The 50,937-nt window shown below is 64.8% G+C and carries 44 protein-coding genes, 2 tRNA genes and 1 pseudogene; 19 read left to right on the top strand and 28 right to left on the bottom strand.

Annotated features, from left to right (window positions below; all coding sequences use genetic code 11):
• Positions 1–424: pseudogene (locus ACT531_RS14210) on the top strand (hypothetical protein); the annotation flags it as partial.
• Between the two features lie 95 nt (positions 425–519).
• On the opposite strand, the gene ACT531_RS14205 reads toward ACT531_RS14210, so the two are convergent.
• The 7 genes from ACT531_RS14205 to ACT531_RS14175 form a co-directional block, all read right to left on the bottom strand.
• Positions 520–1,122 carry a class I SAM-dependent methyltransferase gene (locus ACT531_RS14205; RefSeq protein ID WP_476017827.1) on the bottom strand — a complete coding sequence of 201 codons (603 nt, stop codon included), beginning with the start codon at positions 1,120–1,122 and terminating at the stop codon, positions 520–522.
• Positions 1,123–1,142: 20 nt separating this feature from the next.
• Positions 1,143–2,387, bottom strand: coding sequence for a glycosyltransferase (locus tag ACT531_RS14200; protein WP_476017826.1), 1,245 nt, complete (start codon positions 2,385–2,387; stop codon positions 1,143–1,145).
• 50 nt (positions 2,388–2,437) lie between these two features.
• Positions 2,438–3,616 carry an ABC transporter permease gene (locus tag ACT531_RS14195; RefSeq protein ID WP_476017825.1) on the bottom strand — a complete coding sequence of 393 codons (1,179 nt, stop codon included), beginning with the start codon at positions 3,614–3,616 and terminating at the stop codon, positions 2,438–2,440.
• On the bottom strand, positions 3,616–4,788 hold the full coding sequence (locus ACT531_RS14190; protein ID WP_015013627.1) for an ABC transporter permease: 1,173 nt from the start codon (positions 4,786–4,788) through the stop codon (positions 3,616–3,618). Before ACT531_RS14190 ends, ACT531_RS14195 begins: the two co-directional genes overlap by 1 nt.
• Positions 4,789–4,857: 69 nt before the next feature.
• Positions 4,858–5,832, bottom strand: coding sequence for an HlyD family secretion protein (locus ACT531_RS14185; protein ID WP_476017824.1), 975 nt, complete (start codon positions 5,830–5,832; stop codon positions 4,858–4,860).
• 5 nt (positions 5,833–5,837) lie between these two features.
• On the bottom strand, positions 5,838–7,262 hold the full coding sequence (locus tag ACT531_RS14180) for a TolC family protein (protein WP_476017823.1): 1,425 nt from the start codon (positions 7,260–7,262) through the stop codon (positions 5,838–5,840).
• A gap of 18 nt (positions 7,263–7,280) precedes the next feature.
• Entirely contained in the window at positions 7,281–8,102 is an 822-nt protein-coding gene (locus ACT531_RS14175) for a metal-dependent hydrolase (protein WP_476017822.1), read from the bottom strand.
• Between the two features lie 142 nt (positions 8,103–8,244).
• Between ACT531_RS14175 and ACT531_RS14170 the strand changes: the two genes are divergently transcribed.
• The gene (locus ACT531_RS14170; protein ID WP_476017821.1) at positions 8,245–8,868 is read left to right on the top strand and encodes a TetR/AcrR family transcriptional regulator; all 624 of its coding nucleotides are present in this window, start codon (positions 8,245–8,247) and stop codon (positions 8,866–8,868) included.
• 43 nt (positions 8,869–8,911) lie between these two features.
• Here the strand turns inward: ACT531_RS14170 and ACT531_RS14165 are convergent, their stop codons facing one another.
• The 6 genes from ACT531_RS14165 to ACT531_RS14140 form a co-directional block, all read right to left on the bottom strand.
• The gene (locus tag ACT531_RS14165; protein WP_060984191.1) at positions 8,912–9,298 is read right to left on the bottom strand and encodes a VOC family protein; all 387 of its coding nucleotides are present in this window, start codon (positions 9,296–9,298) and stop codon (positions 8,912–8,914) included.
• A 14-nt stretch (positions 9,299–9,312) separates the two neighbouring features.
• Positions 9,313–11,844, bottom strand: coding sequence for a cation-translocating P-type ATPase (locus tag ACT531_RS14160; protein ID WP_309823487.1), 2,532 nt, complete (start codon positions 11,842–11,844; stop codon positions 9,313–9,315).
• 111 nt (positions 11,845–11,955) lie between these two features.
• A complete protein-coding gene (locus ACT531_RS14155) occupies positions 11,956–12,120 on the bottom strand; it encodes a rubredoxin (protein WP_476017820.1) in 165 nt (54 codons plus the stop codon).
• Between the two features lie 30 nt (positions 12,121–12,150).
• Complete coding sequence (locus tag ACT531_RS14150; RefSeq protein WP_476017819.1) at positions 12,151–12,918, bottom strand: cytochrome b/b6 domain-containing protein; 768 nt, start codon at positions 12,916–12,918, stop codon at positions 12,151–12,153.
• Positions 12,919–12,963: 45 nt separating this feature from the next.
• Positions 12,964–13,488 (bottom strand): diheme cytochrome c, encoded by a 525-nt coding sequence (locus ACT531_RS14145; RefSeq protein ID WP_476017818.1) that lies wholly within the window; start codon positions 13,486–13,488, stop codon positions 12,964–12,966.
• A 277-nt stretch (positions 13,489–13,765) separates the two neighbouring features.
• Complete coding sequence (locus ACT531_RS14140; RefSeq protein ID WP_309823494.1) at positions 13,766–14,170, bottom strand: DUF1924 domain-containing protein; 405 nt, start codon at positions 14,168–14,170, stop codon at positions 13,766–13,768.
• Between the two features lie 113 nt (positions 14,171–14,283).
• Between ACT531_RS14140 and ACT531_RS14135 the strand changes: the two genes are divergently transcribed.
• The 3 genes from ACT531_RS14135 to ACT531_RS14125 are packed head-to-tail and all read left to right on the top strand — an operon-like array spanning position 14,284 to position 16,826.
• The gene (locus ACT531_RS14135) at positions 14,284–14,670 is read left to right on the top strand and encodes a PepSY domain-containing protein (RefSeq protein ID WP_309823496.1); all 387 of its coding nucleotides are present in this window, start codon (positions 14,284–14,286) and stop codon (positions 14,668–14,670) included.
• Between the two features lie 24 nt (positions 14,671–14,694).
• Positions 14,695–15,387, top strand: a complete 693-nt coding sequence (locus ACT531_RS14130) for a response regulator (RefSeq protein WP_309823498.1) — start codon at positions 14,695–14,697, stop codon at positions 15,385–15,387.
• Complete coding sequence (locus ACT531_RS14125) at positions 15,384–16,826, top strand: sensor histidine kinase (RefSeq protein WP_476017817.1); 1,443 nt, start codon at positions 15,384–15,386, stop codon at positions 16,824–16,826. The genes ACT531_RS14130 and ACT531_RS14125 overlap by 4 nt, the downstream gene beginning before the upstream one ends.
• A gap of 210 nt (positions 16,827–17,036) precedes the next feature.
• Here ACT531_RS14125 and ACT531_RS14120 read toward each other — a convergent pair whose 3' ends face one another.
• Together ACT531_RS14120 and ACT531_RS14115 are read right to left on the bottom strand one after the other, a co-directional pair.
• Positions 17,037–19,418 (bottom strand): DUF1631 family protein, encoded by a 2,382-nt coding sequence (locus ACT531_RS14120; RefSeq protein ID WP_476017816.1) that lies wholly within the window; start codon positions 19,416–19,418, stop codon positions 17,037–17,039.
• Positions 19,419–19,515: 97 nt separating this feature from the next.
• Complete coding sequence (locus tag ACT531_RS14115) at positions 19,516–21,597, bottom strand: sodium-translocating pyrophosphatase (RefSeq protein ID WP_015013641.1); 2,082 nt, start codon at positions 21,595–21,597, stop codon at positions 19,516–19,518.
• A 256-nt stretch (positions 21,598–21,853) separates the two neighbouring features.
• Between ACT531_RS14115 and ppa the strand changes: the two genes are divergently transcribed.
• Entirely contained in the window at positions 21,854–22,390 is a 537-nt protein-coding gene (gene ppa / locus ACT531_RS14110; protein WP_015013642.1) for an inorganic diphosphatase, read from the top strand.
• A gap of 222 nt (positions 22,391–22,612) precedes the next feature.
• On the top strand, positions 22,613–24,460 hold the full coding sequence (locus ACT531_RS14105; RefSeq protein ID WP_476017815.1) for a methyl-accepting chemotaxis protein: 1,848 nt from the start codon (positions 22,613–22,615) through the stop codon (positions 24,458–24,460).
• Between the two features lie 194 nt (positions 24,461–24,654).
• On the opposite strand, the gene ACT531_RS14100 is transcribed toward ACT531_RS14105, so the two are convergent.
• Complete coding sequence (locus tag ACT531_RS14100; protein WP_476017814.1) at positions 24,655–25,464, bottom strand: lipase family alpha/beta hydrolase; 810 nt, start codon at positions 25,462–25,464, stop codon at positions 24,655–24,657.
• A gap of 266 nt (positions 25,465–25,730) precedes the next feature.
• On the opposite strand from ACT531_RS14100, the gene ACT531_RS14095 reads away from it, so the two are divergent.
• The 4 genes from ACT531_RS14095 (at position 25,731) to ACT531_RS14080 (ending at position 33,066) form a co-directional block, all read left to right on the top strand.
• A complete protein-coding gene (locus tag ACT531_RS14095) occupies positions 25,731–26,264 on the top strand; it encodes a chemotaxis protein CheW (protein WP_476017813.1) in 534 nt (177 codons plus the stop codon).
• 55 nt (positions 26,265–26,319) lie between these two features.
• Entirely contained in the window at positions 26,320–28,131 is a 1,812-nt protein-coding gene (locus ACT531_RS14090) for a methyl-accepting chemotaxis protein (RefSeq protein WP_476017812.1), read from the top strand.
• A 564-nt stretch (positions 28,132–28,695) separates the two neighbouring features.
• Entirely contained in the window at positions 28,696–30,486 is a 1,791-nt protein-coding gene (locus ACT531_RS14085; protein WP_476017811.1) for a methyl-accepting chemotaxis protein, read from the top strand.
• 414 nt (positions 30,487–30,900) lie between these two features.
• Complete coding sequence (locus ACT531_RS14080) at positions 30,901–33,066, top strand: methyl-accepting chemotaxis protein (protein WP_476017810.1); 2,166 nt, start codon at positions 30,901–30,903, stop codon at positions 33,064–33,066.
• A 69-nt stretch (positions 33,067–33,135) separates the two neighbouring features.
• On the opposite strand, the gene ACT531_RS14075 is transcribed toward ACT531_RS14080, so the two are convergent.
• Positions 33,136–34,398: a GNAT family N-acetyltransferase gene (locus tag ACT531_RS14075; protein WP_476017809.1), complete on the bottom strand. Its 1,263-nt coding sequence runs from the start codon at positions 34,396–34,398 to the stop codon at positions 33,136–33,138.
• Positions 34,399–34,478: 80 nt separating this feature from the next.
• Between ACT531_RS14075 and ACT531_RS14070 the strand changes: the two genes are divergently transcribed.
• Positions 34,479–36,137, top strand: coding sequence for an NAD+ synthase (locus tag ACT531_RS14070; protein ID WP_476017808.1), 1,659 nt, complete (start codon positions 34,479–34,481; stop codon positions 36,135–36,137).
• Positions 36,138–36,191: 54 nt separating this feature from the next.
• Positions 36,192–36,530 (top strand): P-II family nitrogen regulator, encoded by a 339-nt coding sequence (locus tag ACT531_RS14065; protein WP_015013651.1) that lies wholly within the window; start codon positions 36,192–36,194, stop codon positions 36,528–36,530.
• A gap of 151 nt (positions 36,531–36,681) precedes the next feature.
• On the opposite strand, the gene ACT531_RS14060 is transcribed toward ACT531_RS14065, so the two are convergent.
• Genes ACT531_RS14060 through ACT531_RS14035 form a run of 6 tightly spaced genes read right to left on the bottom strand, consistent with a single transcriptional unit; the run spans position 36,682 to position 40,208 of the window.
• Entirely contained in the window at positions 36,682–37,275 is a 594-nt protein-coding gene (locus tag ACT531_RS14060; protein ID WP_476017807.1) for an LOG family protein, read from the bottom strand.
• Positions 37,268–37,678 (bottom strand): diacylglycerol kinase, encoded by a 411-nt coding sequence (locus tag ACT531_RS14055; protein ID WP_110959003.1) that lies wholly within the window; start codon positions 37,676–37,678, stop codon positions 37,268–37,270. The genes ACT531_RS14060 and ACT531_RS14055 overlap by 8 nt, the downstream gene beginning before the upstream one ends.
• Before the next feature lie 4 nt (positions 37,679–37,682).
• The gene (locus ACT531_RS14050; RefSeq protein WP_291446050.1) at positions 37,683–38,237 is read right to left on the bottom strand and encodes an RDD family protein; all 555 of its coding nucleotides are present in this window, start codon (positions 38,235–38,237) and stop codon (positions 37,683–37,685) included.
• A gap of 39 nt (positions 38,238–38,276) precedes the next feature.
• Entirely contained in the window at positions 38,277–39,167 is an 891-nt protein-coding gene (locus tag ACT531_RS14045; protein WP_476017806.1) for a DUF3106 domain-containing protein, read from the bottom strand.
• 19 nt (positions 39,168–39,186) lie between these two features.
• On the bottom strand, positions 39,187–39,642 hold the full coding sequence (locus ACT531_RS14040; protein WP_015013656.1) for a DUF3619 family protein: 456 nt from the start codon (positions 39,640–39,642) through the stop codon (positions 39,187–39,189).
• A complete protein-coding gene (locus ACT531_RS14035) occupies positions 39,639–40,208 on the bottom strand; it encodes an RNA polymerase sigma factor (protein WP_015013657.1) in 570 nt (189 codons plus the stop codon). Before ACT531_RS14035 ends, ACT531_RS14040 begins: the two co-directional genes overlap by 4 nt.
• A 293-nt stretch (positions 40,209–40,501) precedes the next feature.
• On the opposite strand from ACT531_RS14035, the gene ACT531_RS14030 reads away from it, so the two are divergent.
• From ACT531_RS14030 to pbpG, 6 genes are all read left to right on the top strand, one after another.
• Positions 40,502–42,295 (top strand): acetolactate synthase 3 catalytic subunit, encoded by a 1,794-nt coding sequence (locus ACT531_RS14030; protein WP_476017805.1) that lies wholly within the window; start codon positions 40,502–40,504, stop codon positions 42,293–42,295.
• A 143-nt stretch (positions 42,296–42,438) separates the two neighbouring features.
• Complete coding sequence (gene ilvN / locus ACT531_RS14025; RefSeq protein ID WP_015013659.1) at positions 42,439–42,930, top strand: acetolactate synthase small subunit; 492 nt, start codon at positions 42,439–42,441, stop codon at positions 42,928–42,930.
• 63 nt (positions 42,931–42,993) lie between these two features.
• Entirely contained in the window at positions 42,994–44,010 is a 1,017-nt protein-coding gene (gene ilvC, locus ACT531_RS14020; protein ID WP_015013660.1) for a ketol-acid reductoisomerase, read from the top strand.
• Positions 44,011–44,200: 190 nt separating this feature from the next.
• A complete protein-coding gene (pssA, locus tag ACT531_RS14015; RefSeq protein WP_015013661.1) occupies positions 44,201–45,034 on the top strand; it encodes a CDP-diacylglycerol--serine O-phosphatidyltransferase in 834 nt (277 codons plus the stop codon).
• A 209-nt stretch (positions 45,035–45,243) separates the two neighbouring features.
• The gene (locus ACT531_RS14010) at positions 45,244–46,782 is read left to right on the top strand and encodes a 2-isopropylmalate synthase (protein WP_060985654.1); all 1,539 of its coding nucleotides are present in this window, start codon (positions 45,244–45,246) and stop codon (positions 46,780–46,782) included.
• A gap of 115 nt (positions 46,783–46,897) precedes the next feature.
• Positions 46,898–47,974, top strand: coding sequence for a D-alanyl-D-alanine endopeptidase (pbpG, locus tag ACT531_RS14005; RefSeq protein ID WP_015013663.1), 1,077 nt, complete (start codon positions 46,898–46,900; stop codon positions 47,972–47,974).
• Positions 47,975–48,214: 240 nt separating this feature from the next.
• On the opposite strand, the gene ACT531_RS14000 is transcribed toward pbpG, so the two are convergent.
• The 5 genes from ACT531_RS14000 to ACT531_RS13980 all read right to left on the bottom strand — a co-directional run bounded on the left by ACT531_RS14000 (position 48,215) and on the right by ACT531_RS13980 (position 50,936).
• Positions 48,215–49,045 (bottom strand): IclR family transcriptional regulator, encoded by an 831-nt coding sequence (locus ACT531_RS14000; protein WP_476017897.1) that lies wholly within the window; start codon positions 49,043–49,045, stop codon positions 48,215–48,217.
• Between the two features lie 56 nt (positions 49,046–49,101).
• Complete coding sequence (locus tag ACT531_RS13995; protein ID WP_295944121.1) at positions 49,102–49,860, bottom strand: arginyltransferase; 759 nt, start codon at positions 49,858–49,860, stop codon at positions 49,102–49,104.
• On the bottom strand, positions 49,857–50,612 hold the full coding sequence (aat, locus tag ACT531_RS13990; protein WP_476017804.1) for a leucyl/phenylalanyl-tRNA--protein transferase: 756 nt from the start codon (positions 50,610–50,612) through the stop codon (positions 49,857–49,859). The genes ACT531_RS13995 and aat overlap by 4 nt, the downstream gene beginning before the upstream one ends.
• Before the next feature lie 105 nt (positions 50,613–50,717).
• A tRNA-Asn gene (locus ACT531_RS13985) sits at positions 50,718–50,793 on the bottom strand.
• 67 nt (positions 50,794–50,860) lie between these two features.
• Positions 50,861–50,936, bottom strand: a tRNA-Asn gene (locus tag ACT531_RS13980).
• Between the last annotated feature and the right edge of the window lies 1 nt (position 50,937).

Raw genomic sequence — 50,937 nt, 5'->3', positions numbered from 1 at the left:
GAACGTGACGGGCAGCGGGGATGGCAACGTGCTAACGGGCGGGGCGGGTAACAACGTGCTCAACGGGATGGGGGGCAACGACACCCTGGTGGGTGGGTTGGGCAACGATACTTTGACGGGGGGCGCGGGTGCAGACACCTTTGTCTTTGACGCTGCTTTCGGCCTGAGCAATCAAGACCGTATTACCGACTTCGTTACAGCACAGGGCGACAAGATCGCCTTGTCTGCGGCAGTGTTCACCCAATTGGGGGTAGCTGGAACGCCGGTTGTGTTGGGTGGGGACTATCTCCAATACAGCACTGTGACCGGGGCACTGACCTATGACGCCGATGGAGTGGGGGGCACAAGTGCAGTGACACTTGTTGTTCTTGGAACAACAACGCATCCGGCGCTGACAGGTGCGGACTTCGTTCTGATCGCCTGATAACGCGCTCGCCAGAGTACAAGGGCCGCCACATCGAGGGCGGCCCTTTTTTTGCCCTGCAGCTGGGAGCTTCCTCGTTGGCGGATCCGTTGTTGTCAGTTCGGAAAATGCATCGCCGAGAGTTGGCGCAGTGGTGCCTCTGGCAGCGATTGTTTTGCGGCGAGCAACCACAAAGCGTAGGCAGGCGGCGGCTGGCGCTTTCCTGCGCAGGTGGCAAATCCTGCCGCTTTGAAGGTGTGCATGAGGCTGCTCAAGGTGAACCCGGTGCGATGTGCCATGAACAGGTTGCCTCTAGCCAGTGCGGGACGGTGTCCGTAAAGAATGTCCAGGGGCGATATGGGACCCGCCGGCGATTGGTAGGCAGGCTGCGTGAGCTTGTCTTGGGCGATCAGCTCTGCAACCGCCTGCAGGTCGGGGCAGGTGACGATAGCGAAGCCCTCGGGCTTGAGAACGCGGCGGAACTCCGCCAGGGCCACCGGTACTTCGTGCGGATACAGGTGCTCGATGTTGTGCGACGAGTAGACCGCGTCCACAGACCCATCGGCCACGGCACGCATGTCGGTCATGCTGCCCACGATATCGGGGTTGACTGCGGGATCGATGTCCAGGCGCAGCTCCTTCCAATCGGGCGTATTCAGCGCGCGCGTGGTGCGCAATTTGGTGTTTTGGCCGCAGCCGACATGCAGGAAAACAGGCATGAGAAATAGGGATTCAGGGTTTAGAGGGGGGCGTTCACGATACGCGACATCAAATCGATCTGGGCGGGCAGGCATATGCCATTGAGATCGAGGTTGGCAACAATATGCGAGCGCGCAGCTGTGCGTAGTTTGCGGAGCTGCTCGCGCTGCTCGATGGCTTGCGCAATGGTGTTGGCAAGCGCTTGTGGATCAAAGAAATCGACCAGAAGACCATTCTCTCCATGCCGTATGTGTTCCTGCACGGGCGCTGTGTCCGAAGCCACAATCACGCAGCCGATGCTCATTGCCTCCATCAAGGACCAGCTCAAGACGAAAGGGTAGGTCAGGTAGGCGTGCACAGTGGACACCTGCATCAATTGGGTCAAGGTCGCGTGCGGCAGCTTGCCGACAAAGTGCACGCGTTGATGGTCAATACGCGCCGCCACCTCATCGTGAAAAACCTTACGCCATGTTGTACCTGTCGGCGCTGCTGCTCCATAGCTTGCGCCACTGCCGCCGACGATGATGACATGGGCATTCGGGCGCCGTGCCAGCAGTTCTGGCAACGCCCGCATGAAGATGTGATAGCCCCGATAGGGCTCCAACTCCCGGACTGCAAAAGTCACGACTTCGTGTTGCGCTGTCAGGCGGATACCCGCATTGCGCAGCGAGATGAATGCCTGGGCGTCGGGGGCAAAACGCCCTGTATCAATCCCGTCGTGAATGACCTCGATGCGATCACGCAGTGCGGGCGGATGCCTGTCGCGCTGGAACAAGGTGGGGGATAAGCCCTGGTCAGCATGAGCGAGCGCGTGCATCAGATGCAGATTTTTGGTGTGCAGGCGTCGTTGATCGCCCTCTACTGGTCGGCTGAACTCCGGGTCGAAGTTCGAGTCCCCCCCGTTGGCCTGGTAGAAATACTCGGCATAGACGAGCAGCTTGGCATGGGGATACACGTCTTTGACGTAAAAGGCTTCTCCCCATCCAGAGTGCGCACAGACCAGATCTGGCGTGAAGCCACTGCGCTGAAGGGCTTCTAGAGCGCGGGCCACAGACATGCCACGCTCCATTTTTTTGCGCAGCTCGTGCAACGCGATGGTGTCTGGGTCGGTGGAGGCCGCTGCAGCCGTGAACTGGGGGCGATGCAACACGACTTTGACCCCGGGCGTAGCGATGGATGGCTGATTGATGCCCAGTGCGACGACTTCATGCCCACGGGCAGCGAGGGCAGGCGCCAGATGTTTGAATTGACCCGGGAAGTTCTGGTGAATGAACAGGATGCGCATCCACCAATTGTGCCGATCTGCGGTCGCTTCCGAGGCCGCAGTGGCAGCTTTCAGACGGCTTTGGCAATGATGTTGCGAGGGCGTGTTGCAAACAATAAAGCCCCTGCGCACACAGAACCCCAAACCACTAGTCCACACAGATAAGGCAACGCCGCCTGCAGCGGTGCCCCCAGCTGGTTGAGCCGCAGAGATGCCTGCACACCCGAGGTGCTGGGCAGCAGCCAGCGCAGCCACTGCAGCGGCTCGGGCAGGGCCTCCACCGGCCACGAGAAGCCTGCGACGAACGCGATGGGCAGCGTGGTGAACAGCAGCACCTGCAGCGCGCGTTCGCGGTTGCCAAACCACAGGCCCAGCAGCGCGCCCAGCGCCGCGATGGCTGGGATGTAGCAGGCCAGCAGCGCCAGCGCGCCCAGCGGGTTGCCGCCGCGCGGGTAGTCGTGCAGCACAAAGATCCACCCAAAGTAGAAGAGGCCACTGGCCCAGCCCAGCGTGCACAGCGCCAGCAGGCGGCCCAGCCAGGTGGTGGCGCGGGCGCGGTGCTGGCCGCTTTCGACCCAGGTGCCGGTGAGCATCGCAGCGCCCATCAGCAGGGTCTGCTGCAGGATGAGCAGCGCCACCGCGGGCACCACAAAGCTGCCGTAGCCCTCGGTGGGGTTGAACAGCGCCACCATCTGCAGCTGCACCGGCGCCCGGCTGGCACGGGCCTGTGGGGCGCTCTGGCCGCTGGCCTGCAGCTTGCGGATCTCGACCCCGGCCGATACCGTGCCGACGGCTTCCGCAAAGCCGTATTGCACCGCCTTGTTCAGCAGCGCGTAGGCGCCGTTGGCCTCGATGCTGACCACGGCGTTTTCGCTGCGCACCACGTTGCGCTTGAGCCCGGCTGGGATCACCGCGTAGCCCTCGATCTCGCCGCGCCACAGGGCCTCCTGCGCCTCGCGCTCGCTACCGGTGACCAGGTGCACCTCGATGCGTGGGTCGGCGTCGGCAAAGCGGGTGATCTGGCGCGACAGGCTGGTGTGGTCCAGGTCCACGACGGCCACGGGGACGCGGGTCAGCACCTCGTCGGCATAGAACCAGGGATAGAAAAAGCCGTAGAGCACGGGTGCGCCTACCAACAGCAGCAGCACGCCCTTGTCGCGCACCACGGTGGCCAGCGCGTGCAGCCAGGCGCCCAGCAGGCCTTGCTGCGAGGGGGTTGCCACGGGCACGGGTTGTGTTGTCGTGTTCATCAGCGGCCTCCCCACGTGTCGGGGCGCTGGTGTGCCAGCGTGAGTGCAGTGGCGCCCAGCAGCCACAGCACGGCGGTGGCGAGGATCAGCGCCACGACGGTCGAGACGCTGATGGCCACGGGTGCGCCCATTTGCAGCTGCTCGATCTGCAGACGGATGTAGTGCGTGAACGGCATGGCCTCGGCCCAGGCGCGGGCGCTGCCGGGCATGCCCGCGAGTGGGAAGGCCACGCCGCTGAACGCAAACGCCGGTGCTGCAAAAAAGCCCGCACCCGACAGCGCAGTGCGCAGCGACCGCGTGATACCCGCCAGCGCAGCGCCAGCGGTGATCGACACGGCCATCAGCAGTGCGAGCGCCGCAGCCACCCACCACAGGTTGCCCGGCGGGTGCCAGCCCCGGCCCCAGGTGATGCCCACCAGTGCCAACAGGCCCACCAGCGTGAGAGACACCCAGGGCAGGGCCAGCTTGCCCGCCAGCGCGCCTGCCGTGCGCACCCAGCCCCCTGCGCCCAGCCATTCGCCCAGCGTGCGGTCACGCAGTTCGCGGCCCACCGTCCAGGCACCGGCCGTCATGGCCAGGATGTGCAGCAGGGCGGGGATGAGCGCCGCGCCCAGAAACTGCTCGTAGTTGCTGGACACATTGAACAGCGCCACCATCTGCGTGTGGATGGGCTCCATGCTCACGTGCACGGCCTGGGCGCTTTCGCCGCGCTTGTTGCGTGCGGCCATTTCGATACCTGCCGACAAGGTGCCCACGGCCGTGCGCACATCGCGCTGCAGCAGGCCCGAGTGGGTGGACATCTGTGCGTTGTGCAGCAGCGTGACCTGCGCAGCGCGGCCTTCCTTCACCGTGCGCGCAAAGTCGCGCGGGATGGAGACCACGGCGTACACGTCCACCGCGCGCAGCGCGCGTTCGGCCTCGGCCGCGTTGGTGAAATGCTGGGTGATCTGCACGCCCGGCGTGGCATCCAGCATGCGCACCAGCTGGCGCGACAGGCTGGAGTGGTCGTCGTCCACCACGCCCACCGCCAGGTGGCGCGGCAGGCCGGCCGAAAAGATCCACCACAAGAGCGCCACGCCCAGCAGCGGCACCCAGGTGACCATGGCCAGGTCCCACGGGTCGGCCGCCAGACGGCGGGCCTCGCGGCGGAAGCTGTTTGCTATTGAATTCATAGCTGTTTGCGCATATTGCACTAGCGCTACCGGCACTTTTTGGTGAAATCTCTGTGGATCAGGCGCATGTCACTGCACCAGCACCGTCATACCGGGGCGTGCGCCTTCGATGGGGGCCGCCGGGCGCGCGCGCACTTCAAACGTGCGGGCGTCAAAGCCCTGGCCCGCGCGCGTGGCGCGCCAGGTGGCAAAGTCCGGCAGCGCAGCCGTGTGATAGACCTTGAACTTCACGGTTTTGCCGCCCAGCGCGGGCAGGGTGGCGTCGAACTCATTGCCGATGGCAAAGCGCTGCAGGCGGTCTTCGCGCACGTTCAGCACCACCCACTGGTCCTTCAGGTCCACCACCGTGACCACGGCCACGCCCTGCGGCGACAGTTCGCCCGTGCGGGCCAGCACCTTGGCTACTTCGCCGGCGACGGGGCTCTTGAGCTCGGTCTCGGCCTGGGCCGCTTGCACCTCGGCCACCACGCCCGCCACCTGGCGCGCCTGGGCGCTGGCGGCGGACCGGTCTTCGCTGCGCGCACCAGCGCGGGCCAGGTCGTACTGGGCCTTGGCGGCCAGCGCCTGGTCGCGCGAGGCCTTGAAGTTGGCCTCGGCCTCGTCGCGTTTTTGCGCCGCCACCAGGCCCTCGCGGGCCAGGCCATCCACGCGCTTGAAGGAGGACTCAGCCAGGTCGGCAGCGGCCACGGCGCGCTGCCAGTTCAGGCGGGCCATCTCAACCTCTTGCGGGCGGGCGCCGCTTTCGGCCTTGGCGGCCACGGCCTGGGCGGCATCCTGTGCGGCGGTGGCCTGTGCCAGCTTGGCCTTGACCTCGGGGCTGTCCATGCGGATCAGGGGCGCGCCCACGGCGATCTGGTCGCCTTCCTTCACCAGGATCTGCGCAATGCGCGCGGTGACCTTGGGGGCGATGTCGGCCTCTTGCGCTTCGATCTGGCCCTGAAAGACTTCGGGCGCGGGCTGCGAGGCCTTCCACAGGCCAAAGCCCACAAAGCCTGCCACGGCCACAAAGGCCACTGCGCCGACGGCTGCTGTTTTCTTGCTCATGCTCTTCACTCCACTTTCAGCGCATCAGCGCGCGCCATGTATTTGCCAAAGTCTTCCGACAGGCCGCAGGCTTCCAGCAGGTCGGCCAGCGCCTTCACGTAGTCGTGGGCGGCCTGGGCGCGTTCGGTCTGGGCCTTGGCCTGGTTGACCTGTGCGTCGATCAGGTCCAGCGTGGTGCTGGTGCCCGCCTTTAGGCCCGAGATGCGCAGGCGCAGCACTTCGTCGGCTAGCTCCAGCCCTGGCTGCAGCGCAAAGTAGGCGCGGCGCGCCTGCTCCAGGGCCAGCCAGCGCTTTTCCACCAGCAGGGCAATGTCGTTCTGCGCCTGTGCGCCAGTGCGCTCGGCCTGCTCGATCTGGCGGTTGGACGATTCGGCCAGCGCATTGCGGTCGATGGAGTCCCACAGCGTCCAGCGCACGCCCACACCGGCCACCCAGTCGGCGTCGCGGCCGGTCTTGAGCTGGCGCTGACCAAACGCGAACACCTGGGGCTTGCGCAGTGCCTCCTGGGCGGCGTGCAGTTGCGTGGCTTGCTCTTTCTTGGCGGCCACCTTGTCCAAGCCTGGGTGGTGGGCCAAGGCGGTGTCGATGAAGTGGGGCAGGGGTTCGACCGGCTGGCTCAGCACAAACAGGGGGCTGGTAGGCGTCACAGGGTCGGACGCCTTCAGGGTGCGGGTCAGCGCCGTGGCGGCCAGCTCGGCATCGTCGCGGGCCTTGCGGGCATTGCGGCGGGCCTCTTCCAGTGCGGAGCGGGCCTGCAGGCGTTCGACGCGCGCGATCATGCCGGCGTCCAGCATCTTCTGCGCGGCAGCGTCGTGCTGTTCGATGGTGGCCAGGGCCGATTCGCGCAGCACGGCAGCGCGCTGCGCCAGCTGGGCACCAAAGTAGCGCTGCACCAGCAAGGTGGTGGCCTCGTGGCTGGTTTTGGTAGCGTCGGCCTGGGCCTCTTGCGCCTGGGCATCCAGCAGGCCCCGGGCGGCATTGCTGGCGCCGCCCATGTAGATGGGCCAGATGGCGGAGACCGAGGCCGTGGTGTCGCTCTTGCTGCGGTTGAGCGTGTAGCTGGACGGCAGGTGGGGCAACTGGGCCAGCGAGCCCGCCAGCTGGGGTGGCAGCTGCGACAGCACGCCGGGCAGGGCGCGGTTCAGCGGGTTCAGGTCCACGTCCAGGTTGGCGTTGTAGGTGTAGGCGGCGCCGCTCAGGTTGACCACCGGGCCGCCCAGGCGCTGCATGGCGTCGCGGCGCAGCTGGGCGCTTTCGACAGCGTTGCGCGATGCGGCCAGCTGGTCGGAGCGCTGCTGCAGCTGCTGCAGAGCGGCGTCAAAGGCCAAAGGGCCAGCGTGGGCCTGCAGGGGCAGGGCGGTCGATGCGAGCAGGCAGAGCAAAGCCGCGCCTGCCCGGCCTGTGTGCCGGGGCGTGGTGGGATGGGTCATGGTGTCAGGTCGTGGTTGTCAGCGCGCACCTACGGGGGTGTAGGCGTTGCTGTGCTCTGCCAGCCAGCGTGCCGACAGGTCGGTGCCGTGCTGGCTGGGGTGAAAGTCGGGGCGCAAGTATTCGCGCCAGGGGCGCCAGGTCTCTCGCACCAGGCCGCCCTTGCCGAACAGCGTGCGTGCGGCGCTGGTCCAGGTGCTCCATTTCCACAGCGAGCCATCGCGGCGCAGGTTCAGCACCGTCTGGCGCAGCACATCGCCCAGGAACACCACCGTGATGCGGCGGAACCAGGTGATGCGCCACTCATGGTTGCCGCCCAGCGCTTGGTAAAGGTCGAAGGCGGTGTTCTTGTGCTCGGACTCTTCGGCGCAGTGCCACTGCCACATGGTGGCCAGGCGGGGCTCGGCGCCCTGCAGTACCTCGGGGTGAGCCAGCAGCCATTCGGCCAGCAGGGCGGTGAAGTGCTCGTTGGCAGCGGTCACGGCCAGCGGATGGCGCGGGTCGGCGCCTGCAAACAGCTTCATGCGCTCTTGCGCACGCGGGGCCCATTCGTTGGCGAGGCCCTGCTGGTCGAGGTGGCCGTTGAACAGCGCGTGGATGCGGCGGTGGGTGGCCTCTTGCCCGATAAAGCCGCGCACCTCTTCGGCAAACTGCGCCTGTTGGTCAGGGGGCAGGGCCTTGTGGCCGTCACGCACGGCATCGATAAAGAACTGCTCGCCCACCGGAAAGCTCATCGACAGCGCATTGAACAGCGCCGAGCGAAACGCATCGCCACCACACCAGCGGCGCGCAAACGGCGTCTCCAGGTCGATCAGCAGGCGACGGACAACGAGTTCGGTCATGAAGAAGGCTCCTGGCGCAAGGGGGGCCGCACGGTGGTGCACAGGTTTGGTACTTTGCAGTACCGATTGGGTTTGTATGATGCAGATCAACCATGGTACTGTCAAGTACCTCGTCGAATTTTCTGCCTTGCGATCTGCCTCCATGAGTGAAGTCACCGCCCCAACTGCTGCGCCCGCTGCACCCGCTGCGGGCACCGAACACCGCGCCCGCCTGCTGGAAGGCATGGCGCGCGCCGTGGCCGCCAAGGGCTATGCCGACACCACCATTGCCGACATCGTGCGCGAAGCCAGCGTGTCGCGCCGCACCTTTTATGAAAACTTTGCCGACAAGGCCGAATGCCTGACCGCACTGTATGAGGCGGCCAGCGGCAACGCCATTGCGGTGCTGCGCGCAGCCATTGACCCGCACAGCGACTGGGAGGCCCAGGTGGAGCAGGCCATGGCGGCCTACTTTGGCGTGCTGGCCCGCAACCCCGTGCTGCTGCGCACCTTGTTCATCGACATCCTGGGCCTGGGCCCCACGGGCCTGGCCGCGCGCCGCCGCGCCAACCAGCAACTGGCCGACCTGATGCTGGACGTGGTGAACAACCGCCCGGGCGAGCGCAAACGCAAAGCCCCGCTGCAACCCATGATGGCCATGGCCGTGGTGGGAGGCATCAACGAAATGGTGCTGCAGTCCATCGAGCAGGACCGGGCCGGGCAGCTGCAAGAGCTGGTGGAGCCCGCTTCCACGTTGTTGCGGGCGGCAATCTCTGCGGAGTTTTGAATCTGTTGGGGTAATGCTTACCGCTGCCCGCGCAGCGGGCGCCTCACACCTCGTTGGCAATCTCGATCAGGTTGTCGTCCGGGTCGTAGATATAGACCGAGCGCAGCCGGTGGCGTGCGCCCGTTGCGCCCACCGGGCCTTGCACGATGGTGACGCCTTCGGCCTGCAGGTGGGCGATGACGTCGTCGAGCGGCATCCGGGTGAGGAAGCACAGGTCGCCCGAGCCCGCTGTGGCATGGCGCACATTGGGGTCCACCACTGTGCCCACTTCGTGCAGGTTGATCTTTTGCGCGCCGAAGTGCAGCGCGTACCGCTGGGGCTTGAACTCCCGCGCGGTCATGCCCAGCACACGCTCATAAAACGCAATGGTTTTGTCGATGCTGGCGACGGTGAGCACGACGTGGTCGAGTGAATCCAGGACGATGGGCATGGTGTGGGGCAGAGTCAGGCGGGTGAAGGATGGAGCGCCGGTGCTGTGGGCTGCAGCCACCGCTTGTTGGCAGCAAACACCACCGTGAGCAGCAGCCCGGCCAGCAAGGCCATGAACCAGTGCAGGGGCGACAGCGGCACAAATCGGAAAGCGTTGGCCAGCCAAGGCACGGTGGTGATGGCCGCCAGCGCGGCCAGCGTGCCTCCTGCCACCCACAGGCTGACCGGGGTGAGGCCTGCCCACAGGCTGCGCCAGCTTGTCTGGCTGCTGCGGCTGGGCAGGATGAGCGCGGCGTTGGCGGCCACCAGCACCACAAACGCGGCAGTGCTGGCGGTGGCGGCATGTGCGGGCTGGCTCAACAGCCAGGGATACAGGCCCACCACGGCGGCCGTCACCACGCTGCCTTGCAGCACGCTCAGCAGGATGTGGCGGGCGGACAGCAGTGGCTCGTCGGCCGCGCGGGGCGGCTGCTGCATGAGGTCGGCAGCACCTTTTTCGGCCTCGAACACGATGGAGCAGGCGGGGTCGATGACCAGTTCCAGAAACGCGATGTGCAGTGGCGCAAGCACCAGCGGCAGCCCGAACAGCACCGGCAGCAGCGCCAGCCCGATGATGGGCACGTGCACCGCCAGTGTGTAGACCATGGCCTGGCGCAGGTTGGCAAAGGTCTGCCGCCCCCGGTGAATCGCCAGCACGATGGCCGCGAAGTCGTCGTGCAGCAGCACCAGGGCCGCAGCCTCGCGCGCCACGTCGGTGCCGCGCTGGCCCATGGCGATGCCGATGTGGGCGGCCTTGAGGGCCGGGGCGTCGTTCACGCCGTCACCGGTCATGGCCACCACCTCGCCCTGGGCCTTGAGGGCTTCGACCAGTGCCAGCTTCTGGTGCGGCTTGATGCGTGCAAACACGCTGACCTGCCGGACCTGGTTGGCCAGCGCCTGGGGCGGCAAGTGGACCAACTCGTCGCCGGTGATCACACGGTCGTTGGCGATGCCCGCCTGGGCGGCAATGGCGCGCGCGGTGCGGGGGTGGTCGCCGGTGATCATCACCACGCGAATGCCCGCCTGGCGGCACTGCGCAATGGCCTCTGGCACCTCGGGGCGCAGCGGGTCGGCCAGGGCCACCAGGCCCAGCCATTCAAAGTCAAAGTCGTGCTGGGTAGGGGGCCAGGTGTCTTGCGTGCGGTGCCGGGCCTTGGCCACGCCCAGCACCCGCAGGCCCCGGTCGGCCAGGCGTGCGGCCTGGGCGCTGACGGCGGCGCGCTCGGCGTCGGGCAGGTGGCAAAGGTCGGCCACGGCTTCGGGTGCGCCCTTGGTGGCCACCGTGTCGTGCGCCGAGGTGCCGTCGCGCCACAGGTGGCTCATGGCCAACAGCTGGGGCGACAGCTCGTATTCGCGCGCCAGCGCCCATGCGGGGTGCAGGTGCTCGGTGTCCACCAGGTGGTCGGCCGCCATGCGGTGAAAGGCCTGCTCCATGGGGTCGTGCGGTTCGATCTCGCTGGCCAGCACGGCGTATTCGAGCAGCTCGTGGAAGGCATCGGGCAGCGCGCTGCCATCTGCTGCGGCGGGCAGGTTCTGCACATCCAGCTCCTGCCCCGCAATGCAGAGCGCCGCCACGGCCATGCGGTTTTGCGTCAGGGTGCCGGTCTTGTCCACGCACAGCACGGTGGTTTGCCCCAGCGTCTCGATGGCGTTGAGCCGCCGCGTGAGCACCTGTTGCGCCGCCAGCCGCCGTGCGGCCAGGGCCAGGAAGATGATCATGATCACCGGCAACTCTTGCGGCAGCACCCCCATGGCCAGCGTGATGCCCGCCAGCACGGCCTGCAGCCAATCGCCCCGCAGCGCCCAGAACAGGGCCACCAGCAGCGCGCACAGCGCGAGGCCGATGACCACCAGCTTGCGCGTGAGCCGCGCCATCTCTTCGCGCAGCGGCGAGGCCTGCAGGGCGATGGTGTCGAGCGACTGGCCAATGCGGCCCAGCTCGGTGTGCCGCCCCACGGCGGTCACCTGCAGCAGGCCCTGGCCGCTGACCACCAGCGTGCCTGCAAACACCTTGTCGGCTGGTTGCTTGGCCACGGGCTCGGATTCGCCGGTCAGCATCGATTCGTCGGCGGCCAGCTCGTGGGCCTGCAGCAGCGTGCCATCGGCGGGGATGCGGTCGCCCTCGGCAATCATCAGCAGGTCTTCGCGCACCACGTCGCGGCCTGCAATGCGCACCAGGGTGCCGCCGCGCAACGCCAGCGCGCGGGGGCTGGAGAGGTCGCGCAGGGCGTTCAACGCGTTGTCGGTGCGGCGCTCCTGCAGCACCGTGATCGCCATGATGATGACCACAAAGCCCAGCAGGATCAGCGCCTCGTGCGCATCGCCCATGGCGAGGTAGATGGCGCCTGCGCCGAGCAACAGCAGGAACATGGGCTCGGTGACCACATCCCAGGCCATGTCGCGCAGCGTGCGGCGCTGGCCGATGCCCAGTTCGTTGGGTCCCTCGTCGCGCAGGCGCTGGGCGGCCAGGGCTGGGTCGAGCCCGGTGGGGGAGTCGGTAGGTGGCATGGGGTGTGTGAGGCTGCGTTGCACAGAGGATGCAATGGTGTAACGGTTATACCGCGCACCGATGTCTGCAGCCCTCACGCAGCGCAGTGGGCCGCACCCGATACCTCTCCTTCACACCTCGCACATCACAAAATCAGCCTTGCCAACATTGCATTCGGGGCAGCGCCAGTCGTCAGGCAAGTCGGCCCAGCGGGTGCCGGGCGCGATCCCATGGTCGGGCAGGCCCGCAGCCTCGTCGTAAATCCAGCCGCAAACGGCACACATGTAGATTTTCATGGGGTGGTTCCTTCGGTACGAGGCCGGCAGTCAGTCGTCATCGTGGTGCCGCTGGCGCTCGGTGGATGTGCCGTTGGCCACCCAGCCACTGGGCGACTGCTGCCACTGGCAGGCACCAAAGGCCAGTGTTGCGATCAGCAGCAGGGCGGCGAGCCAGGAGCGGTTCTTCGGGACCAGGTCGGGCCCCTTGCCCTCCACCCGGCCGGTGAGCATGGGCAGGGCCTGGTTCTTGCGGCGCAGCACGCTCAAGCCAGCAATCAGCGCGATGTGGGCCAACACCACAAACAGAAGAGCGTTGCCGAAGAACTCGTGCACTTCTTCCATCGCCTCGCCCATCCAGTTGCCACCCAGCGCAGCACCCCAGTCGTTGTACGTGGCGTAGCCGCTGAGCGTGAGGGGTACCACCAGCGCCAGCAGCAACACGATGGCCAGCGCCATCAGCAGGTACTGGCCCTGGCGCCAGTTGATTTGCGTGACGGAAGAGGCCTGGGGCAGGGCGCGCAGCCATGCGGGCGCCCCCGCCAGCTTGCGCCACAGCAGGCCCAGGCCCGACGTGCGCGGCCCGAAGATGCCGTACAGCAGGCGAAAGCCCAGCAGCCCCGCCATGGTGTAGCCCAGTGTGACGTGCAGCAGCCGCCAGTGCTCGCCATCGGCCGTGGCGTAGGCCCCCGCAAAGCACAGTGCAAACAGCCAGTGGAACATGCGGGTGGGCGCATCGGTCACCCGGCGGCTGGGGGCCTTCGCGGGGGCGGGTTGCGCCGAGGCATCGGCGGGATGGAGGGTGGGGGTGTTGTTCATCGTGTTTTCCTTGTGTCGGCTCCGGAGGTTGGCTGTGCGTGGCGTTCAGTCGTTCCAGGCGCGGCGGGAGCGGGCATCCAGCCCCGCTGGCATGCGCAGGTTGTGTTCGTCAAACTGCCCCTGGTCTGCGCCCGTATGGCAGGCCGCGCAGTTGGCGGCGCTTTTCACGCTGGCGAGCTTCCAGGTGGTGGGTTCGATCTTTCGGTGCTTGCGCTCAAACCAGGCCGAGCGGGTGATTCGGTCCTCGGGCGGCTCCTCGTTCACGCGCTTGTAGGTGCCGGCGTGCGCCTGCAACCACTGGTTGAGTTGGCGCACGGTGGCCGCGTCCAGCGATGCGTCGGTGCCGTAGTGTTTGTCGAGGCCCGTCATCACGCGGTTCCACGACGCTGCTGGCAGCAGGCCGGGTGGGTAGGCGGTGTGGCAGGCGGCGCATTCCTGCGTGTAGGCGTTGGGCACATTTCGGGGCATGGCTCGCCCGCTGTCTGCGTGGGCGCTGGAGAGGGACAGCAGGGTCAGCGCGCACGCAGCGGCGGCCAGGGCCGCAGGGCGTAATGGGACTGGTTTTTTCATGGTGTTTTTAGAGTCTGTTCACGATCTCCCAGGGGTCGCGCAGCGGTCTTTGCGGGGTGGGATGCAAGGCGCGGTGCGCTGCCAATAGCTCGGCTATTGGCAAGCGCCGCAACGCCGCAGACCGTCCGCAAAGACCACTGCCCGAAGGGTTGGAGCGAAATCGGGCGATTGGACGCCCCGGCTGCTTGCATGGGCATGAGCCCATGCGGCGCATCCGAAGCACCCGCTCATACCGATTGCGCTCCAACGCGGCCCCTGGGAGGTCGTGAACAGGCTCTTAGGGCTTGAGGGCGTTGAGGTAGGCCAGCACGTCGGCCTTTTCCACCGCCGTGCATTCACGGCTCAGCACGTCGTTGCAGTTGCGCCGGAACCACTTGTCCACCTTGGCGGTGTCGGTAAAGGCCTTGGGGTTGAAGGCTGGGGCCAGGGGCGCAATCGGCTTGCCGGTGCTGGCATGTTTGCCCTGCGCGGTGGGCGGTGTGCCGTGGCAGGATGCGCAAGACCACTCGCCGCCATGGCGCGTGGTGAAGAACACTTTGCCCTTGTCGGCGTTGCCGGGGCTGCCGGCCTGCGCGCTCCAGTGGGCAAGCTGTTGGGCGGCTGTGGTGTCGGCGGCTTGGCTCGTGCCAGCGGCTGCCAGTGCCCAGAGCGCGGTCAAGGTCAGTGTGCGAAGGGAAGTCATGCCAGGGTCCTCGTGGGTTTTGTCTTGTGCTGCCATTGTTGAAATCCCTGCCTGAACGGCGCGTGAAAGGTCTGTTCATCGGCTGTTCAGATTTCGCGCGGGACAATGCCCCCATGTTTTTCTCTATCCAACCTGCTTCTGCGCACAGCCCCGTGAAGCGGTGGCGCCTGGCGGCTTGTGTGTTGTGCGCTGCCGCGCTGGCAGTGCCCCCTGCCTCGGCCAGCGGCAAGGACGACCATGACCGGGCGCGGCAGGCTGTGCAGGCGGGCCAGGTGCTGCCGCTGCCCACGGTGCTGGAGCGCCTGCAGCGCGAGGTGCCGGGGCAGGTGCTGGAAGTGGAGCTGGAACAGGAGCGCGAGCGCTGGATTTACGAGATCAAGCTGCTGACGCCTGCCGGGCAGTTGACCAAGGTCAAGCTCGATGCGCGCACGGCCGAGGTGCTGCGTGTGCGGTCGCGAGAATCGCGCGAAGATCCGCCGAGAAGCCGGGACAATCGCTGACACCCTTCCGACCCCAACACCTCCATGCGCATCCTGCTGGTAGAAGACGACACGCTGCTGCGCGCCCAGCTGCGCACGGCGCTGCAAGGCGCGGGCTACTCCGTGGACGAGGCCGACAACGGCCGCGATGCACAGTTTCTGGGTGAGACCGAGGCGGTCGATGCCGTGGTGCTGGACCTGGGCTTGCCGGTGGTGGACGGGCTCACGGTGCTCAAGCGCTGGCGGGCTGCGGGGCGCAACATGCCGGTGCTGGTCCTCACCGCGCGCGACAACTGGCACGAAAAGGTCGCAGGCATTGACGCCGGTGCCGACGATTACCTGACCAAGCCCTTTCACCTCGAAGAACTGCTGGCGCGCCTGCGCGCACTCATCCGCCGCGCCAGCGGGCAGGCGTCGGCCGTGCTGCAGTGCGGAGACTGGTCGCTGGACACCCGCAGTGGCCGCGTGACTTGCGCGGGCCAGCCGGTGACGCTGACAGCCCATGAATACAAGGTGCTTGACTACCTGATGCACCGTCCCGGCGTGCTGGTCTCGCGCGCCGAGCTGACCGAACACATCTACGCGCAGGACTTTGACCGGGACTCGAACACCATCGAGGTGTTTGTGGGGCGCTTGCGCAAAAAGATGTCGCCCTCTGCAGGTTCGTCGGCGGACCCTGCGGCTTCGGCCCGCATTGAGACCGTGCGTGGCATGGGCTACCGCCTGGTGCCGCCATGAGCGTGCCTGGTGCGCCACCGGCGCCGCCTGTGCACTGGTCCCGGTCGCTGCGGGTGCGGCTACTGGCCGTCACGCTGGCGGGGTTGGCCGTGGCCATGGTGCTGGCCGGGCTGGTGCTGAGCGGGTTGTTCCGCGAGCATGTGCAGCAGCAGTTTCAAGCCGCGCTGCAGCTGCAGCTGGACCAGATCACGGCGCGGTTGGAGTTTGATGCCCAGGGGCAGCCGGTGATTGCGGCCGAGGCGCTCTCGGACCCGCGCTGGCTCAAGCCTTACTCTGGCCTGTATTGGCAGTTGGACGCCATGGCGCCCGACGGGCGGGAGCGGGCAGGGGTGTTGCGCTCGCGCTCGTTGTGGGACACCAGCCTGGCGCTGCAGGTGGATGCGTTGGCCGATGGCGCCGTGCATGTGCACGAGATGGCAGGGCCGCAGGGTGCGCCTTTGCTGGTGCTGGAGCGCACGGTGCGCGCAGAGGGCGTGCATGCAGCGCGCTGGCGCTTGATTGTGGCGGCCGACCTGCAGGCCACCCAGGCGGCCACCGCCCGGTTCACGGTCGTGCTGGCGCTGTCGCTGGCGGTGCTGCTGGTGCTGCTGGCCGCCGCCGCCTGGGCGCAGGTGGCCGTAGGGCTCAAGCCTCTGCAGGCCCTGCAGCGTGCGGTGCAAGACGTGCAAGAGGCCCGGGCTTCGCAATTGCAAGGCAGCTTCCCTGCCGAAGTGCAACCGCTGGTCGATGACTTCAATGCCGTGCTGCGCCGCCATGGCGAGGTGGTGGAGCGCGCGCGCACCCAGGCAGGCAACCTGGCGCATGCGCTCAAGACGCCCCTCACGGTGCTGGACAACGCGGCCAGTGTGCAACCGCCCACGGATGAACAGGAACTGGCGGCGCTGGTGCGCGAGCAGGTGGTGGTGGCACGCAGGCACATCGACTGGCACCTGGCGCGGTCGCGGGTGGCGGCGTCTGCGCACTTGCCCGGGCAGCGCACCGCGCTGCAGCCGGTGGTGGAGGGCCTGGTGCGCGTGATGAACAAGGTGCATGCGGACCGGGCGCTGGACATTACCGTTGCGCCGCCTCCGGTGCCGTTGTTCTTCGCGGGGGAGGCGCAGGACCTGCAGGAAATGCTGGGCAACCTGCTGGACAACGCCTGCAAGTGGGCTCGGTCCGCAGTGCGCTTGCAGGCGCAGCTGCTGCCCGCCGGATCTGAAACTGCGCAGCCCCAACTGGTGGTTGCGGTGGAGGACGACGGCCCAGGCATTGATGCCGCGCAGCGTGCCCAAGCGCTGGAGCGCGGCGTGCGCCTGGACGAAACCGTGCCCGGAACGGGGCTGGGTCTGGCCATCGTGCAGGACCTGGCGGCGTTGTATGGCGGGCGGCTGGATCTGGAGCCTGCAGGCCTTGGCGGGTTGCGGGCGACGCTCACCCTGCCGGCTGCAAACGCTCATTGAGCCGCAGCGACCCTCGCTGCGAAGTGCCCCAAAAAACTGCCAAAGTGGGATGCACAGAAAAAGCCCGCCAAAGCGGAAATCCATGAAAAAAGCCCGCCAAAGCGGGCTAAGGCCCTGACAAATTCCCCTGAATTCTGCAAAGCCTTGGAGTAATGAAAACAGGTTATCACCGTCTGCGGTGTTTGACCACTCCTGTTGTGCAAGCGGCGTTCAGTGCCGGCTTTCCACGCTGTTTTGCATGGCGGTCTGGGCCACGGCGTTCAGGGCGTTGTCCACCACAGTCTGCTCGGCCAGAACCTGTAGGGCGCCTTGTTGCAGCAACCGGTCCAGCAGCCGCAGGGTCATCGACTGGGTGCGGCCCGAGGCGCTGGTGAACAGGAACAGGTTGCCGTGCGAGCCGATCCAGGAGAGTTGCGTGCGCTCCCACTGGCCCGCCACCTGCAGGTTGACCCATGTGCCCACGGTGATGGTGGACGCGGGCAGCGGCAGGGGCGCAACGTTGCTGGGTGCAGTCTCGGGTGCAGAGTCTGCGTCTTCGCTCTCGGGGGATTGCGAGATATCGATATAGCCGGACTCCCGGGCCTCGGAGGGTGCCACCCAGGGATCGTCGTCGTCGAGGGGGGCTGGTTGTGCTGGCTCTGCAGCGGGCGTTGCCATCGGTGCTGCACTGGTCGGCGCAGCAGGGGCTGGCGCCGCAACCCTGGGCCCGGGGGTGAAGGCCTGCTGGTGCAGCTGCATCAGCAACGCGAAGACAGCCTCTGTGCGGTCGGCAGGGTAGTCGATGGATGCCAGGCCCTCGCGCAATTTGGGCAGCAGTTTGGGCAGCAGGCGGGCGAGCTGACCGGTGTTGGCGCGCGTCAGCTCGGGTTGCACGCTCCAGATCAGCGCCTCCACCAGCTCCTGATAGCGGCCCGGGTCTGTGGTGCCGGGTTTGGCTGAGAGCCGGGCCTCGGCCATGACCTGGGCCCAGGGGCCCAGCAGAAAGCGGGAGATCGCATCGGGCACCTTGCCCATGCTGGGCAACAACCACAGCTCGCGGGATATCTGTGCGGCCAGCAGGTGGCGCTGCTCGGCGTGCTGCAGGGCCTCGATCGCGCGCTGGCGCTCCTGCCTGAGCGCCTGGTCCTTCTCGGCCCATTTGGCGTGCAGCTGCTGCAGCACCTGCTCAAAGTCATCAGCGCTTTCAATGGTGGCGGTGGCCAGCGGCCCCGCAATGTGCATGAGCGACCGCATGAAGCTCTGGAAACCCGGGGCTTCGGGGCTGTTGAAGGCCTGGCTGCGGTCGGTGATGTCTTGCAACAGACGGCGTGCGGCGTGCTCCTTGTGGCTGAAGAAGCGCGGGTCGGACAGTGCCAGCTGCATCAGCGCCGGCTCCAGCGCGCGGATGAACTGTTGCACCGGCCACAGCAGCCGCGTGTCGCGCGCAATGTTGTCCACCATCAGCGCCACCACCTCCATGCTCAAGGCCTGGCCCAGGCCCTGCACCTGCGCCCGCTGCGCGGCGGCGGAGTGGCCGTCTGCGCCAGGGGCTGCTAGCGTGCGTGGCGTGCCCAGGCGCTCCATCATCTGGCCCACCTGGTTCATCTCTTGCAGCGCCTCAAACGCAGCAGGTACCGTCATCGCAAAGTCAGTGGCGGGCGGGTTGATGTGCGGCAAGCCTTGTGCCGGGTCTTCAAATTCCCGCGCAAACCGGTCTGCAAACGATTCCTGGCTGTCGTTGGCCGGGGCACGTGTTTCTGCAGGGGCGGCTGCGTCATTGAACTCGCCCAGCAGCAGGCGGCGCAGGCGGTCCAGCGTCAGCAGCGGGTCGCCTGCGCTGGTGGACGACGCCACATACAAATCGTTATCGGCGGCGAAGCCGGGGGACACCCCGGCCTCGGCAGGCGCCACATAGACCACCTCGCCTGTGGCCTGCCGCATGGCATAGCCCACCGGCTTCACGCCGCTTTGCTTGAGCTGGTCGATCTGCGCCAGGTACAGGCTGCGCAGCTCGGTACCCAGTGCCTGGGCCATCAGCCCCATCCAGTCGTGGCGCACCTGGGGCGTGACCTGCATCCGCGACACCACGGACTGCAGGGCCTGCAAGAAGACGTCGGGGCGCAGCGGGTTGTGTTCTGGCTGCACCCGGGGCAGGCCTTGTGCGGCGCAGACCAGTGCGTCCAGGTCAGCCAGGGGACCTTCCACGGCCGTGACGAGCACCTGCCGTGCGCGGGCTCGCTCCACGCTGTCGTTGATCTGCGCCTCGTCCATCAGTTCGAGGTCGTCAAAGTTCACGGTGAACAGGGAGCGCGTGGGCTTGTCGTCGCCTTGCGCGGTGTCCTCGTCCAAGGCCTTGCGCAGTGCATCGGGGTAACGATCGGCCATCACCGAGGCCAGTCGCACCAGTTGCTGGCGGGCCTCCTGCATGGCGTTGTGCTCGCCGGGGGTGCGTGCACTGTCCAGGCGCGCTTGCAGGGACATGCGTGTGGTCTCTATCACGCGTTCCACCACAGGCCGGGCCTGGGTCAACGCGTTCTGGACGATGCGCTGCTGGGGGGCAACGATGCTGCCGGTCGGGGCCGTGGCGGACGGGGTGTTGTGTGTCAAGGCCATCTTCAGTAGGACGGAGGACCGGAAACTGCTGCAATGGGTGCGATGTTACGCGTCAAAAAGGGGCCCGAGGCCCCTTTCTGCTAGCGGTGGCGTGGATTCACCCGCCATGGAACTTGACCACCAGCGGCACGATGAGCAGCGCCACGATGTTGATGATCTTGATCAGCGGGTTGATGGCCGGGCCGGCCGTGTCCTTGTAGGGGTCACCCACGGTGTCGCCGGTCACGGCGGCCTTGTGCGCCTCGGAGCCCTTGCCGCCGTGGTGGCCGTCTTCGATGTACTTCTTGGCGTTGTCCCAGGCGCCGCCGCCGGTGCACATGCTGATGGCCACAAACAGGCCCGTGACGATGGTGCCCATCAGCAGGCCCCCCAGCGCCTTCGGGCCCAGCAGCAAGCCCACCCCAATCGGCACCACCACGGGCAGCAGGCTGGGGATCACCATTTCCTTGATGGCGGCGGTGGTCAGCATGTCCACGGCCTTGCCGTATTCGGGCTTGCCCGTGCCGTCCATGATCCCCTTGATGGTGCTGAACTGGCGGCGCACCTCCACCACCACGGCGCCCGCGGCGCGGCCCACCGCTTCCATGGCCATGGCGCCGAACAGGTACGGAATCAGCCCGCCGATGAACAGGCCCACGATGACCATCGGGTCTGACAGGTCGAAGCTCACCGCCCGGCCATAGGTTTCCAGCTTGTGGGTGTAGTCGGCAAACAGCACCAGTGCGGCCAGGCCGGCGGAGCCGATGGCGTAGCCTTTGGTCACGGCCTTGGTGGTGTTGCCCACGGCGTCCAGCGGGTCGGTGATGTCGCGCACGCTGCTGGGCAGCTCGGCCATTTCGGCAATGCCGCCCGCGTTGTCGGTGATGGGGCCATACGCATCCAGCGCCACCACAATGCCCGCCATGCTCAGCATGGACGTAGCCGCCACCGCAATGCCATACAGGCCGGCCAGGCCGTAGGCCACGATGATGGCGGTGCACACAAACACCACGGGCCAGGCCGTGGAGCGCATCGACACGCCCAGGCCCGCAATGATGTTGGTGCCGTGGCCGGTGGTGGATGCCTGGGCGATGTGCCGCACGGGCGCGTATTGCGTACCGGTGTAAAACTCGGTGATCCAGACCAGTGCGGCCGTCAGCACCAGGCCGGTAGCGCAAGCGCCAAACAGCCGCAGCTGCGAGCCCGTGGCCGTGACGGCGTTGTCCGGCATGATCCACAGCGTGACGAAGTAGAAGGCAATGAGTGACAGCACGCCCGCAATCGCCAGCCCCTTGTACAGCGCGGGCATCACGTTCTTCATGCCGGGCGAGGCCTTCACAAAAAAGCAGCCGATGATGGACGCCACGATGGACACGGCGCCCAGCGCCAGCGGGTACACCACGGCATTGACCTGGGCCGTGGCCACCATCAAGGCGCCCAGGACCATGGTGGCGATCAGCGTCACGGCGTAGGTCTCGAACAGGTCAGCCGCCATGCCGGCGCAGTCGCCCACGTTGTCGCCCACGTTGTCGGCAATCACGGCCGGGTTGCGCGGGTCGTCCTCGGGGATGCCGGCCTCCACCTTGCCCACCAAGTCGGCGCCCACGTCGGCGCCCTTGGTGAAGATGCCGCCGCCCAGGCGCGCAAAGATCGAGATCAGCGACGAGCCGAATGCAAAGCCGATCAATGGGTTGAGCAAGGTGGCCAGGTGCGCCGTGGGCGTGTGGTTGCCGTTGCCCGCCAGGAACCAGTAAAAGCCCGTGACACCCAGCAGCCCCAAGCCCACCACCAGCATGCCGGTGATGGCGCCGCCGCGAAACGCCACATCCAGCGCCGGGCCGATGCCATGGGTGGCAGCCTGCGCAGTGCGCACGTTGGCGCGCACCGACACGTTCATGCCGATGAAACCGCAGGCGCCCGATAGCACGGCGCCCACCACAAAGCCCACGGCCGTGGTGCCGTCCAGAAACACGCCGATCAGCACGGCCAGCACCACGCCCACGAGGGCAATGGTCTTGTACTGGCGGGCGAGGTAGGCGGCGGCGCCCGCCTGGATGGCGGCGGCAATCTCCTGCATGCGGGCGTTGCCCGGGTCTTTGGAAAGGATCCAGCCCCGGGCCCAGATGCCGTAGGCCACCGCGATGAGCCCGCAAACGAGGGCCAGGATGAGAGGGGATGTCAGTGCTGAGCTTGCAGCCATTCAATTCTCCTTGGTGTGTTGCACGGAGGGGGACCAACGCATCGGTGGTTTCCCCGCTGCGTTGCTTCCTCGTGCTACCCATGCGTTTCGCGCAGGAGCCGATTGGCCAACAGACCCAATTTACAGGCAAACGCCGGTTTGCAAGCGGGCAGAAAGGGGCGTGCGCCTAAAATCAGGGTTAATCCCGACGCTTCGTTGCGCTGCATCAGTGCCGAAGGCCTCGCGGGTTATCGTCAACAAACCACTATCCAAAGACATGTCCCTCAACAACGTCCCCCCAGGCAAGAACGTTCCTGACAGCTTCAACGTCGTCATCGAGATCCCGATGAACGCCGACCCGATCAAGTACGAAGTGGACAAGGAATCGGGCGCCATTTTTGTGGACCGTTTCATGACCACCGCCATGCACTACCCCACCAACTACGGGTACGTGCCACAGACGCTGTCGGGCGACGGCGATCCGGTGGACGTGCTGGTGATCACGCCTTACCCGCTGTTCCCCGGCGTGGTCGTGCCCTGCCGCCCCCTGGGCATCCTGATGATGGAAGACGAGGCCGGTGTGGATGGCAAGGTGATTGCCGTGCCCACCTCCAAGATCCTGCCCATGTACGACCACTGGAAGACCATCGATGACGTGAACGCCATGCGCCGCAACGCCATCGCCCACTTCTTCGAGCACTACAAGGACCTGGAAAAGGGCAAGTGGGTCAAGGTGCTGGGCTGGGAAGGCATCGACGCTGCCAAGAAGGAAATCACCGACGGCATCGACAACTACAAGAAGTCGCAGGCCTGATAGCCCTTTGGGCACTTTTCGCCCTGCAGTGCTGGTGCAATATGCACTGGATGCTATCAAAATAAAAGCACGCCATCCGCCTCGGGTGGCGTGTTTTTTTGTGGGTGGCACCCTGCCTGGGTAGGGAAAAGCCGTGCCATGTGCGGCTGGGCGCGCTGATAGACTGCATTTAGTTACATGGCTGCGGCTGTTCCGGTGTTTCGAGGTACTTTGAGGTGATTCATGAAAATTTCTGATCTGCGCATTGGCGTGAAGCTGGCAGCGGGTTTTTTGGCAGTGGTGTTGCTGACCGCCTTGCTCGGGTCTATTGCGCTGGTGCAAATGTCCCGCATCCACGCCAACGCCGAGGAGATCGCCACGAACCTGCTGCCCAGCGTCACGCAAACGGGCGAGCTGCGCGTGCTGCTCAACCGCATGCGCCGTGCCGAGGCGGGCATGGTCACTGCGCGTAGTTCGGCCGAGGTCAAGGCGTTTGCCGAGCAGGTTGCCGCGCGCCACAAAGATTTGAGCAGGGTCGAGGCGGTCTACGAACCGCTTATCGATATGCCCAAGGAGCGCGAGGTGTTCAACGCCTACAAGACCCGCAAGGCGGCCTATGTGGCGCTGCAGGACAAGTTGGCGGACATTGCCAAGGGCGTGGACTTCAGCACCGCCGAGACCATGGAGCTGACTGCTGACGCCTTAAGCATGCTGTATGCGGGCGAATCGGAGTCGGCCTTTGTGGCCACGGCCGAGACGCTGGGCGAGCTGCAAAAGATCAATGCGGACGCGGCCTTGCAGGCCAACGAGGAAGCGATGAAGGTGTTCAATGTGGCGCGCGCCTGGGTGCTTGGCACGCTTGCGCTGTGCGTGGCACTGGCCGCCGTGCTGGGCGTGGCCATCACCCGCGCCGTGACCCGTCCGGCCCACCATGCGGTGCAGGCTGCCCGCGCCATTGCAGATGGCGACCTGGCGACCGAAGTGCCTTCGGGCGGCAAGGATGAAATGGGCCAGCTGCTCAACGCACTGGGCGACATGCGGGCCAATCTGGCGCGGGTGGTGTCGGGCGTGCGCAGCAACGCCGAAGGCGTAGCCTCAGCCAGCGCGCAGATAGCCTCCGGCAACAACGACCTGAGCGCGCGCACAGAGCAGCAGGCCAGCGCGCTGGAAGAAACCGCAGCCTCCATGGAAGAACTGGGCTCTACCGTGCGCCAGAACGCCGACAACGCACGCGCCGCCAACCAACTGGCCGTCAGCGCCAGCACCGTGGCCGTGCAAGGCGGAGACGTGGTGGCCGAAGTCGTCGAGACCATGAAAGGCATCAACGCCAGCAGCAACAAGATCGCAGACATCATCAGCGTCATCGACGGCATCGCCTTCCAGACCAACATCCTGGCGCTCAACGCAGCCGTCGAAGCCGCCCGCGCCGGCGAACAAGGCCGAGGCTTTGCCGTGGTGGCCGGAGAAGTGCGCAACCTGGCAGGGCGCAGCGCAGAAGCCGCCAAAGAAATCAAAGCCCTCATCACCGCCAGCGTAGAACGCGTGGAACAAGGCACCGCCTTGGTGGACAAAGCCGGAGCCACCATGACCGAAGTCGTCAGCGCCATCCGCCGCGTGACCGACATCATGGGAGAGATCAGCGCCGCCAGCAGCGAACAAAGCGCAGGAGTCGGCCAGGTGGGAGAAGCCGTCACCCAGATGGACCAGGCCACCCAGCAAAACGCCGCCCTGGTGGAAGAAATGGCAGCGGCTGCCAGCGCCCTGAACGCCCAGGCCGGCGAACTGGTCAACGCCGTGGCCGTGTTCAAGCTCGACGCCAACAGCACATCAAGTCACAGCCCGGCGCGCGGCAGCGCTGCCCCCGTCCGCCCTCCAATTGCAGCGCCCAGCTACAAAGCCCCGGCCCGCAGCAGCCTGGGCAGCAGCGCCAAGAGCAGCAGCAGCAAACCCGCCGCCAGCCTGGCAGCGCCTAAGACCGGAAGCGCAGCGCCAGCGGCCCCAGCAGCCAGCGCCGCAGCCCCCAAACCGGCAGCGCCCAGCCCGGCACCGGCCAAGGCAGGGGGCAACGACGACGACTGGGAGAGCTTCTGAGAAGGGCCAGACAGGCCCCTGGATGAAGAGTTCAGGTCAAAACGGCTGCAAGCGCAGGTGGTGCATGCGCTGACAGCTATCAAAACAGAAGTGAAGAAGCACGCAGAGGGGGCGCCTTCTGCGTGCTTTTTTTGCGTGGCACCTTTCAATGTGCCTTCCATTCAGCCCGGCCAGTGGACTGTTCTGTGCCCTCGTCAGCGGTGCGGGTTGGGGTACACCAGATGCAGCCCTGGCAGCTGCGGGCGCTGGAAGGGTTGCCACACCACGCCCGGCCCGTGCGGCTGGCCCAGGCGGTCGGCCACGGCCCACCAGGCGCTCGGGTTCAGGCCGATGCCAAAGTGGCTGGCCACCACTTCGATGTTCTCGGTATGCGGGTTGTGGTCTGCGGGAGCCTGGATGCTGCCGCGCCAGGCCACCACGCCGTCGGTGCGTGAGTAGATGCTGGTGGTGGGCACCGGGGGCGCCTCGGGCAGGTTGTAGTTCTCGGTTTCGCGCTCGATGCTGCGGCCGCTGGCGAACTGGTAGATGCGCCATGCGTTGGTAGAGGTGTGAGGCCCGGCAAAGGGCGTGCCCAGGGTCACCACGCAGCGCACCAGGTCAGGCATTTCCTTGGCCAGCTCGCGGGCGTAGATGCCGCCCAGGCTCCAGCCCACCAGGCTGACCTTGCTGCCGCTGGCATCGGCCGCTTGCTGCAACTGGGCCTTAGCGTTTTCCAGCACGCCCTCGCGGGGCCCCAGGTTCAGGCCCTGGCCCCAGCCCAGCGTGTTGTAGTTGCGCGATTCGAGGTAGCGGCGCAGGGGCAGGGTGGTGGTGTCACCTGCCGTGAGGCCCGGAAACACGATGACCGTGTGTCCGTCCCCCAACGGGGCGCGTTGCAGCACAGGCCAGGCGGGCAGCACGGCGCCAAACTCCCACGGAGCGCGCAGCTCCAGGGCCAGCAGAGGCAAGCTCGGCGGTGGCATGTGGTCGGGGGCAGCGGATTTGCGGTCGGAGAAGAGGGGCATCGATTCGTCGTTCCAAAACGGCGCGTGCCAGGCAAGGCACACGGGTGATGCGACGGTAGCAGTTTTTGCGCACCAGGGCGGGGCGCGAAATGGAGCAAGCTCTCCAATTGCCCGGTCAGTTGCGGTCCCAGTCCCCTTGTACTGGCGTGGGAGATTCTCAAAAAATGTCACGAAATGAAACCTATGACTGCTATGCTTTGAATAGCTTTTGCGCATTCCGCGTTCTGGCGTCCCTCGCAGCCCCCACCGCCTGAAAGCCCCGTGCCATGACCGCTTTTGTCGACTCTGCCGTCCCTGCCAACGCCCACTCTGCAACGCCGGGGCCGGTGCCCAGCGCGGCGGCCGCCGCGCGTGAATTCCTGACGTTTCGCCTGGGCACGGAGGAATATGGCATCGACATCCTGCGGGTGCAGGAAATCCGCTCGTACGAACGGCCCACACGCCTGGCGCATTCGCCCGACTTCATCAAGGGGGTGATCGACCTGCGCGGCCGCATCGTCCCAATCCTGGACCTTCGCGTGAAGCTGCAGTGCCCTGAAGCCAGCTACACCGACTTCACCGTCGTCATCATTCTGGACATCGGCTCCACCCTGGTGGGGGCGGTGGTGGACGCGGTGGCCGATGTGGTCTCGCTCACCCCCGACCTCATCAAGCCCACGCCCCAGTTCGAGCGGCAGGGCCATGTGGACCCCGCCTTTGTCACCGGCATTGCCAGCCTGGGCGAACGCATGCTGATCGTGATGGACATCGAGGCGTTGCTCAGCAGTGACGAAATAGGACTGGTGACAAAGGCTGCATAGAGCTAAGGTAGCCACAGGCAGAACACGCACAACGATCAACCCGAGGAGAAGAAGGATGAATCAGTTCAAGATTTCCACCCGGCTCGCGATAGCTTTTGGCGTCATGGTCCTCTTACTGGTTGCTTTAGGGGCTGTGAGTTTGGTGCGATCTGCCAGCCAGCGTGCCGAACTGACCGACGTGGTGGGTGTGCGCATACCCATCACCAAGGCGCTGGGTACGTTGGCCGATGGCGTGAACGTCCAGGCCACTCAGTATCGCAACTTGGTGATTTTCTCGAACGAGACGATCTTGAAGGCTTCGCGAGACCAGATCGTTGAAGCACGGGCCAGGGTGGCGGAGGCCTATCAGGTCCTCAACCGACTCATCGTGTCTGAAAAGGGCAAGGAAGCCTTGGCGCGAATGGAGCAGCAGCGTGCAGATTTCTTGAAAGTGGGAGACCAGTACCTGGCGCTGATCCAGCAAGCCCAAAAAGACGAAGCCATTAAATTGCTGGAAGAGCAGCTTCGTCCCGTGCAACTTGCCTATCAAGCAAGTATCAGGGAGCAAGTGGAGCTGCAGGCACAGTTCACCGTTGCAGCAGGGCAGCGTGCAGAGTCGCAAGCGGGCGCCCTGCAGCGCGATGTGCTGATTGCGGCCGCACTTGCCATCGGCATTGCGATCTTTCTGGCCATCACCATCATCCGCTCCATCACCCGCCCCCTGGCACAAGCAGTGGAGGCGGCCGACCGCGTGGCCGGTGGCGACCTGAGCGGCCAGATCGTCGTACAGTCCAAGGATGAAACCGGGCACCTGCTCAGCGCCCTGCAACGCATGCAGCAAAGCCTGGTCAACACCGTCAGCACGGTACGCCAGAACGCCGAAGGCGTAGCCTCAGCCAGCGCGCAGATAGCCTCCGGCAACAACGACCTGAGCGCGCGCACAGAGCAGCAGGCCAGCGCGCTGGAAGAAACCGCAGCCTCCATGGAAGAACTGGGCTCTACCGTGCGCCAGAACGCCGACAACGCACGCGCCGCCAACCAACTGGCCGTCAGCGCCAGCACCGTGGCCGTGCAAGGCGGAGACGTGGTGGCCGAAGTCGTCGAGACCATGAAAGGCATCAACGCCAGCAGCAACAAGATCGCAGACATCATCAGCGTCATCGACGGCATCGCCTTCCAGACCAACATCCTGGCGCTCAACGCAGCCGTCGAAGCCGCCCGCGCCGGCGAACAAGGCCGAGGCTTTGCCGTGGTGGCCGGAGAAGTGCGCAACCTGGCAGGGCGCAGCGCAGAAGCCGCCAAAGAAATCAAAGCCCTCATCACCGCCAGCGTAGAACGCGTGGAACAAGGCACCGCCTTGGTGGACAAAGCCGGAGCCACCATGACCGAAGTCGTCAGCGCCATCCGCCGCGTGACCGACATCATGGGAGAGATCAGCGCCGCCAGCAGCGAACAAAGCGCAGGAGTCGGCCAGGTGGGAGAAGCCGTCACCCAGATGGACCAGGCCACCCAGCAAAACGCCGCCCTGGTGGAAGAAATGGCAGCGGCTGCCAGCGCCCTGAACGCCCAGGCCGGCGAACTGGTCAACGCCGTGGCCGTGTTCAAGCTCGACGCCAACAGCACATCAAGTCACAGCCCGGCGCGCGGCAGCGCTGCCCCCGTCCGCCCTCCAATTGCAGCGCCCAGCTACAAAGCCCCGGCCCGCAGCAGCCTGGGCAGCAGCGCCAAGAGCAGCAGCAGCAAACCCGCCGCCAGCCTGGCAGCGCCTAAGACCGGAAGCGCAGCGCCAGCGGCCCCAGCAGCCAGCGCCGCAGCCCCCAAACCGGCAGCGCCCAGCCCGGCACCGGCCAAGGCAGGGGGCAACGACGACGACTGGGAGAGCTTCTGAGAAGGGCCAGACAGGCCCCTGGATGAAGAGTTCAGGTCAAAACGGCTGCAGGCGCAGGTGGAACATGCGCTGACAGCTATCAAGAAAGAAGTGAAGAAGCACGCAGAGGGGACACCTTCTGCGTGCTTTGTTACTTGATGGATGTGCGAGTGGCATCAGCGGCTGGTGAAGTTGGCTGGTTGCCAACCGGGGCCGTCGTCCCAGCCCCAACGATGCGACTCGTACGCAAACGTAACGGAAAGCGCTATGCTGGGCCTGACCGCCACGGCGCGCGGTCTTTGCATGGGTGGGCATTTCTTTTTGCGCCGTTCTCCCCAGGAGTTCCGCAATGGACCGTGGTTTCACCGCTGTGCGCACACGCTTGCGCACGCACCAGCCCCCGGCCGCTGACGCGGCCCGCCGGGCTTGGGTGCAAGGGGTTGCAATGCGCACTCTGGCACCACCAAGGCCGCCGCCCCGGGCCGCTCTGGCTGCTGTTGCCACTTGCTCTGTGCTCTTTTCCCACCGCTGGCGCGCAGCCAGCGGGGCTCAGCCGTGTGCATCGTTTCCCTCAGGAGTGTTGTCATGAACCAGTTCAAGATTTCCACCCGCCTGGCGGGTTTGCTTGCGGCCCTGTGTCTGCTGGTGGGCGTGGCGGGGCTGTATGGCATGGGCAATTCCAATGCCGGGCTCAAGTCGGTCTACGACGACCGGGTGGTGCCACTCAAGCAGATCAAGGTGGTGGCGGACATGTATGCCGTCAACGTGGTGGACACAGCCCACAAGGTGCGCGACGGCGCGCTGACCCCTGCGCAAGGCCTGCAGTCCGTGGCCGACGCGCGCAAGGCCATCGATACCAACTGGAAGGCCTACCTCGCCACGCAGCTGGTGCCGGAGGAAACGCAACTGGTCGAGCGCTTCAAGCCGCTGCAGGCCAAGGCCGATGCGGCGACCGACGTGCTGGCGGGGCACTTCAAATCGGGCGATGTGGCGGCGCTGACCGCGTTTGCTGCCAAGGAGATGTACCCCGCCATCGACCCGTTGCAGGCGGTGCTGGGCCAGCTGATGCAGGTGCAGCTGGACCGTGCCAAGGCCGAGTACGACAGCGCGGCTGCCAGCTACCAGACCATTCGTGCGCTGGCAGTCACGGCGGTGGTGGCGGGCATCGCGCTGGCGGTGCTGATGGGCGGCGCCATGATCCGGCAGATTTCGCGCGCGCTGGGCGATGCGGTGCAGATCACCGACGCGGTGGCCCCGGGCGACCTGACCGTGGCGATCCACGCCCGGGGCAAGGACGAGATCGCCCATTTGCTCAGCGGCCTGACCACCATGCGTAACAACCTGGCGCATGTAGTGTCGGGCGTGCGCAGCAACGCCCAGGGGGTGGCGTCTGCCAGTGCCGAAATCGCCTCGGGCAACAACGACCTGTCGATCCGTACCGAGCAGCAGGCCAGTGCACTCCAGGAGACCGCTGCGTCGATGGAGGAGCTGAGTTCCACCGTCAAGCAGAACGCCGACAACGCGCGCCAGGCCAACCAGTTGGCGATGAGCGCATCCACCGTGGCGGGGCAGGGCGGTGATGTGGTGGCCGAGGTGGTGACCACCATGAAGGGCATCAACGACAGCAGCAAGAAGATCGCCGACATCATCTCGGTCATCGATGGCATCGCATTCCAGACCAACATCCTCGCGCTGAACGCGGCGGTGGAGGCCGCCCGCGCGGGCGAGCAGGGCCGGGGCTTTGCCGTGGTGGCGGGCGAGGTGCGCAACCTGGCCCAGCGCAGCGCCGAGGCGGCCAAGGAGATCAAGTCGCTCATCACAGCCAGCGTGGAGCGTGTGGAGCAGGGCTCGCAGCTGGTGGACAAGGCCGGCACCACCATGACCGAGGTGGTGGGCGCCATTCGCCGCGTGACGGACATCATGGGCGAGATCAGCGCCGCCAGCAGCGAGCAGAGCACCGGCGTGTCGCAGGTGGGTGAGGCCGTGACGCAGATGGACCAGGTCACCCAGCAGAACGCCGCGCTGGTGGAGGAAATGGCGGCGGCCGCCAGCAGTCTGAGCCATCAGGCGCAGGCCTTGGTGGGGGCGGTGGCCGTGTTCAAGCTCACAGCCGACCAGGCGCGTGCAGCGCAGCCGGGCGGCGGAGCCACCGGGGCGCAGCGCCCCGTGCCCGCTGCACCTGCAGGCAAGCCTGCATCGACAGGCGCGCCCGTCAGGGAGACTTCTACCCTGCGGTCCACGGCCACGCCCGCACCCGCTGGCAAAAAAGCGTCCGCTGCTGCAGCAGCGCCTTCCGCAGCCAAATCGGCCAGTGCGCCGCCCAAGCTGGCCCAGCCTGTTGCCGCAGGTGCGGAGGACGATTGGGAGAGCTTTTGATGTGGCGCAGGCAGAGGGGCCGGTTGTAAGGTTTTTGCCCCTTGTTGGGGCATAAACTTCTTCATCAAAGCGGGCCAACCAAAGCGCCCGCCATTCAAGGCACAGAGACCGTAGGCTGCGCATGGCTCGCAACGGGCGGTGCGTGCGTCTGATTGCGTTTCTTTCCGGGCAATGGGGCAGGGGTGTCCACCCTTGGCTGCGCCAGCGCGCCACACCACGGGCGCCTTTCCCTCTCCCGTCCCTGCCCACGCGTCATAGTTATAAATTGATAAAATCATTTTTATCAAAAACAATGATACAATTGACGCTAATCCAGACCTTGCCATCGTCCTGACCGGCCACCCGTGCATGAGCACGCCCCGGGCGACATGACCCAACGGCTGGCAAAAACCTACAAGTCCCACGAAAGAGTCCATGAACAACCTCAAAATCGGAGCACGCCTGAGCCTGGCCTTTGGCCTCATCCTGTTGATCACCGCCGCCATTGCTGCCACCGGCGTGTGGCGGCTGGCTGTACTCAAGGAGGCCAGCAGCCGCATCGCCACTGTCGAGATGGAGCGCAACGCACTCGCGCAGGAATGGAAGGCCGCCATTGACCTGAACTGGGTTCGGGCGTCGGCATCGCTCAAGGCCACGGACGCGGGCTACATCCAGTCGCTGACGGCCGACATGGCCGCCACGTCGCAGCGTGCCAGCGAGGCGCAGAAAAAGCTGGAAGCGCTGGTGGACGACCCGACCGAAAAGGCGCTGATGGAGCGCGTGGCTGTCACCCGCAAGGCCTATGTGGATGCCCGCGCCAAGCTGCTGGACCGCAAGAAGGCGGGCGAAGATGTGTTTGCGCTGGTGGACAGCGACCTCAAGCCGCTGGCCACCGCCTACCTGCAATCGCTGGCCGATGTGGCAGACAACACGCACAAGCAGCTCGATGACTTTGAAGGCGCCATCCTCCAGGACGCGGTGACCAGCCAATGGGTGCTGGCGCTGGCTGCGGTGGCATCGCTGGTGCTGGGTGCCTTGTTCGCGCTGTGGACCACGCGCTCCATCGTGGGGCCGGTGCAGCGGGCTGTGCACGCGGCCGACGAAATCAGCCATGGCAATCTGTCGGTCCACATCCCCGATCTGGGGGAGAGCCGCAATGAGATGGCGCACCTGCTGCGGTCGCTGAATGAGATGCAGCAGAACCTGTCGCGCATCGTGGGGCATGTGCGCTCGGGCTCCGAGAACGTGGCCACGGCGTCGTCCGAGATCGCCCAAGGCAACAACGACCTGAGTGCGCGCACCGAGCAGCAGGCCAGCGCCTTGCAGGAAACGGCGGCATCCATGGAGGAGCTCAATTCGACCGTGCGCCAGAACGCCGACAACGCCCGGCAGGCCAACCAGCTTGCGCAAAGTGCGTCCACCGTGGCCGTGCATGGGGGCGAGGTGGTGAGCCAGGTGGTGGACACCATGAAGGGCATCCACGACAGCAGCAGCAAGATCGCCGACATCATCGGCGTGATCGATGGCATCGCCTTCCAGACCAACATCCTCGCGCTGAACGCGGCCGTAGAAGCGGCGCGTGCTGGCGAGCAGGGCCGGGGCTTTGCGGTGGTGGCGTCCGAGGTGCGCAGCCTGGCGGGCCGCTCGGCCGACGCAGCCAAGCAGATCAAGGCCCTGATCAACGACAGCGTGGAGCGCGTGACTGCGGGCACCACACTGGTCGATCAGGCCGGTGCAACGATGACCGAGGTGGTGGGCGCCATCAAGCGGGTGACGGACCTGATGGGCGAGATCAGCGCCGCCAGCTCTGAACAAAGCCAGGGCGTGGCCCAGGTGGGCGAGGCCGTCACGCAGATGGACCAGGTCACCCAGCAGAACGCCGCCCTGGTGGAAGAAATGGCCGCAGCCGCCAGCAGCCTCAACACCCAGGCGCAGGACCTGGTGAGCACGGTGGCCTTCTTCAAACTGGGCGCCCAGGGGGCAGTGCCAACGCAGGCGGCCAGCGGCAGCACGCAGCGTGCTCCCTTTGCTCCAGCGGCGCGTGTGGGCACCGCACCGGCCTATGCACCGTTGCCGTCCCAGCGCGCCCTTGGCGCTGCTCCTGCGGGCAACGCGGGCGCAGCGCTGGGCATCAACCTGGACACTGCCATCCAGGCCCATGCCAACTGGCGCGCCAAGCTGCGCACCGCCGTCACCCAGAAAGAGCGGCTGGATGCGGACACCGTGGGCCGCGACGACTGCTGCGAACTGGGCCAATGGCTGCACGGCGCGGGCAGCTCGCAATACGGTGGCAAGCCGTCTTTTGTGAACCTGTTGGGTGCACACCGCCAGTTCCACGAGGAGGCGGGCAAGGTGGCGCGCATGATCAATCAGGGGGCCTATGACCACGCAGAAAAGCAGTTGGCCAACGACACCGCGTTCTCCCGCGCCTCGCAAAAGGTCGCCACGGCGGTGATCCAGCTGGCGAAGGAGCTCAAGGTGCGCCTGGCGGGCTCGTCCCAGGCGGCGGCGCCTCGGCCTGCGCAGCCTGTGGCACTGGCCAGTGCGCCGCGCCCCAAGGTCACAAGTGCTGCGGGGGACGACGATTGGGAATCGTTCTGAGCCGTCGAGCCGCGCCGCCCCTTGCACTGCGCGGGCAAGGGGCCTGCGGCGAAGCCTTTGCACAGGTTCTTACGGCGCTTGCTTGAACGGCAGGCGCTGGTGCAGGGACTCCAGGTAGTTCTCCACCCCGGCCCCTTCTCGGTCCAGAAAACGCTGTACCGCCTCTGCAAACGCGGGGTGCGCCAGCCAGTGCGCGCTGGTGGCCTGCACGGGCAGCAGGGCGCGGGCCATCTTGTGTTCGCCCTGGGCGCCTCCCTCAAACCGCACGGCGCCGTGGGCGATGCACCACTGCAGCGGCTGGTAGTAGCAAGCCTCGAAATGCAGGCAGTCCACACGCTCCAGGGCCCCCCAGTAGCGGCCGTAGGCCACCAGTCCGGAGCTTGGTTCAGAGCCTGAATCAGAGTCATTTGGGCCTGTAGCGCCAGATTCATATGCGCCGATAGCTATCAAACTGCTAGCAATAGGCCGCCCGTCCCGCTCTCCCACAAACAGCAGCCAGGCCTCCGGCATGTGCGCGGCCATGCGGGCAAAGAAGTCGCGCGTGAGGTAGGGTGGGTTGCCGTGCTCCAGGTAGGTGCGCTCGTAGCAGCGGTAGAAAAAGTCCCAGTCTGCGGTGCTGATGTCAGCCCCGCGCGACCAGCGGAAGGTCACCCCCGCATCGGCCACGCGGCGGCGCTCCTGGCGGATCTTTTTGCGCTTGTCCTGCGACAGGCTGGCCAGAAAGTGGTCAAAGTCCCGGTAGCGCGGGGTCTGTCCATCCTTGGCCGCCTCCCCTTGCGCGGCAGCCAGCGTGGGGAGCTCGTTCTTCCAATGAAACTGCACGGTGTGCCGCAGCATCAGGTCTTGCTGCACGCTGGTCTGCACATCGTCATCGCTGGCAAACAGCACGTGCACGGATGACACGTTCTCTTGCTCGCACCACTGGCACACCGCCTGCACCAGCAGGGCCCGTGTGGCAGCATCGCGCGCCAGCAGGCGGCTGCCCGGCACGGGCGTGAAGGGCACGGCGATCACGGCCTTGGGGTAGTAGGGCACGCCATGCTGCTCATAGGCGCTGGCCCACGCCCAGTCGAAGACGTATTCGCCATACGAATGGCTTTTGAGGTACAGCGGGCAGGCGGCCACCAAGGTGTCGCCTTGCCACAGCGTCATGAAGCGGGGCGTCCAGCCGGTGCGGGGCGTGGCGCTGCCGCTGCTTTCCAGCGCCGCCAGGTATTCATGCCGCATGAAGGGCGTGGGGTGGCTTTGCTGCGCCAGCAGGCGGTTCCAAGCCGCAGCGTCCACGTCCAGCGCGGAGGGGAGCACGCGGGCGATAATGTCAGCTTCAGCCATGCAGGCCCCTGCGATGCTCCCTTGATGGCGGGCCTGCAACGGCGGTATTCAACCCGGCCGCAGGGGCCGATTCCAGTTCCATGACGCTCTCCATTTGCACTGCGCAGCTCAACTTTGTTGTGGGCGACATGCCCGGCAACGCCCAAAAGATCATTGCGGCAGCCCGCGAAGCCTATGCCCAGGGGGCCCGCCTGTTGCTGACGCCGGAGCTGGCTATCTGCGGCTATGCGGCCGAAGACCTGTTCCTGCGCCCCGCCTTCATTGCGGCCTGTGATGATGCCGTGAAAACCGTGGCCCGCGAGACTGCGGGGTTGAAAGGCCTGGCCATCGTGCTGGGCCACCCGCAGGCCATGGCCCCCGGCGCCCAGGCCTTCAGCGTGTGCTTCAACGCCGCCAGCGTGGTGCGCGACGGCAAGATCGAGCAGACCTACGCCAAGCGCGAGCTGCCCAACTACCAGGTGTTTGACGAGCGGCGCTACTTCGTGCCGGGCAGCAAGCCCTGCGTGTTCGAGGTGGAGGGCGTGAAGGTGGGTGTGCTGGTGTGTGAAGACGCCTGGTTTGCCACCCCCGCGCGCGACACGGCTGCTGCCGGGGCGCAGCTGCTGGCGGTCATCAATGCATCGCCATTCCACCTGGGTAAGGGCACGGAGCGCGAGGCCACGATGCGCGCCCGCGTGGTCGAGACGGGCCTACCGCTGGTCTACGCCCACCTGGTGGGTGGGCAGGACGAGGTGGTGTTTGAGGGCCGGTCGTTTGCACTGGCGGCTGACGGCACGGTGGCGGCGCGGGCGCCTGCTTTTGTGGAAAAACTGGTCTATGCGATAGTCGAATCTGCCCAGGGTGCTATCAAAATTACAGCAGAGATTGCCCCCGAGCGCACGCTGGAGGCCGACCTGTGGGATGCCCTGGTGCTGGGCGTGCGCGACTACGTGGGCAAGAATGGCTTCCCTGGCGCACTGCTGGGGCTGTCGGGTGGCATCGACTCGGCGCTGGTGCTGGCGATTGCGGTAGACGCGCTCGGTGCCGACAAGGTCCGCACGGTGATGATGCCGTCGCCCTACACCGCTGACATCAGCTGGATCGACGCGCGTGACATGGCCACGCGCATGGGCGTGCGCTACGACGAAATCTCTATCAAGCCGCAGTTCGAGGCCTTCAAGGCCGCGCTGGCCACCGAGTTTGCCGGTTTGCCTGAAGACACCACCGAAGAAAACCTGCAGGCGCGCATCCGGGGCACGCTGCTGATGGCGCTGTCCAACAAGTTCGGCGCCATCGTGCTGACCACGGGCAACAAGAGCGAAATGTCCACCGGCTACTGCACCCTGTACGGCGACATGGCCGGCGGCTTTGCGGTGATCAAGGACGTGGCCAAGACCCGGGTGTTCGACCTGGCGCGCTGGCGCAATGCCAACGACCCTTATGGAACGGGTGCCAACCCCATTCCCGAGCGCATCATCACCCGCCCGCCCAGCGCCGAGCTGCGGCCCGACCAGAAAGACCAGGACAGCCTGCCGCCCTACGAGGTGCTGGACGCCATCGTGGCCCGCTATATGGAGAACGATGAGCCCATCGAATCCATCATCGCCAGCGGCTTTGCGCGCGCCGATGTGGAGCGCGTGACACGGCTCATCAAGCTCAACGAGTACAAACGCCGCCAGGCTCCCGTAGGGATTCGTGTCACGCGCCGCAGCTTCGGCAAGGACTGGCGTTACCCTATCACCAGCAAATTCAGGGCGTGACGCGTTCGCGCCGTGCCTTCAGACCCCTTTTTTACATCCTCCAGGAGACCCGCCATGAAAATGATCACCGCCGTCATCAAGCCCTTCAAGCTCGAAGAAGTCCGCGAAGCCCTGGCCGAATGCGGCGTGACCGGCCTCACCGTGACCGAAGTGAAGGGTTTTGGCCGCCAGAAGGGCCACACCGAGCTGTACCGTGGCGCGGAATACGTGGTGGACTTTCTGCCCAAGGTGAAGGTCGAGGTCGTCGTGAAGTCCGAGGATGTGGACCGCTGCGTGGACGCCATCGTGAACGTGGCGCGCACGGGCAAGATCGGTGACGGCAAGATTTTTGTGACCGCTGTGGAGCGCACGGTGCGCATCCGCACGGGCGATCTGGATGACGCTGCGGTCTGAGGTGGTGACCCGCTGAGCCGCTCGGCGCGTTCCGCCTTCTCATAGGGCTGCGCCATCCGGGAAGAGGGGCCCCGCCTGTACAGCGGCGCCGCCCATGAGCTGCATTCGCTGGCGTGGGGCGCGCCAGCACAAGCCAGCGCCTGGCGGGCAGTCAGATCACTGAGCGCAGCGGGATCTGGCGGGCATTGGTGCCAGCCTGTTCCACCAGGGATTGCAGCAGCTCGCTGGCGTCACTGCCAGAGTGCAGCAGGCCCATTTGCCACTCCCCCATGAAGCCACTAGACACGCTGGTCTGCAGAAAGCCCAGCAGGCCGTCGTAGTAGCCCGCCACGTTCAGCAAGCCCAGCGGCTTGTCGTGGTAGCCCAGCTGGCGCCAGGTCCACACTTCAAACAGTTCTTCAAACGTGCCGATGCCCCCGGGCAGGGCAAGGAAGGCGTCGCTGCGCTCGGCCATCATGGCCTTGCGCTCGTGCATGGTCTGCACGATGTGCAGCTCGTCGCATTGGCGGTTCGCCAGCTCCTTGTCCACCAGCGCCTGCGGGATCACGCCCACCACCCGCCCGCCCGCCAGCCGCGTGGCTTCGGCCACGGTGCCCATCAGGCCGCTGCGACCGCCGCCGTACACCAGTTGCCCGTGGTGCGCACCAATCCACTGGCCCACCGCTTGCGCAACCTGGGTATAGGCCGGGTTGTCACCGGGGCGCGAGCCGCAGTACACGCACACAGAAAAAGCGGGTTCAGCCATGGAAAAACCTCTGAAATAACGCGGCGGCCCAGATGCCGATGCACAGCAGCAAAGCCAGCAAAACTGCCGCACTGCCCATGTCCTTGGCACGCTTGGACAGGTCATGCCACTCGGGCCCGATGCGGTCGATGGCGGTTTCGATGCCGGTGTTGAGCAGTTCCACAATCATCACGATGACCACGGAGCCCGCCAGCAGGGCCACTTCCATCCAGTTGCGGCCCAGCCAGAGCGACAGCGGCAGCAGCACCATGGCCCCGATGGCCTCCTGGCGGAAGGCTTTCTCGTTCCAGCCGGCCCGCAGTCCTTCCAGGGAATAGCCTGCCGCATGCCAGATGCGGTTGAGGCCCGTGCGGGCCTTCTGGGGGTTGGCGGGGGCTGCCGATGGGGTGGAAGAGGGTTGCATGCGCTTATTTTTTGGGGATTTCGTAGTGCACCAGACGCGTGCCGGCCAATGCGTCGTGCCAGAACTGCCGAGTGGGGTGGAAGCGGCTGAGCAGCGCCCAGACGGCCACCCAGCCCAGCACGATCACCGCAGACTCACCGCCCGACAGGGAGAACGGTGCAATCGCCGCCAGAGGCGGCAAAAACCACAGCCAGCTCAAGACATAGCGCAGCAAGGCACGCGGCTGGCTGATGGGTTGACCGGCGGTGCCGACCACGCGGATGTGCCAGGTTTTCTGCGCCAGGGTCTGCCCTTTGGCCCAGAACCAGGTGAAATAAATGCCGAACACCACAAACAGAAAGGCCTGCAGCGCATGCCGGTTGTCCATCGCGTTCCGGGTCTGGCTCAACGTGCCGAACAGGTAGCCCGCAATGAAGACCACACCGAACATGAGCATGCCTTCATACAGCCAGCAAGCCATGCGCCGCCACAGATTGGGCGTAGGGGCGCCCGCGAGGGTGGTGCCGAAGGAGGCGGGGGCCGCCGCTTGCGGCGTGAGGGGAGGGGGAGAAGCGGACATTCCAAGTCAGGCCCGTCGGGCCGGAGGCAGGTTGCAAACCTACTGAGGATACAGGCCGGAGGTGTCAGGGGTCACCGGGGGAGGCGTTGGCGAGCTGGCGCCTTCCGTGCCGCTGCTACCCAGAGGGGGGAGCGCAGCAGGCACCGCGCTGGGGATCGCCACGGGGGCCGTTTCCACCCCGGCTGTAGAGGCCGCTGGCGCTGGGGATGCCGGGGCAGCAACGGGTGCTGGCGCAGGTACGGGTGCTGCAACGCGGGGCGAATGGTCTACGACCGGTGGAATCTTGGGCGCGTTCGGACGATCCGGGCTGGCCTGGGTGGCCGCTGGCACCTGCACCAGCTTCTTGGGAGACACCGGGCGCAGGGCGGGAGCGGCACCATGCGGGTTGGGGGCTGCTTTGGAAGCCAGGGCCTTGCGCTCTTCGTCCGACAGTGCCTGGTAGGCCTCCCACTGGGCCCGCTTGTCATCGCCGGCCAGGCGTTTGGTGACGGCGTAGTTCAGGCGCGCCTGGTTGCGTTGCTGGGCGCTCAGGCTCGCCCAGTCGGTGATGCGGTCATGGAACTTGCGCTGTTCCTCTTCCGAAAGGTTGGGGTAATTGGTGGCCAGATCGAGCCAGCGGCGTTTTTGGGCTTCGCTGATCAGTGCCCACCGTTCTGCCAGCGGATACAGCGCCAGCTTTTGTGCCGTGTTGAGCGTGCCCCAGCCCGGTCCCGATTCGGTGGCGGGGGGCATGTTGACGGCAGACAAGTCCGCACGGGCATTGTTGGGGCGGGCCACGGCAGCCTCGGCGCCCGCCTGCAGCACGGTGCTCGGAGCCATGCGCATCTGCACCCATGCCTGCCAGCCACCCGCGGTGAGGGCGCTCAGAAGCACCAATGCCAGCACAAATGCTGGCAGCGTGGAGGGGGCTTCGGTGGGGCTTGGGTGCATGCAGTCCAGAGTCAGGCAGTCAGTTCGACTGCGCGGAAGTCTTGAGGAATTGTACGAAGCCTGGGTCCGAGTAGGCGGCAGGCGGCAGGTCGTCGGTCAGCAACGCGGCATCGACTTCGGCCACGTCATTGGCGGCGCGTTCGTCCTGGGCAATGTTGATGACCACCAGGCCCACCACCAAGGCCAGCAGTGGAACAGCCGAAACCAGGGCATTCCACCAGCCGCCGCCTTCGCCGCCACGCCCCAGGGTGGCGGTGCTGCCTGCGTTGACCACTACGGCAGCCGGCGCCGTACGGCGCACCGGCACGGTGACCTTGCGTTTGGCCAAGGCCTGCATGCGCGAGGCACGCAGTCGCTCAGAAATGTCGTAGGGCAGAGCCTCGGTCCCGCTGGACAGTCGGGCCGTGACGCGCAGCGCAAAGCGCTCTGCGGCTGCTTCAGCTTGGGTCGATGGTGTCTGTGCAGTGTTCTTCATGGCTCGATTCCTTTGGCCTTCAGTGCCTTGCTGAGGGTTTGTATGGCGCGAAAGCAGTGGGTTTTGACACTGCCTTCAGAGCAGCCCATGGCGGCGGCTGTCTCTGCGACGTCCATTTCCTCCCAGTAACGCATCAGGAACGCTTCCCGTTGACGTGGAGGCAATTCGGCAATTTCTTCCTCAATGCCCTGGAATATCTGGGCGCGGCGGGTCAGGTCTTCCGCGCTTTCGGCCTTGTCCCCGTCCTCTGTCCCTGAATACGCTTCGAGTAGATCAAAATCCGTGCCATCTTCGCCCGGGCCCTCGAAGTCGCTCATGCTCGAAAACAGTGCATTGCGTGTCTTCTGGCGCCTGAACCAGTCCAGGGTGCAGTTGGAGAGAATCCGCTGGAACAGCATGGGCAATTCGCTTGCCGGCTTGTCGCCGTAGTGCTCTGCCAGCTTGAGCATGCTGTCTTGCACAATGTCCAGCGCCGCTTCCTCGTTGCGAACGTGGTAGACCGAGCGCTTGAATGCGCGCTTTTCTACGCTTTTGAGGAAATCGGAGAGTTCTTGTTCGGTTGCCAAGACGGGTCAGCCCGGGAGGAGATCGACGCAAAAGTCCGCAGTTTTGCAACTGCATGGCGCCGTAAAACCACTGATTATCGCACCCGCCGGAGTTTTTTTCGGCGGCGCTGCATTTTGTGTGTGTTGCAGTGCGATAATTGATGTTGCAATTCAAAAGGCAAACGGGTCACGGTCCGGCGCGGCAATCATCCCGCCCATGTCCTTGGCCTCAAGTCCCAAGCTGGCTTCACAAGAGCGCGTGCGAGGGGCACCCAAGGTTTTTCGTCAGAGAAATTCACAAAGGTTGATCGATCATGGAAATCTCCAAAGCTGAAATCTCTTCAGCAGCCGCTGCTTCGCAGGGCAACGCATCCCCCGCTTCCGCATCTCAGGACCTCATGGGTGCCGAGATCCTCATCAAGTCGCTTCAGGCCGAGAACGTCCAGTACATCTGGGGCTATCCCGGCGGTGCGGTCTTGTACATCTACGACGCGCTGTACAAGCAAGACACCATCCAGCACGTGCTGGTGCGCCACGAACAGGCGGCCGTGCATGCGGCGGACGGCTATGCTCGCGCCACAGGTGAAGTGGGCGTAGCGCTGGTGACCTCGGGTCCTGGTCTGACCAATGCCGTGACGGGCATTGCCACCGCATACATGGACTCGATCCCCATGGTGATCATCTCTGGCCAGGTGCCCACGCCCGCGATCGGGTTGGACGCCTTCCAGGAGTGCGACACGGTCGGCATCACCCGTCCCATCGTCAAGCACAACTTCCTTGTCAAGGATCCGCGCGATCTGGCCGCGACGATGAAAAAGGCCTTCCACATTGCCCGCACCGGCCGCCCAGGCCCTGTGGTGGTGGATGTACCCAAGGACGTTTCCTTCAAGAAGGTGCCATACACCGGCTACCCCCAGACGGTGGAAATGCGCTCGTACAACCCCGTGCGCAAAGGCCACGGTGGGCAGATCCGCAAGGCCCTGCAGCTGCTGCTGGCGGCCAAGCGCCCCTATATCTACACCGGTGGCGGTGTGTTGCTGGGCAATGCCACCAACGAGCTGCGTACGCTGGTGGACATGCTGGGCTACCCCGTCACCAACACGCTGATGGGCCTCGGAGCCTATCCGGCCAGCGACCGCAAGTTCCTGGGCATGCTGGGCATGCACGGCACTATCGAAGCCAACAACGCCATGCAGAACTGCGATGTGCTGCTGGCTGTGGGTGCCCGGTTTGACGACCGCGTGATCGGCAACCCCAAGCACTTTGCACAAAACGACCGCAAGATCATCCACGTCGACATCGACCCGTCGAGCATCTCCAAGCGCGTGAAGGTGGACATTCCGATCGTCGGTGACGTGAAGGATGTGCTCACCGAGCTGATCTCCATGATCCGCGAGAGCAGCACCCGCCCCGATGCTGGTGCCCTGGCAGCCTGGTGGGACACCATCGAAGGCTGGCGCAGGCGTGAGTGCCTGAAGTACAGCATGGGCAGCGGCGACGTGATCAAGCCCCAGTACGTGGTCGAAACGCTGTGGAACATGACCAAGGATGGTGATACCTACATCACATCCGACGTGGGTCAGCACCAGATGTGGGCGGCGCAGTACTACCGCTTTGACGAACCCCGTCGCTGGATCAACTCCGGTGGCTTGGGCACCATGGGTGTGGGCATCCCTTACGCCATGGGCATCAAGCTGGCCAAGCCGCAGTCCGAAGTGTTCTGTATCACCGGCGAAGGCTCGGTGCAGATGAACATCCAGGAACTGTCCACCTGCCTGCAGTACAACACGCCGATCAAAATCTGCTCGCTGAACAACCGCTACCTGGGCATGGTGCGCCAGTGGCAGGAGATCGAATACTCCGGCCGCTACAGCCACAGCTACATGGATGCGTTGCCCAACTTCGTGAAGCTGGCCGAGGCCTATGGCCACGTGGGCATGCTGATCGAGCGTCCTCAAGACGTGGAGCCCGCGCTGCGCGAAGCCCGCAAGCTCAAGGACCGTACGGTATTCATGGACTTCCGTACCGACCCCACCGAGAACGTGTTCCCGATGGTGCAGGCCGGCAAGGGCATCACCGAAATGCTGCTGGGGTCGGAAGACCTTTAAGCCAAATCAGCCCCAAGCGCACGTTTTTCATGCGCTATCAGCTATCGAATAGATAGCGCCCATTTTTTGACGAATCTATTGCCTGCCAAGCTCGCGCATTACCGTGCCCGGGGGAGGGCAGCGAAAAGAGGAATCTCTTTATCATGAAACACATCATTGCTGTCTTGCTGGAAAACGAGCCTGGTGCTCTTTCCCGCGTCGTGGGTCTGTTCTCGGCCCGTGGTTACAACATCGAATCGCTCACCGTGGCACCCACCGAGGATGCGTCGCTGTCGCGCATGACCATCCAGACCACGGGCTCCGACGACGTGATCGAGCAGATCACCAAGCACCTGAACCGCCTGATCGAAGTCGTGAAGGTGGTAGACCTCACCGAAGGCGCCTACACCGAGCGCGAGCTCATGATGGTGAAGGTGCGCGCCGTGGGTAAGGAGCGCGAGGAGATGAAGCGCATGGCCGACATCTTCCGGGGCCGCATCATCGACGTGACCGAGAAAAGCTACACCATCGAGCTGACGGGCGACCAGTCCAAGAACGACGCCTTCCTGCAGGCCATTGACCGCACGGCCATCCTCGAAACCGTGCGCACGGGTGCCAGCGGCATCGGCCGCGGCGAGCGCATTTTGCGCGTGTAAGACAATTCACCCCGTTTTTTCCCCATTTCAACCCCCAACAACGCATTTCAACCGGAGCGACCCATGAAAGTTTTCTACGACAAAGACACCGACCTGAGCCTGATCAAGGGCAAGACCGTGGCCATCATTGGCTACGGCAGCCAAGGCCACGCCCACGCACAAAACCTGAACGACAGTGGCGTGAAGGTCGTGGTCGGCCTGCGCAAGGGCGGTGCATCGTGGGACAAGGTTGGCAAGGCTGGCCTGACGGTGATGGAAGTCAATGACGCCGTGAAGGCCGCTGATGTGGTCATGATCCTGCTGCCCGACGAAGACATCGCAGCCGTGTACAAGAACAACGTCGAACCCAACATCAAGCAAGGCGCTTCGTTGGCGTTTGCTCACGGCTTCAACGTGCACTACAACCAGGTCGTGCCCCGCGCTGACCTGGACGTGTGGATGGTGGCCCCCAAGGCCCCTGGCCACACCGTGCGCAACACCTACACCCAAGGCGGCGGCGTGCCCCACCTGGTCGCTGTGCATCAAGACAAGTCCGGCAAGGCCCGTGACCTGGCCCTGAGCTACGCAGCTGCCAACGGCGGCGGCAAGGCTGGCATCATCGAGACCAACTTCAAGGAAGAAACCGAGACCGATCTGTTCGGCGAACAGGCCGTGCTGTGTGGCGGTGCCGTCGAGTTGATCAAGATGGGTTACGAAACCCTGGTCGAAGCTGGCTACGCTCCTGAAATGGCCTACTTCGAGTGCCTGCACGAGCTCAAGCTCATCGTGGACCTGATCTACGAAGGCGGCATTGCCAACATGAACTACTCGATCTCGAACAACGCCGAGTACGGCGAGTACGTGACCGGCCCTGAAGTGATCAACGAGCAGTCGCGCGCCGCCATGCGCAATGCCCTGAAGCGCATCCAGAACGGCGACTACGCCAAGATGTTCATCCAGGAAGGCCGCCTGAACTACCCATCGATGACGGCCCGCCGCCGCAACACGGCCGACCACAGCATCGAAAAGGTGGGCAGCCAGCTGCGCGCCATGATGCCCTGGATCGCCAAGAACAAGCTGGTCGACCAGACCCGCAACTGATACTTCCGAGCGAAGCATCCCAAGGCCACTTCGGTGGCCTTTTTCGTTGCCAGGCGGCCCATGCGCAGGCGCTACACTGCGGCCTTCGCCTTTTGCGCGCAGGGCGACTTGTGTTCCTGCGACAATTCGCTTAATACTATAAATTTTATAGCTGCTTGCGTAATGTGCGTGGGCGCTGGAGGTCTGTTTGATGCATGACGGCAATGAGTCCACCGAGAACCCCGGTGTGATGGTGCGCAAAAGGCGCAAAGGCATCTACATCCTTCCCAACCTGTTCACGCTGGCGGCGCTGTTTGGTGGCTTTTATTCCATCGTTATGGCGATGAATGGCCGTTTCGATCAAGCGGCAGTGGGCGTCTTCTGCGCCATGGTGCTCGACAGCCTTGACGGCCGCGTGGCCCGCATGACCAACACACAGAGTGCATTTGGCGAGCAGATGGATTCACTGTCGGACATGGTGTCTTTTGGCGCTGCGCCGGCCCTGATTGCTTATGAGTGGTCACTTCAGGGCCTGGGCCGCTGGGGCTGGATTGCCGCTTTTGTGTACTGTGCGTGTGCAGCGCTTCGCTTGGCTCGCTTCAACGTGAACACTGGCGTGGTGGACAAGCGCTACTTTCAGGGGTTGCCTTCGCCGGCGGCTGCGGCTCTGGTGGCGGGGTTCATCTGGTTGATGACCGAGCTGGGCGTGCGTCCAGGCGAAGACCATTGGCTGACCTGGAGTCAGGTGACATGGATCATGTTTGCCTTCACGCTGTATGCGGGACTCACCATGGTGACCAATGTGCCGTTCTACAGCTTCAAGGACGTGCAAATGAAAAAGAGCGTGCCCTTTGCAGCCATCGTGCTCATAGCGCTAGGCATTGCCGTCATCAACATCCATCCCCCCGTCGTGCTGTTTGGCGTGTTTGTTTTTTATGGGCTGTCTGGTTACGCCGTGTATGCCTGGCGCAAGGCCAAGGGCCAGCACAGCAGCGTGATCAGCACCTCGACCGATGAGCCCGACGAGCGCGGGTTGCACAAGTGACCATCGCCTCCGCTGCCGCGCAGTTGTGCTACATTGCGTTGCATGAACAAGTTTGCACTGGCTCTACTGCTACCTCCCCACGGGCGGAGACAGTAGGCGCACGCGCACACTTTTTCCACAAAGGCCCGTATGCACCCGCAACGGGCCTTTTGTTTTGGGCGCCAGATTTTTGACGTTGCGGGTCCCCCCACCGATACCAGGAGAACAACATGGCTGACAAACTGATCATTTTCGATACCACCTTGCGCGATGGCGAGCAGTCCCCCGGCGCCTCGATGACCAAGGATGAAAAGCTGCGCATTGCGCGCCAGCTGGAGCGTCTGAAGGTGGATGTGATCGAGGCCGGTTTTGCCGCCAGCTCCAACGGCGATTTCGAGGCGGTGCAGGCCATTGCCAACGCCATCAAGGACTCGACCATCTGCTCGCTCTCGCGCGCCAACGACCGCGACATCTCGCGGGCGGCCGAAGCGCTCAAGGGGGCCAACAGCGCGCGCATTCACACGTTCATTGCCACCAGCGCACTGCATATGGAGAAGAAGCTGCGCATGACGCCGGAGCAGGTGCTGGAGCAGGCCAAACAATCCGTGCGCTTTGCCCGTAATCTTGTTGCAGACATCGAGTTCAGCCCCGAAGACGGCTACCGCAGCGACCCAGACTTCCTCTGCCGCGTGCTCGAAGCGGTGATCGCCGAAGGCGCTACCACCATCAACGTGCCCGACACCGTGGGCTATGCCGTGCCCGAACTGTACGGCAACTTCATCAAGACGCTGCGCGAACGCATTCCCAACAGCGACAAGGCGATCTGGTCTGTGCACTGCCACAACGACTTGGGCATGGCTGTGGCGAATTCGTTGGCCGGTGTGAAGATCGGTGGCGCACGCCAGGTGGAATGCACGATCAACGGCCTGGGTGAGCGCGCTGGCAATTGCTCCCTCGAAGAGATTGTGATGGCCGTGAAGACCCGCAAGGATTATTTCGGGCTGGATCTGGGGATCGACACCCAGCACATCGTGGCCGCCAGCCGGATGGTGAGCCAGACCACGGGTTTTGTGGTGCAGCCCAACAAAGCTGTGGTGGGTGCCAATGCGTTCGCGCATGCCAGCGGCATCCACCAGGACGGCGTGCTCAAGGCCCGCGACACCTACGAAATCATGCGTGCCGAGGACGTGGGTTGGAGTGCCAACAAGATCGTGCTGGGCAAGCTCAGCGGCCGCAACGCTTTCAAGCAGCGCCTGCAGGAGCTGGGCGTGCAGCTCGACAGCGAAACCGAGATCAATGTGGCTTTTGCCAAGTTCAAGGAGCTGGCCGACCGCAAAAGCGAGATTTTTGACGAAGACATCCTCGCGCTGGTCAGCGACGAGAGCGTGACGGCTGAAAAGGAGCAATACGGCTTTGTCTCGTTGTTCCAGCAGAGCGAAACCGGCGAGCAGCCGCGTGCGCGCATCGTGTTCACGGTGGATGGGCAAGAGGTGCGCGGCGAGGCGGAGGGCAACGGCCCGGTTGATGCCTCGCTCAAAGCCATCGAATCGCACGTGAAGAGCGGTGCCGAGATGGTGCTGTACTCCGTCAACGCCATCAGTGGCTCCACCGAGAGCCAGGGCGAGGTTACTGTGCGGTTGCAGAACAGCGGGCGTGTCGTGAACGGGGTGGGCGCCGATCCGGACATCGTCGTGGCATCGGCGAAGGCTTATCTCAGCGCTTTGAACAAGTTACAAAGTAAAGCAGATCGCGTGGCCGCCCAAGGCTGAATGAACTCTTTATAATTCACTCACTTTCTCGGAAAGTCGCGCAAGGTATTGATCTTGCGCGACTTTTTTTGATTCTGTACACTGCCCCATAATTCTTACCGTTTGGAGCACTTTGATGCACCATCGCCGCAACGCTGCAGTGAATCGATTTTTCCAGTGGGTGGGTTTCGCGCTCGTGAGCGCTGCCCTCATTTCGCCTGCCGCGCACGCGGCAGATGTCAAAAAACAAGGGACCAAAAAGCAGCAGGTCAGTGCCGCCAGCGCCAAGCGTACTGTCGCACAGCGCAAGGTGGCTGCCAGCGTCAAGCCTACCCGTGTCGCCGCCCGCACAGCCAAAGCACCCACCAAGGTAGCGTATGTGCCTGCCAAGCCTTCTTTTGGTCAGATGGCGGGCTTGCATGAAGTCAATGACCCGCTGGATCTCAAGTCCAGCGTGGCTTTGGTGGTAGACCAAGATACGCACGAGGTCTTGCTGCGCAAGAACGATCAGGCGGTGCTTCCGATTGCGTCGTTGACCAAGCTCATGACGGGTATGTTGATCTCCCAGGCCAAGTTGCCCATGGATGAGCCTGTCACGATCACCCAGGATGATGTGGATACCGAAAAGGGGAGCCGGTCTCGCCTGACAGTGGGCACGACGCTCACGCGTGGCGAAATGCTGCACCTGGCGCTGATGTCCAGTGAGAACCGCGCCGCCCATGCGCTGGGCCGCACCTACCCGGGTGGCCTGGACGTTTTTGTGGCCCTGATGAACGCCAAGGCCAAGTCGCTGGGAATGAACGACACCCACTACGTCGAGCCCACCGGCCTGTCCAGCCGCAACCAGTCCAGTGCCCGCGACCTTGCGACGCTGGTGGGCGTGGCGCACGGAGACCCCTTGCTGCGCGAACTGTCAACATCGCCCGGCTTTGAGGTGGCCGTGGGGCACAAGACGCTCCAGTACAACAACACCAACGGACTTGTGAAGAACCCCACCTGGGATATCGGCCTGCAAAAGACCGGCTATATCTCCGAGGCGGGCCGTTGCTTGGTGATGCAGGCCCAAGTGGCGGGGCGCAAGTTGATCATGGTGTTCCTTGACTCTGCGGGCAAGTTCAGTCGACTGGGCGATGCTGAGCGGGTTCGTCGTTGGGTGGAGTCAAACCCAGCGCTGGCAGCTCCTTTGCAGGCAGCACGTAGCACCAACGGCTGATCTGCTGAATTCAATAAATGCGCCTGACAGGCTTAGTCTGTCAGGCGTTTTTATTTTGCGTTTGCGAGTCCTTGGCAGGTAAGCGCTTGTGCAGGCCGCTGAAGGCCGGGGCTGTGTGCGCCTTGTTGGTGCGAGGGCGTGTAGTCGTGACTGCCAGACGGCACCGGCTATTGGGCCTGTTGCATCAATGCATTCCCGATGCCTCGCTAAGAGCGGCGTTGCCTAGCCCTCCTTGGGGCGTCAGCGCAATTCGGTACGTTGACTGGTGAGGGGATTGTGACCGGCTTCGACACTCGGTGGCGTATAGCCCAAGGCCAGTGAAATCTCATTCGCTGTAGCCTGCAGTTTGGGCAGCCAGCCTTCATCCAGACGATCCGCAGGGGCCGAAATGGAGAGGCCTGCGACCAGTTTGCCCTGGTCGTCATACACGCCCGCGGCCATGCAGCGCACGCCCAACTCCAGCTCTTCGTTGTCGCGAGCAATACCGTACTGGCGGGCCTTGGCCAGTTCTCGCTCCAGCAACGGCAGCTGCGTGATGCTGTTGCGAGTGTGGCCTGCCAGACCGGTACGGGTGGCATAGGCGCGGACGCGCTGGGGGTCATCCAGCGCAAGGAAGAGCTTGCCTGTCGAGGTCAGGTGCAGAGGCGCTCTGCCGCCAATGGCGCGCACCACCTGCATGCCTGATCGTTCGCTGTAGGCACGCTCTACATACACGATCTCATCGCCCTGGCGCATGCTCAGGTTCACGGGCTGCTGGATCAGTTTGTGCAGCGCGCGCATGGGGGTGAGCGCCGCATCACGAACGCTCAGACGTGCCTTCACCAGGTTGCCCAGCTCCAGCAGTCGCATGCCCAATCGGTAGCTGCCTGATTCGGGGCGGTCAACAAAACGGCCGATGGTCAGGTCGTTGAGGATGCGGTGTGTGGTGGAGGGATGCAGCCCGGTTTTTTCGCTGATCTCCTTGAGGGAAATCGCTTCTTCCCGTGAGGCCAGAACGTCGATCAGTGTGAACATGCGCTCAAGCACCTGAACGCTGGGTTTGGGGGAGATGCTGGGATCGGGTTTTTTCATGAGCGGCAATGGTGCAAGGGCCGCTGCATTTTATCTTGTGAAATATGAATGTGCGTTCAGGGGCTCGCTTGCACGGTACCTGTGACCCGGTGCCAAGCCCCGTCGGTGCGGATTTCATGGGGCAGAAAGCGTGCCTTGTAGCTCATCTTGGGGCTGGTTTCGATCCAGTAACCCAGGTACACATGGGGCAGACCCAGTGAATGGGCTTGCGCGATCTGCCACATGACGTTGTAGGTGCCGTAGCTGCAATGGGGCTCTGGCTCGTAGAACGTGTACACGGCAGACAGGCCGTCATCGAGCACATCGAGGATGGAGACCATTTTGAGCGCGCCGGGTTCGCCGGACGCGTCGGTCTCGCGGAACTCCACCAACCTGGAGTTCACCCTGCTTTGCAGCAGAAATTGTGTGTACTGGTCGATGCTGTCGTGGTCCATGCCGCCGCCCGCGTGGCGACCGTTCTGGTAGCGCAGGTACAACTGGTAGTGCTCGGGCACAAAACACAGCCGCAACACCCGTGCCTGCAGTTGGCCGTGGCGCGCAGCAGCACGCCGTTGGCTGCGGTCAGGCTTGAACTCGTTGACAAGAACCCGCAGCGGGGTACAGGCCTGACAGCCGTCGCAATAGGGGCGATAGGTGAACATGCCGCTGCGGCGAAACCCCTTGGCGACCAGATCGGAGTAAAGATCGCTCTGGATCAGGTGGCTGGGGGTGGCGACCTGCGACCGTGCCTGCCGGTCCGGCAGGTAACTGCAGGGGTAGGGCGCTGTCGCGTAAAACTGCAGGGTTTGCAGCGGAAGGTCGTTGAGTTGCGTCATGCCGGATCGGTCTTGGGTGGCAGCAGCTCGTCCCAGTATACGGTCTCAAATTGCCAGGTGACGGGGGGCTGCTGTCGCGCGCTGTCCACATGCCGCAGGAAATCGGCCCGGGGTATCTCCCGTCCGCCCAGGGAGGCCAGGTGCTGCGTGTTTTGCTGGCAGTCAATCAGGGTGATGCCATGACGGCGGCACAGGCAGACAAGGGCCGACAGGGCGATCTTGGAGGCGTCGGTTTCATGTGCAAACATGGATTCTCCGAACACCGCGCGACCCAACGCCACGCAGTACAGGCCCCCGACGAGTTGCCCATCGACCCAGGTTTCCACGCTGTGGGCATGCCCCGCCAGATGCAGTTCGGTGTAGGCGTCGACCATCTCCGGAACGATCCAGGTGCCAGCTTGGCCTTCGCGTTCCTTGGTGGAGCAGCCGGTGATGACGTCCCGGAACGCGCTGTCGATGCGGATTTCGCAGTGCGCCTGTCTGCGAAATGCCTGCAGCTTTTTGCGCAGCGAGCGGCGCAACCTGAACTCAGCCACCGGCAGCACCATGCGAGGATCAGGTGCCCACCACAGGATAGGCTGCCCGGGGCCATACCAAGGAAACGTGCCTTGTGCATATGCAGCGCACAGGCTGGCCACATCCAGCGCGCCGCCTGCTGCCAGCAGGCCCGGCGCGGGATCGCCTTCCCCCCACGCAAGGGTTGGTGTGGGAAAGGGGGCGTGGGGTTCGAGCCAGGGCAGTTGCGGGGGCATGCTGGGTGCGCAAAGCCACCATTGTCTGGCATGCAGCGTTTTCCACGCTGCGGCGGGGATGGCGAAAAAAAAGCCCCGCACTTTGGAAGCGCAGGGCTTTTTGATTGGCTCCTCGACCTGGGCTCGAACCAGGGACCTACGGATTAACAGTCCGGCGCTCTACCGACTGAGCTATCGAGGAATGATCGGTATCTAGCGATTAACTAATTGAAAGGCCCTGCTTTACTCATGCAGGGCCTGCAAATTCTTGGCTCCTCGACCTGGGCTCGAACCAGGGACCTACGGATTAACAGTCCGGCGCTCTACCGACTGAGCTATCGAGGAA

The organism is Acidovorax sp. DMC1 (genome assembly GCF_056314325.1).
The sequence above is the reverse complement of the archived record's forward strand: the minus strand, read 5'-3'. Positions and strand labels throughout refer to the sequence as shown.

Excerpts from the sequence above, each read along its gene's own strand:
- ACT531_RS14205 (WP_476017827.1), bottom strand. The coding sequence starts at position 1,122 with ATGCCTGTTTTCCTGCATGTCGGCTGCGGCCAAAACACCAAATTGCGC.
- ACT531_RS14200 (WP_476017826.1), bottom strand. The coding sequence starts at position 2,387 with ATGCGCATCCTGTTCATTCACCAGAACTTCCCGGGTCAATTCAAACAT.
- ACT531_RS14195 (WP_476017825.1), bottom strand. The coding sequence starts at position 3,616 with ATGAACACGACAACACAACCCGTGCCCGTGGCAACCCCCTCGCAGCAA.
- ACT531_RS14190 (WP_015013627.1), bottom strand. The coding sequence starts at position 4,788 with ATGAATTCAATAGCAAACAGCTTCCGCCGCGAGGCCCGCCGTCTGGCG.
- ACT531_RS14185 (WP_476017824.1), bottom strand. The coding sequence starts at position 5,832 with ATGAGCAAGAAAACAGCAGCCGTCGGCGCAGTGGCCTTTGTGGCCGTG.
- ACT531_RS14180 (WP_476017823.1), bottom strand. The coding sequence starts at position 7,262 with ATGACCCATCCCACCACGCCCCGGCACACAGGCCGGGCAGGCGCGGCT.
- ACT531_RS14175 (WP_476017822.1), bottom strand. The coding sequence starts at position 8,102 with ATGACCGAACTCGTTGTCCGTCGCCTGCTGATCGACCTGGAGACGCCG.
- ACT531_RS14170 (WP_476017821.1), top strand. The coding sequence starts at position 8,245 with ATGAGTGAAGTCACCGCCCCAACTGCTGCGCCCGCTGCACCCGCTGCG.
- ACT531_RS14165 (WP_060984191.1), bottom strand. The coding sequence starts at position 9,298 with ATGCCCATCGTCCTGGATTCACTCGACCACGTCGTGCTCACCGTCGCC.
- ACT531_RS14160 (WP_309823487.1), bottom strand. The coding sequence starts at position 11,844 with ATGCCACCTACCGACTCCCCCACCGGGCTCGACCCAGCCCTGGCCGCC.
- ACT531_RS14155 (WP_476017820.1), bottom strand. The coding sequence starts at position 12,120 with ATGAAAATCTACATGTGTGCCGTTTGCGGCTGGATTTACGACGAGGCT.
- ACT531_RS14150 (WP_476017819.1), bottom strand. The coding sequence starts at position 12,918 with ATGAACAACACCCCCACCCTCCATCCCGCCGATGCCTCGGCGCAACCC.
- ACT531_RS14145 (WP_476017818.1), bottom strand. The coding sequence starts at position 13,488 with ATGAAAAAACCAGTCCCATTACGCCCTGCGGCCCTGGCCGCCGCTGCG.
- ACT531_RS14140 (WP_309823494.1), bottom strand. The coding sequence starts at position 14,170 with ATGACTTCCCTTCGCACACTGACCTTGACCGCGCTCTGGGCACTGGCA.
- ACT531_RS14135 (WP_309823496.1), top strand. The coding sequence starts at position 14,284 with ATGTTTTTCTCTATCCAACCTGCTTCTGCGCACAGCCCCGTGAAGCGG.
- ACT531_RS14130 (WP_309823498.1), top strand. The coding sequence starts at position 14,695 with ATGCGCATCCTGCTGGTAGAAGACGACACGCTGCTGCGCGCCCAGCTG.
- ACT531_RS14125 (WP_476017817.1), top strand. The coding sequence starts at position 15,384 with ATGAGCGTGCCTGGTGCGCCACCGGCGCCGCCTGTGCACTGGTCCCGG.
- ACT531_RS14120 (WP_476017816.1), bottom strand. The coding sequence starts at position 19,418 with ATGGCCTTGACACACAACACCCCGTCCGCCACGGCCCCGACCGGCAGC.
- ACT531_RS14115 (WP_015013641.1), bottom strand. The coding sequence starts at position 21,597 with ATGGCTGCAAGCTCAGCACTGACATCCCCTCTCATCCTGGCCCTCGTT.
- ppa (WP_015013642.1), top strand. The coding sequence starts at position 21,854 with ATGTCCCTCAACAACGTCCCCCCAGGCAAGAACGTTCCTGACAGCTTC.
- ACT531_RS14105 (WP_476017815.1), top strand. The coding sequence starts at position 22,613 with ATGAAAATTTCTGATCTGCGCATTGGCGTGAAGCTGGCAGCGGGTTTT.
- ACT531_RS14100 (WP_476017814.1), bottom strand. The coding sequence starts at position 25,464 with ATGCCCCTCTTCTCCGACCGCAAATCCGCTGCCCCCGACCACATGCCA.
- ACT531_RS14095 (WP_476017813.1), top strand. The coding sequence starts at position 25,731 with ATGACCGCTTTTGTCGACTCTGCCGTCCCTGCCAACGCCCACTCTGCA.
- ACT531_RS14090 (WP_476017812.1), top strand. The coding sequence starts at position 26,320 with ATGAATCAGTTCAAGATTTCCACCCGGCTCGCGATAGCTTTTGGCGTC.
- ACT531_RS14085 (WP_476017811.1), top strand. The coding sequence starts at position 28,696 with ATGAACCAGTTCAAGATTTCCACCCGCCTGGCGGGTTTGCTTGCGGCC.
- ACT531_RS14080 (WP_476017810.1), top strand. The coding sequence starts at position 30,901 with ATGAACAACCTCAAAATCGGAGCACGCCTGAGCCTGGCCTTTGGCCTC.
- ACT531_RS14075 (WP_476017809.1), bottom strand. The coding sequence starts at position 34,398 with ATGGCTGAAGCTGACATTATCGCCCGCGTGCTCCCCTCCGCGCTGGAC.
- ACT531_RS14070 (WP_476017808.1), top strand. The coding sequence starts at position 34,479 with ATGACGCTCTCCATTTGCACTGCGCAGCTCAACTTTGTTGTGGGCGAC.
- ACT531_RS14065 (WP_015013651.1), top strand. The coding sequence starts at position 36,192 with ATGAAAATGATCACCGCCGTCATCAAGCCCTTCAAGCTCGAAGAAGTC.
- ACT531_RS14060 (WP_476017807.1), bottom strand. The coding sequence starts at position 37,275 with ATGGCTGAACCCGCTTTTTCTGTGTGCGTGTACTGCGGCTCGCGCCCC.
- ACT531_RS14055 (WP_110959003.1), bottom strand. The coding sequence starts at position 37,678 with ATGCAACCCTCTTCCACCCCATCGGCAGCCCCCGCCAACCCCCAGAAG.
- ACT531_RS14050 (WP_291446050.1), bottom strand. The coding sequence starts at position 38,237 with ATGTCCGCTTCTCCCCCTCCCCTCACGCCGCAAGCGGCGGCCCCCGCC.
- ACT531_RS14045 (WP_476017806.1), bottom strand. The coding sequence starts at position 39,167 with ATGCACCCAAGCCCCACCGAAGCCCCCTCCACGCTGCCAGCATTTGTG.
- ACT531_RS14040 (WP_015013656.1), bottom strand. The coding sequence starts at position 39,642 with ATGAAGAACACTGCACAGACACCATCGACCCAAGCTGAAGCAGCCGCA.
- ACT531_RS14030 (WP_476017805.1), top strand. The coding sequence starts at position 40,502 with ATGGAAATCTCCAAAGCTGAAATCTCTTCAGCAGCCGCTGCTTCGCAG.
- ilvN (WP_015013659.1), top strand. The coding sequence starts at position 42,439 with ATGAAACACATCATTGCTGTCTTGCTGGAAAACGAGCCTGGTGCTCTT.
- ilvC (WP_015013660.1), top strand. The coding sequence starts at position 42,994 with ATGAAAGTTTTCTACGACAAAGACACCGACCTGAGCCTGATCAAGGGC.
- pssA (WP_015013661.1), top strand. The coding sequence starts at position 44,201 with ATGCATGACGGCAATGAGTCCACCGAGAACCCCGGTGTGATGGTGCGC.
- ACT531_RS14010 (WP_060985654.1), top strand. The coding sequence starts at position 45,244 with ATGGCTGACAAACTGATCATTTTCGATACCACCTTGCGCGATGGCGAG.
- pbpG (WP_015013663.1), top strand. The coding sequence starts at position 46,898 with ATGCACCATCGCCGCAACGCTGCAGTGAATCGATTTTTCCAGTGGGTG.
- ACT531_RS14000 (WP_476017897.1), bottom strand. The coding sequence starts at position 49,045 with ATGAAAAAACCCGATCCCAGCATCTCCCCCAAACCCAGCGTTCAGGTG.
- ACT531_RS13995 (WP_295944121.1), bottom strand. The coding sequence starts at position 49,860 with ATGACGCAACTCAACGACCTTCCGCTGCAAACCCTGCAGTTTTACGCG.
- aat (WP_476017804.1), bottom strand. The coding sequence starts at position 50,612 with ATGCCCCCGCAACTGCCCTGGCTCGAACCCCACGCCCCCTTTCCCACA.